Origin of the sequence: Actinoplanes sp. NPDC000266, from assembly GCF_042899005.1 — a bacterium.
GTDB lineage: Bacteria > Actinomycetota > Actinomycetes > Mycobacteriales > Micromonosporaceae > Actinoplanes.
The window spans coordinates 392,501-448,417 of sequence record NZ_JBIAZI010000004.1; the positions used below are offsets into that span (position 1 = coordinate 392,501).

General features: G+C 71.7%; 53 protein-coding genes (1 of these 53 running past the window's edge). 27 read left to right on the plus strand and 26 right to left on the minus strand.

What is annotated here, in order from left to right:
* A partial coding sequence (locus ACFY36_RS18385) for an RNA polymerase sigma factor (protein ID WP_499747163.1) occupies positions 1 to 875 on the minus strand: 875 nt, incomplete at its 3' end.
* 130 nt (positions 876 to 1,005) lie between these two features.
* Between ACFY36_RS18385 and ACFY36_RS18390 the strand changes: the two genes are divergently transcribed.
* The 4 genes from ACFY36_RS18390 (at position 1,006) to ACFY36_RS18405 (ending at position 4,125) form a co-directional block, all read left to right on the plus strand.
* Positions 1,006 to 1,401, plus strand: a complete 396-nt coding sequence (locus tag ACFY36_RS18390) for an ATP-binding protein (RefSeq protein ID WP_499747164.1) — start codon at positions 1,006 to 1,008, stop codon at positions 1,399 to 1,401.
* Between the two features lie 100 nt (positions 1,402 to 1,501).
* The gene (locus tag ACFY36_RS18395; RefSeq protein WP_499747165.1) at positions 1,502 to 2,638 is read left to right on the plus strand and encodes a PP2C family protein-serine/threonine phosphatase; all 1,137 of its coding nucleotides are present in this window, start codon (positions 1,502 to 1,504) and stop codon (positions 2,636 to 2,638) included.
* A 90-nt stretch (positions 2,639 to 2,728) separates the two neighbouring features.
* Positions 2,729 to 3,196 (plus strand): MarR family winged helix-turn-helix transcriptional regulator, encoded by a 468-nt coding sequence (locus ACFY36_RS18400; protein ID WP_499747166.1) that lies wholly within the window; start codon positions 2,729 to 2,731, stop codon positions 3,194 to 3,196.
* 14 nt (positions 3,197 to 3,210) lie between these two features.
* Positions 3,211 to 4,125 carry an LLM class flavin-dependent oxidoreductase gene (locus ACFY36_RS18405; protein WP_499747167.1) on the plus strand — a complete coding sequence of 305 codons (915 nt, stop codon included), beginning with the start codon at positions 3,211 to 3,213 and terminating at the stop codon, positions 4,123 to 4,125.
* Here the strand turns inward: ACFY36_RS18405 and ACFY36_RS18410 are convergent, their stop codons facing one another.
* Positions 4,126 to 4,476 carry a histone-like nucleoid-structuring protein Lsr2 gene (locus ACFY36_RS18410; protein WP_499747168.1) on the minus strand — a complete coding sequence of 117 codons (351 nt, stop codon included), beginning with the start codon at positions 4,474 to 4,476 and terminating at the stop codon, positions 4,126 to 4,128. It lies immediately after the preceding gene.
* Positions 4,477 to 4,680: 204 nt separating this feature from the next.
* Here ACFY36_RS18410 and ACFY36_RS18415 point away from each other — a divergent pair, with 204 nt between their 5' ends.
* On the plus strand, positions 4,681 to 5,112 hold the full coding sequence (locus ACFY36_RS18415) for a hypothetical protein (protein WP_499747169.1): 432 nt from the start codon (positions 4,681 to 4,683) through the stop codon (positions 5,110 to 5,112).
* 65 nt (positions 5,113 to 5,177) lie between these two features.
* Entirely contained in the window at positions 5,178 to 6,476 is a 1,299-nt protein-coding gene (locus ACFY36_RS18420; protein WP_499747557.1) for a D-alanyl-D-alanine carboxypeptidase family protein, read from the plus strand.
* On the opposite strand, the gene ACFY36_RS18425 is transcribed toward ACFY36_RS18420, so the two are convergent.
* The gene (locus ACFY36_RS18425) at positions 6,465 to 6,962 is read right to left on the minus strand and encodes a DUF456 domain-containing protein (protein WP_499747170.1); all 498 of its coding nucleotides are present in this window, start codon (positions 6,960 to 6,962) and stop codon (positions 6,465 to 6,467) included. The two genes, ACFY36_RS18420 and ACFY36_RS18425, sit on opposite strands and share 12 nt — an antisense overlap.
* Positions 6,963 to 7,131: 169 nt before the next feature.
* Here ACFY36_RS18425 and ACFY36_RS18430 point away from each other — a divergent pair, with 169 nt between their 5' ends.
* The gene (locus ACFY36_RS18430; RefSeq protein WP_499747171.1) at positions 7,132 to 8,055 is read left to right on the plus strand and encodes a sigma-70 family RNA polymerase sigma factor; all 924 of its coding nucleotides are present in this window, start codon (positions 7,132 to 7,134) and stop codon (positions 8,053 to 8,055) included.
* A 33-nt stretch (positions 8,056 to 8,088) separates the two neighbouring features.
* Here the strand turns inward: ACFY36_RS18430 and ACFY36_RS18435 are convergent, their stop codons facing one another.
* A complete protein-coding gene (locus ACFY36_RS18435; protein ID WP_499747172.1) occupies positions 8,089 to 10,413 on the minus strand; it encodes a HelD family protein in 2,325 nt (774 codons plus the stop codon).
* Positions 10,414 to 10,562: 149 nt separating this feature from the next.
* On the opposite strand from ACFY36_RS18435, the gene ACFY36_RS18440 reads away from it, so the two are divergent.
* The gene (locus ACFY36_RS18440) at positions 10,563 to 11,078 is read left to right on the plus strand and encodes a hypothetical protein (RefSeq protein WP_499747173.1); all 516 of its coding nucleotides are present in this window, start codon (positions 10,563 to 10,565) and stop codon (positions 11,076 to 11,078) included.
* A 7-nt stretch (positions 11,079 to 11,085) separates the two neighbouring features.
* On the opposite strand, the gene ACFY36_RS18445 is transcribed toward ACFY36_RS18440, so the two are convergent.
* Positions 11,086 to 11,925, minus strand: a complete 840-nt coding sequence (locus ACFY36_RS18445) for a sigma-70 family RNA polymerase sigma factor (protein ID WP_499747558.1) — start codon at positions 11,923 to 11,925, stop codon at positions 11,086 to 11,088.
* Between the two features lie 286 nt (positions 11,926 to 12,211).
* Here ACFY36_RS18445 and ACFY36_RS18450 point away from each other — a divergent pair, with 286 nt between their 5' ends.
* Positions 12,212 to 13,795: a DEAD/DEAH box helicase gene (locus tag ACFY36_RS18450; RefSeq protein ID WP_499747174.1), complete on the plus strand. Its 1,584-nt coding sequence runs from the start codon at positions 12,212 to 12,214 to the stop codon at positions 13,793 to 13,795.
* 21 nt (positions 13,796 to 13,816) lie between these two features.
* Here ACFY36_RS18450 and ACFY36_RS18455 read toward each other — a convergent pair whose 3' ends face one another.
* A complete protein-coding gene (locus ACFY36_RS18455) occupies positions 13,817 to 14,335 on the minus strand; it encodes a YceI family protein (RefSeq protein ID WP_499747175.1) in 519 nt (172 codons plus the stop codon).
* Between the two features lie 35 nt (positions 14,336 to 14,370).
* Positions 14,371 to 16,998 (minus strand): ATP-binding protein, encoded by a 2,628-nt coding sequence (locus ACFY36_RS18460; RefSeq protein WP_499747176.1) that lies wholly within the window; start codon positions 16,996 to 16,998, stop codon positions 14,371 to 14,373.
* Positions 16,999 to 17,067: 69 nt separating this feature from the next.
* Between ACFY36_RS18460 and ACFY36_RS18465 the strand changes: the two genes are divergently transcribed.
* Entirely contained in the window at positions 17,068 to 18,009 is a 942-nt protein-coding gene (locus ACFY36_RS18465; protein ID WP_499747177.1) for an inositol-3-phosphate synthase, read from the plus strand.
* Here ACFY36_RS18465 and ACFY36_RS18470 read toward each other — a convergent pair.
* Complete coding sequence (locus ACFY36_RS18470) at positions 18,006 to 18,668, minus strand: hypothetical protein (RefSeq protein ID WP_499747178.1); 663 nt, start codon at positions 18,666 to 18,668, stop codon at positions 18,006 to 18,008. The two genes, ACFY36_RS18465 and ACFY36_RS18470, sit on opposite strands and share 4 nt — an antisense overlap.
* Positions 18,669 to 18,685: 17 nt before the next feature.
* On the opposite strand from ACFY36_RS18470, the gene ACFY36_RS18475 reads away from it, so the two are divergent.
* On the plus strand, positions 18,686 to 18,862 hold the full coding sequence (locus tag ACFY36_RS18475) for a hypothetical protein (protein WP_499747179.1): 177 nt from the start codon (positions 18,686 to 18,688) through the stop codon (positions 18,860 to 18,862).
* On the opposite strand, the gene ACFY36_RS18480 is transcribed toward ACFY36_RS18475, so the two are convergent.
* From ACFY36_RS18480 to ACFY36_RS18490, 3 genes are all read right to left on the minus strand, one after another.
* Positions 18,836 to 19,837 carry an App1 family protein phosphatidate phosphatase gene (locus tag ACFY36_RS18480; RefSeq protein ID WP_499747559.1) on the minus strand — a complete coding sequence of 334 codons (1,002 nt, stop codon included), beginning with the start codon at positions 19,835 to 19,837 and terminating at the stop codon, positions 18,836 to 18,838. The genes ACFY36_RS18475 and ACFY36_RS18480 overlap by 27 nt on opposite strands.
* Before the next feature lie 121 nt (positions 19,838 to 19,958).
* On the minus strand, positions 19,959 to 20,666 hold the full coding sequence (locus tag ACFY36_RS18485; RefSeq protein WP_499747180.1) for a hypothetical protein: 708 nt from the start codon (positions 20,664 to 20,666) through the stop codon (positions 19,959 to 19,961).
* Between the two features lie 70 nt (positions 20,667 to 20,736).
* On the minus strand, positions 20,737 to 21,051 hold the full coding sequence (locus ACFY36_RS18490) for a hypothetical protein (RefSeq protein ID WP_499747181.1): 315 nt from the start codon (positions 21,049 to 21,051) through the stop codon (positions 20,737 to 20,739).
* A 92-nt stretch (positions 21,052 to 21,143) separates the two neighbouring features.
* On the opposite strand from ACFY36_RS18490, the gene ACFY36_RS18495 reads away from it, so the two are divergent.
* The 8 genes from ACFY36_RS18495 (at position 21,144) to ACFY36_RS18530 (ending at position 30,641) form a co-directional block, all read left to right on the plus strand.
* Positions 21,144 to 21,989, plus strand: coding sequence for an NAD-dependent protein deacetylase (locus tag ACFY36_RS18495; RefSeq protein WP_499747182.1), 846 nt, complete (start codon positions 21,144 to 21,146; stop codon positions 21,987 to 21,989).
* Between the two features lie 180 nt (positions 21,990 to 22,169).
* The gene (locus tag ACFY36_RS18500) at positions 22,170 to 23,168 is read left to right on the plus strand and encodes a LacI family DNA-binding transcriptional regulator (RefSeq protein WP_499747183.1); all 999 of its coding nucleotides are present in this window, start codon (positions 22,170 to 22,172) and stop codon (positions 23,166 to 23,168) included.
* Positions 23,169 to 23,441: 273 nt separating this feature from the next.
* Positions 23,442 to 25,130 carry an ABC transporter substrate-binding protein gene (locus tag ACFY36_RS18505; RefSeq protein ID WP_499747184.1) on the plus strand — a complete coding sequence of 563 codons (1,689 nt, stop codon included), beginning with the start codon at positions 23,442 to 23,444 and terminating at the stop codon, positions 25,128 to 25,130.
* Positions 25,131 to 25,193: 63 nt separating this feature from the next.
* Positions 25,194 to 26,237, plus strand: a complete 1,044-nt coding sequence (locus ACFY36_RS18510; protein WP_499747185.1) for an ABC transporter ATP-binding protein — start codon at positions 25,194 to 25,196, stop codon at positions 26,235 to 26,237.
* Complete coding sequence (locus ACFY36_RS18515; RefSeq protein ID WP_498690326.1) at positions 26,234 to 27,214, plus strand: ABC transporter permease; 981 nt, start codon at positions 26,234 to 26,236, stop codon at positions 27,212 to 27,214. The genes ACFY36_RS18510 and ACFY36_RS18515 overlap by 4 nt, the downstream gene beginning before the upstream one ends.
* 3 nt (positions 27,215 to 27,217) lie before the next feature.
* Positions 27,218 to 28,234 carry an ABC transporter permease gene (locus ACFY36_RS18520; protein ID WP_499747186.1) on the plus strand — a complete coding sequence of 339 codons (1,017 nt, stop codon included), beginning with the start codon at positions 27,218 to 27,220 and terminating at the stop codon, positions 28,232 to 28,234.
* Positions 28,231 to 29,262, plus strand: a complete 1,032-nt coding sequence (locus ACFY36_RS18525; protein ID WP_499747187.1) for an ABC transporter ATP-binding protein — start codon at positions 28,231 to 28,233, stop codon at positions 29,260 to 29,262. Before ACFY36_RS18520 ends, ACFY36_RS18525 begins: the two co-directional genes overlap by 4 nt.
* On the plus strand, positions 29,259 to 30,641 hold the full coding sequence (locus tag ACFY36_RS18530; protein WP_499747188.1) for a GH1 family beta-glucosidase: 1,383 nt from the start codon (positions 29,259 to 29,261) through the stop codon (positions 30,639 to 30,641). The genes ACFY36_RS18525 and ACFY36_RS18530 overlap by 4 nt, the downstream gene beginning before the upstream one ends.
* Here ACFY36_RS18530 and ACFY36_RS18535 read toward each other — a convergent pair.
* Positions 30,619 to 31,794 (minus strand): MFS transporter, encoded by a 1,176-nt coding sequence (locus tag ACFY36_RS18535; RefSeq protein ID WP_499747189.1) that lies wholly within the window; start codon positions 31,792 to 31,794, stop codon positions 30,619 to 30,621. The two genes, ACFY36_RS18530 and ACFY36_RS18535, sit on opposite strands and share 23 nt — an antisense overlap.
* A 15-nt stretch (positions 31,795 to 31,809) precedes the next feature.
* Between ACFY36_RS18535 and ACFY36_RS18540 the strand changes: the two genes are divergently transcribed.
* Positions 31,810 to 32,865 (plus strand): LacI family DNA-binding transcriptional regulator, encoded by a 1,056-nt coding sequence (locus tag ACFY36_RS18540; RefSeq protein ID WP_499747190.1) that lies wholly within the window; start codon positions 31,810 to 31,812, stop codon positions 32,863 to 32,865.
* A 15-nt stretch (positions 32,866 to 32,880) separates the two neighbouring features.
* On the opposite strand, the gene ACFY36_RS18545 is transcribed toward ACFY36_RS18540, so the two are convergent.
* Positions 32,881 to 34,101, minus strand: coding sequence for an ROK family protein (locus tag ACFY36_RS18545; protein ID WP_499747191.1), 1,221 nt, complete (start codon positions 34,099 to 34,101; stop codon positions 32,881 to 32,883).
* 73 nt (positions 34,102 to 34,174) lie between these two features.
* Between ACFY36_RS18545 and ACFY36_RS18550 the strand changes: the two genes are divergently transcribed.
* Both ACFY36_RS18550 and ACFY36_RS18555 read left to right on the plus strand, forming a co-directional pair.
* Positions 34,175 to 35,002: a class I SAM-dependent methyltransferase gene (locus tag ACFY36_RS18550; RefSeq protein WP_499747192.1), complete on the plus strand. Its 828-nt coding sequence runs from the start codon at positions 34,175 to 34,177 to the stop codon at positions 35,000 to 35,002.
* 55 nt (positions 35,003 to 35,057) lie between these two features.
* Positions 35,058 to 35,267: a hypothetical protein gene (locus tag ACFY36_RS18555; RefSeq protein ID WP_499747193.1), complete on the plus strand. Its 210-nt coding sequence runs from the start codon at positions 35,058 to 35,060 to the stop codon at positions 35,265 to 35,267.
* Here ACFY36_RS18555 and ACFY36_RS18560 read toward each other — a convergent pair.
* The 4 genes from ACFY36_RS18560 to ACFY36_RS18575 form a co-directional block, all read right to left on the minus strand.
* Positions 35,257 to 35,802 (minus strand): hypothetical protein, encoded by a 546-nt coding sequence (locus ACFY36_RS18560; RefSeq protein ID WP_499747194.1) that lies wholly within the window; start codon positions 35,800 to 35,802, stop codon positions 35,257 to 35,259. The genes ACFY36_RS18555 and ACFY36_RS18560 overlap by 11 nt on opposite strands.
* A 57-nt stretch (positions 35,803 to 35,859) precedes the next feature.
* On the minus strand, positions 35,860 to 37,386 hold the full coding sequence (locus ACFY36_RS18565) for a NucA/NucB deoxyribonuclease domain-containing protein (protein WP_499747195.1): 1,527 nt from the start codon (positions 37,384 to 37,386) through the stop codon (positions 35,860 to 35,862).
* Positions 37,387 to 37,612: 226 nt separating this feature from the next.
* Entirely contained in the window at positions 37,613 to 38,362 is a 750-nt protein-coding gene (locus ACFY36_RS18570) for a hypothetical protein (RefSeq protein ID WP_499747196.1), read from the minus strand.
* Positions 38,363 to 38,497: 135 nt separating this feature from the next.
* Positions 38,498 to 39,886: an aminotransferase-like domain-containing protein gene (locus ACFY36_RS18575; protein ID WP_499747197.1), complete on the minus strand. Its 1,389-nt coding sequence runs from the start codon at positions 39,884 to 39,886 to the stop codon at positions 38,498 to 38,500.
* On the opposite strand from ACFY36_RS18575, the gene ACFY36_RS18580 reads away from it, so the two are divergent.
* Positions 39,885 to 40,862: a DMT family transporter gene (locus tag ACFY36_RS18580; RefSeq protein WP_499747198.1), complete on the plus strand. Its 978-nt coding sequence runs from the start codon at positions 39,885 to 39,887 to the stop codon at positions 40,860 to 40,862. The two genes, ACFY36_RS18575 and ACFY36_RS18580, sit on opposite strands and share 2 nt — an antisense overlap.
* On the opposite strand, the gene ACFY36_RS18585 is transcribed toward ACFY36_RS18580, so the two are convergent.
* Positions 40,840 to 42,099, minus strand: coding sequence for an ROK family protein (locus ACFY36_RS18585; RefSeq protein ID WP_499747199.1), 1,260 nt, complete (start codon positions 42,097 to 42,099; stop codon positions 40,840 to 40,842). The genes ACFY36_RS18580 and ACFY36_RS18585 overlap by 23 nt on opposite strands.
* Before the next feature lie 13 nt (positions 42,100 to 42,112).
* Positions 42,113 to 43,120: a nucleoside hydrolase gene (locus ACFY36_RS18590; RefSeq protein ID WP_499747200.1), complete on the minus strand. Its 1,008-nt coding sequence runs from the start codon at positions 43,118 to 43,120 to the stop codon at positions 42,113 to 42,115.
* A 229-nt stretch (positions 43,121 to 43,349) separates the two neighbouring features.
* Between ACFY36_RS18590 and ACFY36_RS18595 the strand changes: the two genes are divergently transcribed.
* Positions 43,350 to 43,901: a hypothetical protein gene (locus tag ACFY36_RS18595; protein ID WP_499747201.1), complete on the plus strand. Its 552-nt coding sequence runs from the start codon at positions 43,350 to 43,352 to the stop codon at positions 43,899 to 43,901.
* Between the two features lie 55 nt (positions 43,902 to 43,956).
* On the opposite strand, the gene ACFY36_RS18600 is transcribed toward ACFY36_RS18595, so the two are convergent.
* Complete coding sequence (locus ACFY36_RS18600; RefSeq protein ID WP_499747202.1) at positions 43,957 to 44,982, minus strand: S8 family peptidase; 1,026 nt, start codon at positions 44,980 to 44,982, stop codon at positions 43,957 to 43,959.
* Entirely contained in the window at positions 44,979 to 45,137 is a 159-nt protein-coding gene (locus ACFY36_RS18605; RefSeq protein ID WP_499747203.1) for a hypothetical protein, read from the minus strand. Before ACFY36_RS18605 ends, ACFY36_RS18600 begins: the two co-directional genes overlap by 4 nt.
* An 80-nt stretch (positions 45,138 to 45,217) precedes the next feature.
* On the opposite strand from ACFY36_RS18605, the gene ACFY36_RS18610 reads away from it, so the two are divergent.
* Positions 45,218 to 45,577 carry a DUF2203 domain-containing protein gene (locus tag ACFY36_RS18610; RefSeq protein WP_499747204.1) on the plus strand — a complete coding sequence of 120 codons (360 nt, stop codon included), beginning with the start codon at positions 45,218 to 45,220 and terminating at the stop codon, positions 45,575 to 45,577.
* A gap of 2 nt (positions 45,578 to 45,579) precedes the next feature.
* On the opposite strand, the gene ACFY36_RS18615 is transcribed toward ACFY36_RS18610, so the two are convergent.
* From ACFY36_RS18615 to ACFY36_RS18625, 3 genes are all read right to left on the minus strand, one after another.
* A complete protein-coding gene (locus tag ACFY36_RS18615) occupies positions 45,580 to 48,099 on the minus strand; it encodes a DNA topoisomerase IV subunit A (protein ID WP_499747205.1) in 2,520 nt (839 codons plus the stop codon).
* A 14-nt stretch (positions 48,100 to 48,113) separates the two neighbouring features.
* Complete coding sequence (locus ACFY36_RS18620) at positions 48,114 to 50,165, minus strand: DNA gyrase/topoisomerase IV subunit B (protein ID WP_499747206.1); 2,052 nt, start codon at positions 50,163 to 50,165, stop codon at positions 48,114 to 48,116.
* 140 nt (positions 50,166 to 50,305) lie between these two features.
* Entirely contained in the window at positions 50,306 to 50,908 is a 603-nt protein-coding gene (locus tag ACFY36_RS18625; protein ID WP_498654089.1) for an adenylate/guanylate cyclase domain-containing protein, read from the minus strand.
* A gap of 176 nt (positions 50,909 to 51,084) precedes the next feature.
* Here ACFY36_RS18625 and ACFY36_RS18630 point away from each other — a divergent pair, with 176 nt between their 5' ends.
* Both ACFY36_RS18630 and ACFY36_RS18635 read left to right on the plus strand, forming a co-directional pair.
* A complete protein-coding gene (locus ACFY36_RS18630) occupies positions 51,085 to 53,865 on the plus strand; it encodes a helix-turn-helix transcriptional regulator (RefSeq protein ID WP_499747207.1) in 2,781 nt (926 codons plus the stop codon).
* Positions 53,866 to 54,021: 156 nt separating this feature from the next.
* The gene (locus tag ACFY36_RS18635) at positions 54,022 to 54,798 is read left to right on the plus strand and encodes a DUF5995 family protein (RefSeq protein ID WP_499747208.1); all 777 of its coding nucleotides are present in this window, start codon (positions 54,022 to 54,024) and stop codon (positions 54,796 to 54,798) included.
* Here the strand turns inward: ACFY36_RS18635 and ACFY36_RS18640 are convergent.
* Complete coding sequence (locus ACFY36_RS18640) at positions 54,772 to 54,975, minus strand: hypothetical protein (protein ID WP_499747209.1); 204 nt, start codon at positions 54,973 to 54,975, stop codon at positions 54,772 to 54,774. The two genes, ACFY36_RS18635 and ACFY36_RS18640, sit on opposite strands and share 27 nt — an antisense overlap.
* A protein-coding gene (locus ACFY36_RS18645) for a HEAT repeat domain-containing protein (protein WP_499747210.1) crosses the window boundary here: on the minus strand, positions 54,972 to 55,917 show its 3' portion. 521 nt of this gene lie beyond the right edge of the window; 946 of the gene's 1,467 nt are visible here — the last part of the coding sequence; the start codon falls outside the window, past its right edge; the stop codon is at positions 54,972 to 54,974. The genes ACFY36_RS18640 and ACFY36_RS18645 overlap by 4 nt, the downstream gene beginning before the upstream one ends.

The window sequence follows — 55,917 nt, forward strand, 5'->3', positions numbered from 1 at the left end:
GGGCCCCGGGCCGCGGCCCGCCGGGGGGGGGCCCCCCCGCGGCCCGGGGGGGGGGGGGGGGGGGCCCCCCCGCCGGCCTTGGCCCCGGCGGCGCCGCCGGCCGCGAGGCCCTTGCCCAGCAACGTGGCCGGCAGCGGCACCAGGGCCATGCCGGCCAGCAGCCGCTCGGCCGCCACGAGGCCGTTCCACGACGGCGAGCAGTAGCGGCAGTCGCGGGTGTGCCGGGCGATGCGCTTGCGCCACAGCGCGCTCGGCCGGCCGTCCCACTCGGCGGTGACCGCCTGGAGGTCGGGGCAGGGCGGCGCGGCGGCGAGTGCCCGTACGACCACCCGAGCCGTCTCGAGCTGGCCTTTCATCCGCTGCACGCGGACCGCCGCGTGCTGGCGGGTCACGTCGGTGGCGGCCACGATCTCGTCGCGGGTCAGCTCGCCCGAGGCCTCGAGCCACCACAGCGAGAGCAGCTCGCGGTTGTCCTCGTCGAGCCAGCGGGTCGCCTCGGCGGTCTCGCGGCGCTGGCCGGAGAGCTCGAGCCGGGTGATGGCCAGGTCGGTGAAGTCGGCTCCGGGGTCGCGCAGGTCCTCGTGGAGCAGTGCCTCGGGGGCGCCGCGGCGGGCCCGGAAGCGCTCGCGCACCTGCCGCACGGTGATCGCGACCAGCCAGGACCGGAAGGCCTCGGGCTCGCGCAGGTCGCCGAGGTTGCGCAGGACCCGCAGCATCACGTCCTGCACCACGTCGTCGACGTCGGCGTGACCCTCCAGGGCCCGCCCGACGATCGTGTAGACCAGCGGCAGGTAGCCGGCCACCAGCCGGTCGACGGCCACCGGGTCGCCGGCACGCGCGGCGATAACGGTGGCGATGTCGGGTTGGTCCGCCATGGTCCTGCCTTCCCTCGGGGCGTCGTCGGAAAGGGAGACGGCCCGGCCTACCTCGGATAACACGTTTTTCGCGGTGGCTCGGATGAAGCTGGTGCGATTAACGGGCGACCGTACCGGGAAACAAGACCACATGCGTATGACAGTCCGGCTGGCCCTACCCCGCGAGGCGGGCAGCGTTCCCGCCGTTCGCCGGCTGCTGCGCTCCGCACTCGACGTCCTGCACGTGAACCGGAACGACTCCGACGATCTGGAGATCGCGATCACCGAGGCGTGCTCGAACGTGGTGCGGCACGCCAGCGGCACGGACACCTTCGAAGTCTGCCTCGATGTGGCCGACGACCGATGCTCGATCGACGTGAGCGACGACGGCCCGGGTTTTGATCCCGGAATGCCGGGTACGCCCCCGTCCTCGTCGAGTGAGCACGGGCGCGGCCTGATGCTGATCAAGGCGCTGGGCGAGAACGTGCGGATGCACTCGGTCCCTCGCCGCGGCAGCCTCATCCATTTCGAGAAGTCGTTCGCCTGACCTCGTGTCACCCGGCCGCGGGCAAGCACCTATGATGCTTGCTCTGCGGCAACTATTGCCATGGGCCGCCTCCACGCACACTGACAGGAAGGACGATCGCGTGACCACCCGCCCGGCATCCGTCGGTTCGCTTCTGCGTGCGGCACCACCCGATCGCCTTCCCGAGGTGGCGGCCGAGCACCTGCGGGCCAGCCTTCCCCCGGTCACCGGAATGGAGATCTTCCTCAGCGACCTGACCATGAGCTCGCTCTGGCCGGTGATCGAGCCCGACGGCGCCCCGGGCGGCCGGCTCGAGCTGCGGGTCTTCGGCAGCCAGCTGCCGCTGTCCGACGCCGGCGCCCCCCGGGTGCTGCTCCCGCTGACGGTGTGGGGCGACCGGCTCGGTGTGCTCCGGGTCGAACTGGCCGAACCGGCCGGTCCCGACCTGGTCGAGCAGCTGAGCGGCCTCGCCGGCGAGCTGGCCGTCGCCCTGCGCGCGGCCGAGAAGGACACTGACCGCTATCGCCAGGTCTCCCGGCGGCAGCGCCTCACCATGGCCGCCGAGCTGCAATGGGCGCTGCTGCCCGGCCGCTCCCTGGCCGGCGAGAGGTTCAAGCTGGCCGGCCAGCTCGAACCGGCGTACGCGATGTACGGCGATCACTACGACTGGGCCCTCACCGGCGACCGGCTGACCCTGACCGTGCTCAACGGCCACGGCGACGGCATCGAGGCGGCCCTGCTCACCACCATCGCGGTCAACGCGATGCGCAACGCCCGCCGCTCCGGCGCCAACATCGTCGAGCAGGCCGAACTGGCCTCCGACGCCGTCTACTCCCGCTACGGCGGCGCCTCCCACGTGGCCACGCTGCTGCTGGAGATCGACCTGACCGACGGCGCGGTCGAGGCGGTCGACGCCGGCTCCCCGCGCGCGCTCATCGCCCACGAGGGCGACATCCGCACGGTCAGCCTCGAACAGCAGTTGCCGCTCGGCATGTTCGGCGACGGCCGCTACGAGACCCAGAAGTTCCAGCTCGAACCGGGCGACCGCCTGCTCGTCGTGAGCGACGGCGTGCACGCCGCCACGCCCGCCGGGCGCCCGGAGTACGGCGCTTCCGCCCTGTTGAGCGCATTGCGCCGGACGCGATTGCAGCCACCGGCCGAGGCAGTGGGTACCGTCATGAGAGCGTTACGCGATTATCATGCCGACGTCGAGCCGGATGACGACGCCGTCATCGTCTGCCTCGACTGGCTGCGATAGCCGCCACGCGACGGCATGATCCACCCGTCCGCTGGGTAGAGAGATCCGGGCGTACGGCCGAGCACGTCTGCAGAACGAGGAAGTTCCGACATGGACCGGCACACCGACGTCGCCGCGGCTGTCGAGTCGACGGTCGATTCGCTGGTGTCTGTCCTCGACGCGGCCCGGCTGGCACAGACCCCGGCGGTGCCGCCGGCCCAGTTGCGCGTGCTCATGATCGTCTCGGCCAACCGGCACACCAACATGAGCCGGCTCGCCGAGACGCTCGAGGTGGTGCCCTCCTCGGCCAGCCGCCTGTGCGACCGGCTCGAGGCGACCGGCCTGCTGCGCCGGGTGCCCGACCCGCGCGACCGCCGCGAGGTGCGGCTGATGATCACCCCGTCGGCCCGCCGGCTCCTCGACCAGCTGCGCGAGAGCCGCCGCACCGCGCTGGGCGAGGTGCTCGGCAAGATGGACGCCGGCGCCCAGCAGGACCTGGTGCGGGCCCTCGAGGCCTTCTCCGAGGCGGCGCGGCGCGGCACGGGCGAGGGAGCCGATCGGGACCGCCGCACGGCGTGAGATAGCGTCGTCCGATGCGCATCGGCATCGTCATCCTCCCCGACCAGCGCTGGTCCGTCGCCGGGCGGCGCTGGCAGCGCGCCGAGGAGTACGGCTTCGACCACGCCTGGACCTACGACCACCTCGGCTGGCGCGACCTCATCGACGGCCCGTGGTTCGACGCTGTGCCGACGCTGACCGCGGCGGCCATGGTGACCCGGCGAATCCGCCTCGGCACCTACGTGGCCTCGCCGAACTTCCGGCACCCGGTGCATTTCGCCCGCGAGGTCACGGCGATCGACGACATCTCGCAGGGCCGGCTGATGCTCGGGCTGGGTGCGGGCGGCGTCGGCTTCGACGCCGACGTTCTCGGTACGCCTGAGCTCACCCCCTCCCAGCGCGTCGACCGCTTCGCCGAGTTCCTCGACGTGTTCGGCCGGATGCTCGGCGACGAGCCGGTGAACCACCGGGGCGACTACTACACGGCGGTGAACGCCCGGGGCAACCCCGGCCCGGTGCAGCGGCCCCGGCCGCCGTTCGTGGTGGCGGCCGGCGGCAAGCGGGCGCTGCGGCTGGCCGCACGGCACGGCGACGGCTGGGTCACCACCGGCGTGGCCGGGGTGGCCGGCGGAGCGAACTTCAGCGTGCCCGAGAGCGCGGAGCAGTGGTGGGAGTCGGTGGCCCGGCTCTCCGGCCGTTTCGACGAGGCGCTCGACGAGGCCGGCCGGGACCGCGACGCGATCCCGCGCTATCTGAACCTCGACACCTCGCCGGTCTTTTCGATGAGCAGCGTGGAAGCCTTCACCGACGCGGTCGGCCGCGCGGCCGCCCTCGGCTTCACCGACGTCATCACGCATTGGCCCCGCGAGCGGAGTTGGTACGCCGGCGACGAAAAGGTCCTGGAATCGGTCGCTTCCCGGCTGCCGCGGCTCCGCGCGGGCGGAGCCTAATCAGCGGCCGTTGGCGGCGCGGTAGGCGTCGGTGACACCCTGCGGAATGCGGCCGCGCTCGGAAATCTGGTGTCCGTTGGCGACGGCCCACTCGCGGATCAGCCGGTTTTCGTCGCGGGAGCTCGCGGTGCGGCCGCCGGGGCCGCGACGAGCCGGGATGCGGCCGGCCGAGGCGCGGCCGAGCCGGGTGCCCGCGTTGATGTAGGGGTCGAGAGCCTTGCGGAGCTTACCCGCATTGGCCTCGGAAAGGTCGATCGTGTAGTTAATACCGTCCAGACTGAACTCGACCGTGCGATCGGCCTTCTTTCCGTCCAGATCGTCGATCAGAGTGGTGATTACCTGCCGCGCCATGACGACTCCCGAGTAGTAATCCGACCAACCGCGGTGCAAGTGTTGCTCGCCGCGGGTTCGCGCGCAACTGTTTCTCTCGAAGAATTCGCCATTCTTTTGACGCGGACACCGGACCGGTATTCAAATGGCGGGCCGTCATTACCGGTAATCGGCGCCGGATAGCTCGGTTGGCCCCGCGGCAGCGCATCACTTAGGGTCACTGGCATGAGCGAGCGCGACGACGACTGGCGGGAAAAGCGCCGGCAGGCCGTCGCCGGCCACGCCGCGGCCATGGAGGAGAGCCGCGCGGCCGAGGCCCGGGAGGCGGCGGCGCTGATCGCCGACTTCGTGCGGCGCGCCGCCGAACGTGAGATTCATCCACAAACGTTGATGGCTCGAACCTTCGACGGGAGATCCACGTATCGAACTCATGTGCGCGGTTGGTACCTGAAGTCGAATCGTTCCGTGGCCGTCGGTGAGGACGGGGAGTACTACGTGCTGACCGTTCCGTCCTCGTGGCGCGCCCGTTTCGCCGGAGCCGCCCTGTCGCCCAGCGTCCCCCGCTTGATCGTCGGCGCCGGTGGCGGCGACGGCGAGACGCTGCCCCTCGCCCAGTTGCTCACCAAGCGACTCGAAGCTGGAGTTTCCTGGCCTTGATCCGCTCCATCCCGGCGTCCGCGGCGGCCGTCGCCTTGCTCCTCCCGGCCACGGCCACCCCCGCTATGGCCGCCCCCGCCCTCTCGCCGAGCACGGCCTCGCCCGCGACGGCCGCTGCCGCGCTTTCCGCGGCCGCGGCGTCGCCTGTCGTGGCCGCCGCGCCTTCCCCGGTCGCGGCCAAGGCCGCCCGGGCCGTCGCGCCGACCATCCCCTGCCCCAAGCCCAAGGTGGCGCCGCCGGCCGGTGTGCCGGCCCGGCCCGTGCCGCCGGCCGACGACCCGGTCGGGTTCGCCATCGGCGGCGACGCGCTGGCCACGCACGGCCTGGTCATTCCGGCCGGGGCCAAGCAGCCGCCGGCGGTCACCGCGACCACCTGGATGGTGGCCGACCTCGACACCGGCGAGGTGCTCGGCGGCTGCGGCCCGCACGTCTACCAGACCCCGGCCAGCGTGCAGAAGACCCTGCTGGCGGCCACCGCGATCGGCAAGCTCGACCCGAAGAAGCAGATCACCGTCACCGCGGACGACCTGAAGATCGAGCCGGGCAGCTCGGCCGTCGGCCTCGTGGCCGGCGGGAAGTACACGATCTCCACCCTCTGGCTGGGCCTGCTGCTGAACTCGGGCAACGACGCGGCCAACGCGCTGGCCCGGCTGGCCGGAGGCGGCGGCAAGGACGGCGTGGCCAGGACGGTCGCCGCCATGAACGACACCGCCAAGCGTCTCGGCGCCTTTCAGACCCACGCCGTGACCCCGTCCGGCCTTGACGGCAAGGGGCAGTTCACCAGCGCGTACGACCTGGCCCTGATCGCCCGCGTCTGCTTCGGCAACGCCGACTTCCGCAGGTACGCCCTCACGAAGGTCGCCCAGATGCCGGCGCAGCCGGCGCTGAAGAAGGGCGGCTTCCAGTTCCAGAACGAGAACAAGCTGATCTACAAATATCCGGGCGCGCTGGGCGGCAAGACCGGCTTCACCCAGCTCGCGCGGCACAGTTACGTGGGCGCGGCCCAGCGCGACGGCCGCCGGCTGGTGGTCACCCTGCTCGGCGCCGAGGCGCGGCCGCAGCGCGGGTACGACCAGGGCGCGGCCCTGCTCGACTGGGGTTTCTCGCTGCCCGATGATGCGTCGGTCGGCAAGCTGGTGACCCCGGAGGAGACGGCCGCGAAGAACGCCACCCCGGAGCCGGCCCCCGAGCCCAGCGCCACGGGCGGCCAGGCCGCCGCGGCCGCCGACACCCGCCCGACGTCACCACAGCTGCTCTCGGTCGCCGCGGCCGCCTCGGTGGCGCTCCTGCTGGCCGCCACTCCTTTGCTGCTCCTGCTCACCCAGCGCAGGCGCACGTCGCGTACCCGGAAATCACGTCAGTAACAGGCCGAAGACCCAGATCACGCCGACGGCCAGGGCGGTCGTGAACTCGATCAGCATGGCCATTCCGGCCGCGGCCAGGGCGTGCCTGGTCGACGGCCAGGCGCGCTCGTGGCCGAGACGCTGGAGCTCGACCAGATAGACGCCGAGCACGAAGCCGATCACGATGCCGATCACCGGGATCACGAAGAAGCCGATCACGCCGAGGACGCCGCCGGCGAACAGCGCCGTATTGGGCACGCCGACGCTCTTGAGCCGCTTTCCCGGTACCAGATATTTGACCGCGGCCCCGCCCAGCGCCACCAGTGTGGCCACCGCCAGCACCACCCAGCGCCCGGCGCTGTCCGAGCCCAGCAGCGCCCAGAGCAGCACCCCGGCCCAGCTCAGCAGCAGCCCGGGCAGCACCGGGATCACCACGCCGACGATCCCCACCGCGATCGCCAGCCCCGAGACAAGCGTGATGACCCCGTGCGAGTCGCTCAGATCCATGCCCCCAAGGTCTCAGAAACCCTCAAGTACGCGCTCTTGAGGGTTTCTGGCAGGGCAACCGGCCTGCACCTCTTTACGACTGCACCGGGAACCGAGGGCGGTCGAACTTCCCCATGTACGCCGGAGAGCCCGATGGACCGGGCCGCCGACAAACATGGGGGAAACGCACATGACCAGCATCGCGAACGCTGCCGACATCAACGCCGACAACGCGCCCGCCACGGTGCTGTCCGCCGTCGAGCAGGAGGAGTACATCCGCGCCCACATGCCGCTCGTCGGCCACCTGGTGCGCGACATGCTCAGCCGCATCCCCAACCACATCCACCGCGACGACCTGACCAGCGCCGGCCTGCACGCCCTGGTCACCGCGGCCCGCGGCTGGGACCCGCAGCGCGGCATCCCGTTCCACCGCTTCGCCAGCACCCGCATCCGCGGCGCCATCCTCGACGAGCTGCGCTCGCTCGACTGGGCGACCCGCTCGGTGCGCACCAAGGCCCGCGCCACCGACACCACCCGCCAGGCGCTGACCACCGCCCTCGGCCGCACGCCGACCTCGGACGAGCTGGCCCAGGCCCTCGGCACCACCACCACCGAGCTCAAGCAGACCGACACCGACGTGCAGCGCGCCACCGTGCTGTCGCTCCAGGGCTTCACCACCAGCTCGGCCGACGACCTGGTCACCGAGAAGAACCCGGGCCCGGAGGACATGCTGATCCGCCGCGAGCAGATCGGCTACCTGCACCACGCGATCGGCTCGCTGCCGGAGCGCCTGCAGGTCGTCATCACCGAGTACTTCCTGCACGAGCGCCCGATGGCCGACATCGCGGCCGACCTGGGCGTCACCGAGTCGCGGGTGTCGCAGCTGCGCGCCGAGGCGCTGTCGCTGCTCAAGGACGGCCTCAACACCCACCTCGACCCGGAGATGGCGCCCGTGCCGGACAACCCGGAGAGCATCACCGCGCGCCGCCGCGCCAACTACTACGCCAACATCGCCAGCAGCACGTCGGTGCGCTCCCGCCTGGAGCTGACCAACGCCCACGGCCACACCAAGTACGGCAACGGCCTTCTGCGTACGCCTGCCAACGCCGCCTGATACGAAAAGGGGCCCCCGATGGGGGCCCCTTTCTCATGCCAGCGAACTGAGCACCTTCGGCAGGTCCGCCGTGTGCAGCACGCCCAGGCGGCGGGTGGCCCGGGTGACCGCCACGTAGAGATCCGAGAGGCCACGCGGGCTCTCCGCGATGATCTCGTCGGGCTCGACCACGACCACCGCGTCGAACTCCAGGCCCTTGGCCTGGCGGACCGTCATCAGCGCGATCTGGTTGAGCAGGTCGGGCTGCTCGCCCACGGCCGCGCCGGGCACGGCCTCGACCAGGGCCCGGCCCAGATCGGCCTCGCGGCCCTCCGGCACGAGGACACCGACACGGCCCTCCCCGGCTTCGGCGGCCTCCAGGCGTACGGCCGCAATCACCTCCGCCGCCAGCGCGACCGGCGGCACCCGGAGTGACCACGGCGCGACGCCGGCCGACCGCACCGAGCGGGGCGGCTCCAGCGCCGGGTCGACCGCGGCCAGGACGTCGGCCGCCACCGCCATCACCTCCGACGGCGTCCGGTAGTTGACCGTCAGCTCGACCAGGTTCCAGCGCTGGCCCACGTACGGCTCGAAGACCTGCTCCCAGGTCGTCGTGCCGGCCAGCTCGGAGGTCTGCGCGACGTCGCCGACCACGGTCATCGACCGGCTCGGGCAGCGGCGCATCAGCAGCCGCCACGCCATCGGCGACAGCTCCTGGGCCTCGTCGACGATCACGTGACCGAAGACCCACGTGCGGTCGGCCGCCGCCCGCTCGGCCGCCGTGCGGGTGTCGAGCACCTCGTGCCGCTCGACGAACGCGCCCGCCTCGACCACGTCGAGCGCGGAGAGGATCTCCTCCTCCTGGTCCTCGAAGTCGAGCGAGCGGGAACCGGCCAGGATCTCGAGCACGCCCTCGGCGTAGTCGACGGCTTCGCGCCGCTGCCGGGCCACCTCGCGGGCCCGCAGCGTGTCGTCGACGCCGAGCAGCTCGGCCAGCTCGTCGAGCAGCGGCACGTCGGCCGGCGTCCACTTGGCGTCGCGGTCGCGCAGCAGCAGCGCCCGCTCGGCGGCGGTGAGCCCTTCGCCGGCCGATTCGAGCCGGTCGGCGTCCGAGAACAGGTCGCGCAGCACCTGGCGCGGGGTCAGCACCGGCCAGAAGTCGAACAGTGCCCTCTGCACGTCGACGTCCTCGCGCAGCTCGCGCCGGGTCTCGGCCAGGTCGGCCTCGGAGAGCAGGTTGTCGCCGCCCAGCGGGTCGGTGCCGATGCGCTCGGCGATCTGCAACGACAGCGCGTGGATCGCCTCGGTCACGAACATGGCGCGGGCCACGTTGTGCGGGCGGCCGGACCGGCGGGCCGCGGCCCGCGCGTCCTCGAGGACGGACCGCTCGATGCGCAGCGGATATCCGTCGTGGTCGACCTCGGCGAAGGTGTCAGGCACGGTCTGCCGGTCGGCGACCGCCCGGGCCAGCACGTCGAGCATGGCCAGGCGGCCCTTGACCGCGGCCGCGGCCGACGGCTCGACCGCGCGGGCGCGCACCCCCGGGAACATGTCGCCCAGCGTGGCCAGCAGCACCCCGGTCTCGGCGAGCGACGGCAGCACCTGCGAGATGTAGCGCAGGAAGGTCGGGTTGGGGCCGAGGATCAGCACGCCCTGCTTGGTGAGCTGCTGCCGATAGGTGTAGAGCAGGTAGGCCGCGCGGTGCAGCGCGACCGCGGTCTTGCCGGTGCCCGGCCCGCCCTGCACGACCATGACGCCGGCCAGGCCGGCCCGGATCACCTCGTCCTGCTCGGCCTGGATGGTCTCGACGATGTCGCGCATCCGGCCGGTGCGGTTCGCGGTCAGCGCCGCCAGCAGGGCGGCCTCGCCGGTCACGTCCTCGCGGCCGCCGGCGGCGGCGCCGTCCTGGAGGTCGAGCACCTCGTCGTCGATGCCGGTCAGCACCCGGCCCTTGGTGCGCAGGTGCCGCCGCCGGGTCACGCCGTCCGGCGAGACGGCGGTGGCCAGGTAGAACGGCCGGGAGGCGGGAGCGCGCCAGTCGACCAGCAGCGGGTCACGGTCGTGCTCCTCGGCCGAGAGGCCGAGGCGGCCGATGTAGAGCGGCGACGCGGCGGCCGCGAAGTCGAGACGGCCGAAGCACAGGCCGTTCTCCACCGCGTTCATCTGAGCGAGCTGCTCGGCGTAGTGGGCGCGCTGGGCCTCACGCTGCGTGCGGCCCTGCGGCGTGCCGCCGGACTCCAGCAGGATGCCGCGCAGCCGATCGTCGGCCTGGGCGCGCAGGCTGTCCAGCCGGCCGTAGAGGGTGGTGAGGTACGCCTGCTCGGAACGGAGGTCGTCCGATGCGGAGCTTGACAATGCCACTCCCCTTAGTGGTATCATTCCCGGGTCAGCGACCCTATGGGTCGCTTTTTTGTTGCCAGCAAACGGTGAGAATAGCGCAGGTTACGGCCGCTCCGGAAAGTGTCAGCTATCGGTCACAGTTACCGGCGAGCCGTTACTGAGAACGGCCGATCTGGATTAACACGGTCATGAACCGCATCCACCCGTTCCGACGTCTTGGCGCGCTGACCCTCGTCGCCGCCGCCTCCCTCACCCTCACCACCGCCTGCACCGGCGACGACGAGGCCCCCGCCGGCAACGCCGCCCAGGCCGCGCAGGGCGGCCCCGAGGCCAAGACCATCGACGGCGCGCGCGCCGCCGCGCAGACCGTCTTCGACCGCTTCTCCGGCGGCGACTTCGCCGGCGCCTGGGACATGTACACCGCCGCCGGCAAGCAGGCGATCAGCAAGGACGACTACGTCAAGCTGAACGTGGCCTGCTCCCGCAAGGGCCTGGCGATCCAGCTGACCAGCGCCCGCATGGAGGGCACGGACCGCGCGATCGTCATCGCCAAGCAGCTCGTGGCCGCGCAGTCGTACACGATGGTGTACGAGGGCGACGCCTGGAAGCTGGAGCCCGCCAAGGAGGGCCTGGCCCTCTACAAGCAGGGCGCGGCCAAGGCGATCGCCGCCCAGAAGAAGGCCGGCACCTGCGCCAACCAGTAGGAGTTGTCTAGGCCGCCACCGGTACCGGCAGTCCGTCCGGTCCGGTGACGGCCAGGCGCGTCTTCAGCGTCCCGCGATTGGCGATCTGGTCGTAGTAGGCCGTCCGCCGGCGGGCCACGCAGCCGTCCTTGGCCGGGGCGGCCAGGGCCGGGTCGAGGTGCGTGTTGAGGCCGTCACGCAGCAGCAGCAACGCCTCGGCCCGCAGCTGTGACACGCGCGACTCGGTGACGCCCAGGTCCTCGGCGATGCGGGCCATCGGCCGCTCCTCGAAGAAGTAGCCCTGCACCACCGCCCGCAGCCGCTCCGGCAGCGCTTCGATCGCGTGGCGCAGATAGCCGAGCCGCTCGCGGCGGATGAGCATCTCCTCCGGGCCGGCGCTCGGCTCGGTCACCATGTCGTCCGCGCCCGCCGTGGCGAAGCCCTGAAGGCTGAACACCACGGCCCGCTGCACGTCGTCGTCGGCCGACTCGATGTCCTCCACCGAGCAGCCCAGCCGGTCGGCGACCTCCTGCGCGGTGGGGTTGCGGCCCAGCTCGGCGGTGAGCTCCTGGCGGGCCGAGTCGGTGCGCCGGGCCCGCTGCCGCACCGAGCGGCTGGCCCAGTCGAGGCCGCGCAGCTCGTCCAGCAGGGCGCCGCGCACCCGGGCCGCGGCGAACCGGGCGAACGGCACACCGCGCGAGTCGTCGAAGCCGCGGGCCGCGTGCACCAGCGCGGCGTATCCGGCGGACATCAGGTCGTCCCGGTTGACGTGGGCCGGAACCCTCGCGAGCATCTCGCGGACCAGGTGGCCGACGAGCGGCATGTGCTCCTGGACGATGTCGGCGCGACGGCGATCGGCTCCGCTCATCATGGGGGGTCTCCTCGCGTACCGGCCGGTGGGGGGAGTTCCGGCGCTGAGGAGAAAGGTGATCCTCGCTGAGTGCTGTTCGGGTCCCGTTCGGGTGCAGCCCGGTTGCATCCACCAACGGGGTACACTTGATCTCGCGGTCCGCACTGTCTTGCCTCGGGCCGTCATCGGACAGGTGCCTCATCACAGCTGCACCGTCCGCCGGATCGGCCACCACGCGCCGCGACTGAGAACAAAGTCTGCGCCGGGCAGGACGACCCCTCGACCCATCTGGAGCAACCGCTACATGACCACCTTTTCCGAGTTCGGCGTGCCCGCCGTGCTGACCACGGCCCTCGCCGACCTCGGCATCACCACCCCCTTCCCGATCCAGGCGGCCACGCTGCCCGACTCGCTCGCCGGCCGTGACGTGCTGGGCCGGGGCCGCACCGGCTCCGGCAAGACGTACGCGTTCGTCCTGCCCGTCCTGGCCCGTCTGGCCGCCTCGAAGTCGCCGCGCCGTCCCGGCCGGCCCCGGGCGCTGATCCTGGCCCCGACGCGCGAGCTGGCCACCCAGATCGAGGCCACGATGGCCCCGCTGGCGGCCAAGCTGGGCCTGCGCACCCTCACGGTCTTCGGCGGTGTCGGCGCGAACCCGCAGATCAAGGGCCTCAAGGCGGGCGTCGACGTCCTCGTGGCCTGCCCCGGCCGGCTCGACGACCACCTGCGCAACGGGCACGCGTCGCTCGACTCGATCGAGATCACCGTGCTCGACGAGGCCGACCACATGGCCGACCTGGGCTTCCTGCCGGTGGTCCGCCGCCTGATGGACCAGACGCCGCGCGAGGGCCAGCGCATGCTGTTCTCGGCGACCCTCGACAACGGCGTGGACGTGCTGGTCAAGCGCTTCCTGCACAAGCCGGTGACGCACTCGGTCGACTCGGCCACCGAGGCTCCGGTCCAGATGGACCACCACGTCCTTCACGTACGGGGTGACGACCGCTTCCCGGTCCTCGTGGACCTGCTGGCCGCGCCCGGCCGTACGGTCGTGTTCACCCGCACCAAGCGCCGGGCCAAGGTGCTGACCCGCCAGCTCAACCAGGCCGGGGTACCGGCGGTGGAGCTGCACGGCAACCTGGCTCAGAACGCCCGCAACCGCAACCTGGCGGCGTTCTCCGACGGCACGGCCGAGACGCTGGTGGCGACCGACATCGCGGCCCGGGGCATCCACGTCGACGACGTGGCCCTGGTCATCCACGCCGACCCGCCGGTCGAGCACAAGGCCTACCTGCACCGATCGGGCCGTACGGCCCGGGCCGGCGCCCGCGGCACGGTGGTCACCCTGATGACCGACGACCAGCAGTCGGAGGTGCGCGACCTGACCCGCAAGGCCGGTGTCCGCCCGACGACCAGCCGCACCCGCCCCGGCGACCCGCTGCTGGCCGAGCTGGCCCCCGGCGAGCGCGTCTTCGTGGCGCCCCGCCAGGCGGCGGTGGAGGCTCCGGCGGCCGAGTCCGGCGCCGACGCCGGCGGCGCGGCCGGCGCGGGCCGCAGCCGCCGCGGTCGTGGCCGCGGCCGGGGCGCGGGCCGTCCGGCCGAGTCCCGCCCGGAGCAGGCGGCCAGCACGACCCGCCACGGCGAGGGCCGCGCCCAGCGTCCCCGCACCGAGCAGGGCGCCGGCGGCCGCCAGGCGCAGGGCACGGGCGGCGGCCGCGGTCGTCGCGGTGGCGGCACGGGCTCCACGCCGGTGCACACCAGCCAGTCCCGCGGCGCCGGTTCGCCGTCCGCTCAGGGCCGCCCCGCCGCCGCTTCGGGCCGCTCGGCGTCCTCGGGTGGCGCCGCCGCGTTCAGCTCCGGCACCCGCGTGGGCGGCCGCCGCTCGGGCCGGTAGTCCCGCGCACAAGGCCGCCGCTCAGGACGCCGACGCGTACAAGTCGAGAGTTATCCGAACCGGCCGGGCGATGATCGCCCGGCCGGTCCGCACTCCGGCCTCGACCCGGTCGACGACGCCGGTGGCGACGAAACGGCAGCCGCCCGCGACCGGCTCGGCCGTCTCCAGGGTGAGCGTCACCTCGCTGTCGTGACCCCGGACGCGCAGGACGCCCGTCAGCTTCCAGCCCGTCCCGTCGCGATGGACCCGGGTGCTGCGGAAGCCGATCACCGGATGGCGCTCCGCGTCGAGGAACTTCTTGCCGGTGATGTCCCTGTTCCGGCGTACATCATCGGACTTGAAGGTCTTGGCCTCCAGCACCGCCGAGGCGGTCGACGCCGCCGGATCGGCCGCGACCGTGACGGTGCCGCCGCGCAGGGCCATGGTCGCCGCGACCGGCTTGAGGCCGAAGACGTGGGTCGCGGTCAGCCGGCAGGCCGAGCGCGCGGGGTCGATGGTGTAGGTGCCAGGGACGAGTTCGGTGTGTACGTCGGTAGTCATGCTCCCGAGCCTCGGCCTCCGGCCGCCCGGGCACCTCAGTGCCGGTACTGAGATGTGCCACGTAGGTCGGTGCGCCGGGTCAGGCCGAGCTTGGCCAGGACGTTGCGGACGTGCGTCTCGACCGTCCGCTCGGACAGGAAGAGCCGCTCGGCGACGGCCCGGTTGGACAGCCCCTCGGCGACCAGCCCCGCGATCTCCCGCTCCCGCGGCGTCAGCGGATCGGCCTGCTTCATCTGCCGGGCGTACGCCTGACGGGCGAGCGCCGCGAACGACGGCGAGCCGACCGTCTCCTCCATCGCGACCGCCGCCGCCAGATGCTTCTCCGCCTCGCCGGCCGCGCCCAGCGCCCCCGCCATGATCCCCAGTGACCGGTCGACGGCGCCCTGACAGCTCGACATCGAGTTCAGATAGAGGCCGGCGTACGGAAGCGCCCGCTCGTAGCAGTTCCGGACGAGTTCCTCGTCGCCCGTCCACGCCGCCAGCTCCCCGGTCATCACCACCACGAAGGCGCGGCGCGGATCGGCCGGGATCCGGTCGAGCGCGATCCGCAGCCGCCGCGTGCAGTCGGCGGCGGCCTCCCGGTCCCCCATGCCCCGGGCCATGAGGCCCACCTGGGCCACCGCGATCGGCATGTCGTCGTGGAGGAAGTCGGCCAGATTCGCCCACGTCCAGTCCCCGGTGTGCTCCGACAGTCCACAGAGGAACGCCAGATAGAGGTAGTACGCCGTGCCGTCCCGCTCGCCCGTCTCGCGCGCCCGCTCGGCGAGATCGCGGGCCTCGCCCAGGCGGCCGGCGATCAGGGCCCGGGCCGCCCGCGCCCGCAGCAGATGCCAGCGCGCCACCGGCCATCCGAGACGGTCGGCCAGCCTCGCCATCCGGGCCGTCTCGGCGTCGAACTCGGTCAGGTCCCCGCGCATCAGCCGCGCGTCGAGAAGCCACACCCGTCCCCACAGTTCGGCGTCGGGGCGCCCGCTCGGACCGGCCAGCTCGCAGCTGCGCCCGGCCAACTCGACGACCTCGTCACCGTCCACCGCCGGATCGAGCAGTTGATGCCGCGCGTGGATGGCCGCCACCATCGCGCCGGGCCGTCCCGAGGCCGTCGCCAGCCGCATCGCCTCGGCGCTGATCCGCCGTGCCTGCGCCGGGTCTTCCTCCTCGGCCAGCAGGAACGCGTACTGGGCCAGCACTTCGGGCCTCTCCGGATCACGCTCGAGCGCGCGCTCGCACAGCCTCATCAGGGCCGGGGCCAGCGGCCCGGCCACGCCACGGATCACCAGCGCGGCCGGCGCACCGACCTCGTCGACCACCGCCTCGCAGTCCGCCAAGGCAAGATCGAGACTGCCTTCCCGGTACGCCGCCTCGGCCCGCTCCAACCGCAGAGCGGCATCGCCCGGATCGTTCTCCAGCGCCCGCCCGAACCAGTGCACCGCCTCCCGGTAGTCGAGCCCACGGGCCGCCGCACGCGCCGCCGCCACACAGGCCGCGACCGCCCGCGCCCGCGACCCGGCGTCGACCGCCGCCCGCACGCGGTGCCGCGCGATGTCCGCCTTGGAACCGCCGCCGAACGCGTTGGTGCCGCCCCGGAGCGCCTTGGGGCCGCCGTCGAGCGCCTCGGCGATCGCCTCGTGCGCCCGGATCCGCTCGTCGCGGCCGAGCCCGTCGTAGAGCGCCTGCCGCACCAGCTCGTGCACGAACCGCACCCGCGACGGCACCCACGGATCGTCGACCAGCACCCCGGCCGCCACCGCCTCGGCCAGCACCCCGGGATCCGCCCCCACGCTCCCCAGCTTCGCCCCCGCGCCCTTCGCCCCCGCGCCCTTCGCGGTCACCGCCTCCGCCGCCCGGTCGAGCACGAGCAGATCGATCTCGGGACCGCACACCGCGGCCAGCCCGAGCATCTCGCGGCAGGCCTCGCTCAGATGCGCGGTCCGCCGGGCCACGAGCCGCCGCAACCCGGCCGGCAGCTCGACGTCGCCCACGGGCCGTCCCAGCCGTCCCTCACGGACCAGCAGCCGGGCCAGTTCCCTTGTGTACAGCGGATTCCCGCCACCCAGCCGATGCACCTCGGCCGCCCACGTCCCGTGCACCCGCCCGGGGGCCTGCGCCTCGACATAGGCGCGGACCGTGTCGACGTCCCACGGCTCCAGGGCGAGGACCTCGGCCCCGTCCAGATCGAGGTCGCTCCGGCTGGTGCCGATCAGCAGAAGGCGCGACCGCCCGATCTCCCGGCCCAGCGCGCCGATCAGGGCCAGCGACCCCTCGTCGGCCCAGTGCAGATCCTCCAGGACCAGCAGCATGGGCCGCGGCCCGGCCGCCCGCCGCAGCGCCGCCACCGTCCGCTGAACGGCCCGGAACCGGGCCGCCGCGACGGTTTCGCCCTCTTCCACCATCGCCAGCAGCCCCGGCGAAAGCTCCCCGCTCGACGAGAGCAGCCGCGTCCACGGCCAGAACGCCGGCGCACCCTCGTCCGGGTCGGCCCGGCCGGTCAGCACCGTCATGCCCGCCGCCGTCGCCCGCGCCGCGGCCTCCTCTACCAGCGCCGTCTTACCCGCGCCGGCCTCGCCGATCACCAGGGCGACCGCGCCCTCGCCACGCTCGGCACCGGCCCGCAGCCGGTCGAGCGCGACCACCTCGGCCACCCGGCCGACCAGCGCGGCGCCCATGCCGTCCACCCTGCCCCGCCCCGCAGCCGATGTCGACCCCGCCCAGGAGGGAGCCGCTACCCTCCAGCCATGATCGAGAGGGTGAGGGTCGCGGTCGTCGGGGTCGGCAACAACACCTCGGCGCTTGTGCAGGGCATCGGCTTCTACCGGCGTACGGGAAGCCTCGTCGGCATCCACCGGCCCGAGATCGGCGGCCTCGGTGTGGGTGACATCGACATCGTCGGCGCGTTCGCGCTGTCCGGGGCCAAGGTCGGCCGGGACCTGCACGAGGCGATCTTCGAAGCGCCCAACAACTTCCCCCGCCTCGACGGCGAGCTGCCGCTCAGCGGCGTGACGGTCAGCCGCGGGCTGGTCGACTCCGGCGGGATCGAGCGGGTGGCGGCCGAGCTGGCCGGGGCCGAGGTCGTGCTCTACTCCGCGCCGAGCGGACGGCCGGACATCGCGTCGGCGTACGCGGAGGCCGCCCTGCGGGCCGGTGTCGCGTTCGTCAACACCACCGCCGACCCGGTCGCCCGCGACCCGCACCTGTTGCGGCGCTTCGAGGACGCCGGGCTGCCGCTGATCGGGGACGACCTGGCCAGCCAGTTCGGCACCTCGGTGCTGCATCACGCCCTGCTGAGCCTGCTCGAGGAGCGCGGGCTGACGCTGACCAGCTCGTACCAGGTCAATCTCGGCGGCACCGAGGACTTCCGCAATCTGGTCGAGCGCCCGGACACCAAGAAGCGGTCCAAACTCAACGCTCTCGGCACCGACAAGGTGAGTCTGGCCCCGCTCGCCTACATGCCGCACCTGGGATCGCAGAAGATCGCCCACTTGAACGTCGAGGCGCGGGGCTGGGCCGGAACCGAGGTCAGTCTGGACGTACGCCTGCGCGTGCACGACCCCAGCGGCGCCGCCGGCGTCAACATCGACCTGATCCGCTACGCCGCCCTGGCCCGGCGCGACCAGCGGGGCGGTTGTCCGGCCGAGGCCGGCGAGCATCTCAAGTCGCCGCCCGGCACCGCCGTCTAGTTCGCCGGCACCGACACCTGGATCTCGTCGGAGAGGGAGAAGCCGGCGCACATCTCCAGCTCGTCGCCGCTCCAGAAGCGGCCCGGGTCGTACCAGTTGGGCTGACGGCCCTTGGGAAGCAGACCCATGTCCTCGTACGTCACGGCGACCACCTCGGCGCAGTAGGCCGTCTCGAGGGCCGAGTCGTCGGCCGGGCCGTTGCCGCCGCGCAGGCGCCAGCGGGGGCGGATCTGGGGCACCCGGCCCCGCACCCAGCGCCAGGCCAGCTGGGCCGAGGACGGGAACGGCGTGCCGTCGAGGCGGGCCACCGTCTTCAGGGCCTTGTCCTCCATCGCGGGCGTGACGCCGGGCTCGAGCTGGCGCAGCCAGCCGCGCTGGCCGTAGCGCTGGGCCCACACCGTGACCGCGTCGCGCAGGTCGTGCAGCTGGACACCGCGCTGGAACGTGCCGGACCACAGGTCGGGCAGGGAGCGGCCCAGCTCGGCGTGCCACATCAGGGGTGGCATGTCCTCGATGACGATCGACATGCCGACGTGGTTCACGGGGCTGTTGGTCAGCGTCTGGATCGCCCGGTCAGGGCCGGATCGTCCCCGGAAGATCCAGATGTCCCCGGTGCGCGTCAGTTCGATGGCCTCGTCGAGGCTGATGGCGGCGTCCACGTGTCTATCCTCGGGTGATGCGTTGGTGGAAAGTAGTGGGATTGGCCGGTCTGGCGGGAGTCGCCGCGACCGGCGCCGTTGTCGCGCGGGCGGAGCGCCGCCGCCGGCAGTACACACCCGAGGAGATCCGGGATCGGCTGCACCAGCGGGTGGCCGAGGCCGCCACCTCAGACAACATCGGTGTCACGGAGTAGGGACCACAGGCCGGCGCCGTCGGGCGCCGAGAACCAGGTTTTGCCGCCGGAGCCGACCGCCTCGGGATCGCCCGACGGTCCGGGCACCGCGCCGGCCAGTACCGACTGCGTGGGTGACAGACGGCGGATGGCGACGGCGGCCACGTTGTCCGGATGGGCGTGCGCGAACTCGGAGTAGATCTCCTGGTCGTGCTGGCCGTCGTCGCCCACGAGCAGCCAGCGGATCTTGGGGAACTCCTGCGAGAGCCGTTGCAGGGTGGCGCGCTTGTGCTCCTGGCCGCTGCGGAACCAGCGGTCGGGGGTCGGCCCCCAGTCGGTCAGCAGCAGCGGGCCCGCCGGGTAGAGGTGGCGGGAGAGGAAGCGCGACAGGGTGGGCGCCACGTTCCACGCGCCGGTCGAGAGGTAGAAGACCGGCGCGCCCGCGTTCGCGGTGATGAGGCGCTCGTAGAGCACGGCCATGCCGGGCACGGCCATGCGGGCGTGCTCGTCGAGCACGAACGTGTTCCACGCCGCCAGCAGCGGACGGGGCAGGGCGGTGACCATGACCGTGTCGTCGATGTCGGAGATGAGCCCGAAGCGGCACTCGGGGTCGACCACGCGGATCGGCGCCTCGGCCGGCGCCGCGCCCTCGGTGAACAGCCGCACCTTGCCCCAGCCGGGCTCGAGGTCGCCCTTGACCCGGCAGTCGACGTAGCCACTGCGGTCGGTGCGGGTCTCGGTGATGCTGTCACCGACCTGGATCTTGACGATGGCGCCGTTGACCGGTGAGGTCGTGAAGCTGCGCCAGCCGCGCACCTTCTCCAGCCTCTTGCTCCGCTGCGGTCCCCGGGTGAGCACCACACGGGCCATCACGCGGGCCCAGCCGGGCGCACCGTACCCCGTGTACGCGGTGATCACCGGCTGCCAGCCGCGGTTACGCAGCCGGCGTTCGACGATCTCGTGAAGCGCGTCCTCCACCCGGGCGGCCCGGTGCATCCGGATCACCGGCGGCTGCCCTGCCGGGGTTGTCGCCACGCCGGCCCTCCTGCCCTCTCAATCGGCCTGCCCGGCTACCGTACCCGCCCACTGCGGCCCCCAAGCAGGGCACAGCGGATTACTAAGCGGTGGCTGGAATCTCGCCGGTGGACCACTGGTCGGCGAACCACTGCTCGTCGGCCGGGCGCGGGCGCACACCGGCGCGGGCGATCGCGGTGGCGGCCTCGGACCGCAGGACGCGCAGGGCGTCGGCGTCCTTCTCGGCGGTCTCCCACAGCTCGCGCTCACGCTCCTGAAGGGCCTGGTATTCGGCCAGGCGGTGGGCGCGGATCGCGTTGCGCAGCGCGGCTTCCTGGACGACCGGGTGCAGACGCGGGTTCCAGCCGCGGTGGGCCAGCACGTCGTTGAGCTGGGCGATGGAGATCTCGCGGTTGCGGCAGGCGGCCGTGGCCGCGTGGTGCAGGTAGCGCTGGCGCACCTGGTTCTCGCCGGGCTTGCGGCGGCGGCTCATCAGCGGATAGGCGCCGGCCCGGGTGGTGCGCGCGGCCGCCTGGTCGGCGGCGTCGAAGGCCTGCCAGGCCTCGTCGAGCTCGCGCTGAGTGGCCTCCCACTCGGCACGGCTGCGGGCGGCGGTCGCGGCGGCGCGCCCGGCCGCGACGGTGACCTCGTCGGCGTAGCGCTGGGCCTCGGCCTCGGCCGGCGAAGGAGCGGGCGCATGCCGGGGAATCGCCATGGCGGCGACGGCGATCGCGATGCCGAGCAGCAGGAACAGCCAGAGCGCGACGGCCAGGGGCAGGGAGACGAAGAAGCTTTCCAGGGCGGTTTCCATCGCAACCTCACGATCGGTTCGTGGGCGGATATAGGAAAGGTGACTTACGACAGGCGCGGCAGAAGAGGCTTCAGAGAGCCGGCGGACCGCGGACCGGGCGGACCCGGAGGGCGACGCCGGCGAGCAGCACGATCACGGTCGCCGCGATCAGCGCCGGCACGGTCACGGGAGGCGCCGGCGCGGGATCGGCGACGAGAGTCGCCGTCGGCGCCCGGGTCGCGGCCTCAGCCCGTACGGAGGAAACAAACGCGACAGGCGCAGCCGGCGCAACCGGCGGGGTCGCGGGGACCGTGAAGGCGAGCGCGAGCATGGCCAGCCCCGTGAGGAAGCGCAGGAGGCGGCGCCCGTCCCAATGACGGGGGAGCACACGCGTCACTGCTGCCACGCGTTCAACGTACCGAATCGGGCGGAAACGCGCACGGGCTCGCAAGAGTTACGCCGCTGACACTCTGTTCACCGAAAGAGGGACTATTAAGTGTGGACCTACAGGTAGTACGGCAGGTGGCCGAGCTCGAGGACTGGATCTCCGAGGGCGGCGTGGTGGTGCTCAGCGGCGCCGGGCTCTCCACCGACTCCGGCATCCCGGACTACCGGGGCCCGTCCGGCTCCGCCCGGCGCTCGACGCCGATGACCTATCAGACGTTCACCCGCGACCCGATCGCCCGGCGCCGCTACTGGGCGCGCAGCCACCTGGGCTGGCGCACGATCGGTGAGGCCCGCCCGAACGACGGGCACCGCGCGGTCGCGCGGCTGCAGGAGGCGGGCGCGGTCCAGGGCGTCATCACGCAGAACGTGGACGGTCTGCATCAGGCCGGCGGCGCCCGCGACGTGGTCGAGCTGCACGGCAACCTGGCTCGCATCGTCTGCCTGGACTGCGGCGACCTGACGCCGCGTTCCCACATGGCGGCGCGCCTGGACGAAGCCAACCCGCGTTTCGAGGGCGTGGCCACGGCGATCAACGCGGACGGTGACGTCGAGCTGGACGACGCCGAGCTCGACGGTTTCGCGGTGGTCGACTGCACGGCCTGCGGCGGCATGCTGAAGCCGGACGTCGTCTACTTCGGTGAGACGGTGCCGCCCGAGCGGGTGTCGCGCAGTTTCGGCCTCGTCGCCGCCGCGCGCACCCTGCTGGTGCTGGGCTCCTCGCTGACCGTCATGTCGGGCCGCCGGTTCGTGCTGCGGGCGGTCAAGGACGGCATCCGGGTGGCGATCGTCAACCGCGGCGTGACGCGCGGCGAGCCGTACGCGGGGGTCGTCGTCGATGCCCCATTGGGCATCGTGCTGCCCCATCTCGCATCGAAGGTTGCGACCGTTTCGTCCTGATGCTCGTCAATGGAGCGCTCCCATCGACGGCCGTAATCGCACTGAAACCTAAATATTGATTTGACACCGTTGACGTGACCGGCCTCACTGGCGTTAACTGCCGGAACCGCTCCCGAAACCGGTTCCGAAACCTCCAGGCAAAGAACCGGTGACTCAGCGGCTTCACCAGACGGAGGACAAGTGCCGATCACCATCGCCGATGTCGCGGCTCGGGCCAAGGTCAGCAAGACGACCGTGTCCCGGGTTCTCAACGGCAAGGGCGAGCTGGACGAGTCGACCGCGGCGCGGGTCCGCGCGGTGATCGAGGAGCTCGGCTACGTGCCCAGCGCCCGCGCCGTCGGCCTGGCCCGCGGCCGCACCCGGGTGGTCGGCATGCTCGTGCCGTCGCTCACCTGGCCGTGGATCGGCGAGGTCATCCAGGGCGCGGTCGACGTGCTCGAGACCGAGCGGTACGGCCTGCTGCTGTTCACCTGCAACCGCGGCGAGGAGTCGATGCGCCAGTTCGGCGCGCAGGTGTCCGCCAAGTCGTTCGACGGCTTGCTGGTCATCGAGCCCGAGGGCACCCTCGACTACATCGCCACGCTGCACGCACGGGGACTTCCGGTGGTGCTCATCGACGACCGCCACCAGGCGTCCGGCCAGATCCCCAGCATCGGGACGACCAACCACGACGGCGCCGGGTCGGCCGCGCGCCACCTGCTCGAGATCGGCCGCACCCGGCCGCTGATGGTGACCGGGCCGGACCGCTTCGGCTGCACCCAGCAGCGGTTCACCGGCTTCGCCAACGTCTTCGCCGAGGCCGGGCACCCCATCACCACCGACCGGGTGCATCCCGGCGATTTCACGACCGCCGCCGGCGCCGCCGGCGTCCGGGCCGCGCTGGAGTCCGGTGTGGACTTCGACGCCGTGTTCGCGCACAACGACCTGGCCGCCATCGGCGCCATGCGTGAGCTGCTCGACCACGGCAAGCGGGTGCCGCAGGACGTCGCCGTGGTCGGCTTCGACGACATACCGACCGCGGCGCACACCCAGCCGCCGCTGAGCACGGTGCACCAGCCGCTGCGCGAGATGGGCGAGGCGGCGGCACGCGCGCTGCTCGGCCACTTCGAGGGCACACCCCTGCCCAACCGCCCCACCGTCATTCCCACCACCTTCACCCCTCGCTCCTCCACCCTCTAAAAGCCTTACCCCATAACAGAAACGCCGGCCCACGGCCGGCGACAGTCCCCTGCGCCCATCGCTCCCACGACGCCCGCCCCTGGCCGGCGCCGCGATGCCGCACGCCCTCCCCCACCCGACCCCCGCCGTCATCCCGCCCGACCCTCCGCCCCATGCGGACAAGTCGGCCACCGCTCCGCCCGCCCCAAGCGGAACGAACCACCACCGCTCCACCTGCGCCAAGCCCAGCACCGCTCCAACCGGATAAAACGCGATTTATCGAGGAGATTCGTGATGCAGAGAAGGAAACTGTTCGCGGTCGCCCTGGCGAGCGCGCTCGCCACCGGCGGGCTCGCGGCATGCGGCGACTCGCCGAACGCCGACAACGCGAACAACGCGAACAAGTCGTCGGTCGACTTCCTCAAGATCGGCATGCCGAACGGCACGCAGACCGAGAACCACAACCCGTTCGCCGGCACCTCCTCGGCCAACGCCCTCGGCTACAAGTGGATGATCTACGAGCCGCTGACCCAGTGGAACCCGGTCAAGCCAGCCGACCCCGCCACCCCGTGGCTGGCCAGCTCGGTCAAGTGGGCCGACGACTACAAGTCGGTCGAGGTCACCGTCCGCGACGGCGCCACCTGGTCCGACGGGCAGAAGCTGACCGCCGACGACGTCGTCTACACGTACACGCTGATCAAGGGCAACGACGCGCTCAACCAGTACGCCGTGCCGTACGACCAGATCACCGCGAACGGCAACGTCGTCAAGCTGACCTTCAAGTCGTCGCAGTTCGTCAACCAGAACAAGATCCTGGCCAACACGCCGATCGTCCCCAAGCACGTCTGGGAGAAGATCTCCGACCCGGCCACCGACGTCAACAAGAACCCGATCGGCTCCGGCCCGTACACGCTGAAGTCCTTCACCCAGGCCGGCGTCACCCTCAGCGTCCGCGACTCCGGTTACTGGCAGGACCTGCCCAAGGTCAAGGAGCTGCGGTACGTCTCGTACGCCGACAACAGCGCCCAGGCCACCGCCCTCGCCAACGGCGAGTCGGAGTGGAGCTTCGTCTTCATCCCCAACGCCCAGCAGACCTTTGTGGCCAAGGACCCGGCGCACCACAAGCTGTGGGCCCCCGGCGTGCTCGGCATCCACGGCCTGTACATCAACACCACGGTCAAGCCGTTCGACGACCCGAAGCTGCGCCAGGCCATGAACATGGTCATCAACCGGACCGACATCTTCAACCAGGCCGAGGCCGGCTACTTCCACCCCGAGATCAAGAGCGTGACCGGTCTGCCGCCGGGCGCCGGTGACGCGTACATCGCCCCGGAGTACAAGGGCAAGGAGTTCTCGGTCGACGTCGACGGGGCCAAGGCTCTCCTGCAGAGCGCCGGTTACAAGCTCAACGGCAAGACCCTGAGCGACCCGAGCGGCAAGCCCGTGAAGATCAAGCTCAGCGACCCGGCGCCGTGGTCGGACTACCAGACCACGCTCGAGATCATCAAGAGCAACTTCGCCGAGATCGGCATCGAGGCCACGGTCGAGAAGCCGAACCAGGACGTGTGGGACGCCAACGTGCAGAAGGGCGCCTTCGAGGCCTCGATGCGCTGGACCAACGGTGGCGCCACGCCGTACGACATCTACCAGACCGTCATGGACGGCGCCCTCACCAAGCCGATCGGCACCGCCGCCCAGCAGGGCAACTTCGGCCGCTTCAACAGCCCGGAGGCGACGGCCGCGCTCAAGGCGTACGCCAACGCGACCAGCGACGCCGAGCGCACCAAGCAGATGAACACGATCCAGAAGATCTTCGTCGAGCAGGCCCCGATGCTGCCGGTCGGCGCCGACAACGTGGGCGCGGCCTACAGCGACAAGAACTGGACCGGCTGGCCGACCGACGCCGACCCGTACTCGGGCGCGCAGCCGACCCAGCCGTACGCCCTGCAGATCGTCCTGAAGCTCAAGCCCGCCGGCGCCTGACGCTCGACCTGCCGCTCCCCGCACCGTCCGCGGGGAGCGGCACCTCAACGAAGGAACAAGCGCATGACGTCGACAAAGGAAGCCGAGGCTCCTTCCGGCGAGGTGGTGCTCGAGGCGGTAGGCCTGACCAAGCACTTCCCCGTACGACGGCAACTACGACAGATCTTCCGCAAGGAGCACGAAGCGGTTCACGCCGTCGACGATGTGAACCTCACCCTCCGCCGCGGCCAGGTGGTCGCCCTCGTCGGCGAGTCCGGCTCGGGCAAGTCCACGGTGGCCCGCCTGCTCGCCCAGCTCCATCCCCGTACCGCCGGCGACATCAGGCTGCACGGCGAGACCACGAAGGTGAAGGGCGGCCGGCCGTTCCGCGAGTACGCGGCCCGGGTCCAGATGATCTTCCAGGATCCGTTCGCCTCGCTGAACCCGGTGCACACGATCCGCTATCACCTGACCCGGGCGCTGAAGATCCACGGCAACGCCGAGGACCTCGACGCCGCCCTGCGGGAATTGTTGACCAGTGTCAGCCTCACCCCACCCGAGCGCTATCTGGACAAGTTCCCGCACGAGCTCTCGGGCGGCCAGCGCCAGCGGGTCGCCATCGCCCGCGCGCTCGGCGCCCGCCCCGAGGCCCTGCTGGCCGACGAACCCGTGTCCATGCTGGACGTGTCGATCCGGCTCGGTGTACTGAACCTGTTGCGGGATCTCAAGGAACGCCTCAATCTGGCCATCCTCTACATCACCCACGACATCGCCTCGGCCCGCTACTTCGCCGATCAAACCTTGGTGATGTACGCCGGGCGGATGGTCGAGGGCGGCGACAGCGAGACCGTGACCCAGGCGCCGGCACATCCGTACACCAAGTTGTTGATCGACTCGGCCCCCGACCCGGACCGGCTCACCGGCGACCTCGATCCGCTGGACGAGGACCGGGGCAACGGCGAGCCGCCGAGCCTGATCCATCCACCCACCGGATGCCGCTTCCATCCGCGCTGCCCGGCCGCCATGCCGCGCTGCTCGACCGACCTGCCGGTGCCGCTGCGGATCGGCGACGCGCCCGATCACTGGGCCGCCTGCTGGCTGTACGACACCGCGGAGGTGGCCAAGTGAGGTATTTCCTCCAGCGCATCGCGTTCTATCTGTTCACGGCCTGGGCCGCCATCACCCTGAACTTCTTCATCCCGCGCCTCGTGCCGGGTGACCCCGTACAGTCGCTCATCGCGAAATATCGCGGCCAGCTCAGCACCGAGGCCATCCAGTCGCTGTACGTCCTGTTCGGCCTGGACAAGCAGGAAAGCCTGTGGCAGCAGTACATCGACTACTGGAAGCAGATCTTCCAGGGTGACCTGGGCCTGTCCTTCACGTTCTTCCCGGCCCCGGTCTCGCAGGTCATCTCGCAGGCCCTGCCGTGGACGGTGATGCTGGTCGGCATCACCACGATCATCAGCTTCCTGCTCGGCACCGGGCTGGGCGTGCTGGCCGGCTGGCGGCGCGGCTCGTGGGCCGACGGCCTGCTGCCGGTCACCACCTTCTTCTCGTCGGTGCCGTACTTCTGGCTCGGCATCATCGCGATCTACCTGCTGGCCGGACCGGACAGCTTCTTCCCGTCGTCCGGCGGCTTCGACTCGGGCCTCGTGCCGGCCTGGGACCAGTACTTCATCCCGAGCGCCATCCAGCACAGCCTGCTGCCCGCCCTGACCATCCTGATCTCGTCGGTCAGCGGCTGGATCCTGAGCATGCGCAACATGATGGTGACGGTGGCGTCGGAGGACTACATCACCGTCGCGCACGCCAAGGGCCTGTCCGAGCGGCGGGTCGCGGTCAGCTACGCCGCCCGCAACGCGTTGCTGCCCAACGTCTCCGGGTTCGCGCTGTCGCTCGGCTTCATCGTCGGCGGAACGCTGCTGGTGGAGATCGTGTTCTCGTACCCCGGCCTGGGTTTCACGCTCCTTCAGGCGCTGGGCGCCAAGGACTACCCGCTCATGCAGGGCATCTTCCTCGTCATCACCATCTCGGTGCTGGTCGCCAACCTGCTGGCCGACGTGGCGTATCTGCTCCTCGACCCGCGCACCCGCAAGGAGGGCTGAGCGATGACGATCCCCACCTCCAGCATCGAGCAGGTGATACCCGGGCAGGGCTCGATGGCCCAGCCCGAGGAGGCGCACCCGAGCAAGCGCAAGCGGCAGCGGTTCACCTTCATCCGCAACAAGAAGGCGGCCACCGGCCTGGTCATCTTCGGCCTGTACGTGCTCTTCGCGATCATCGGGCCGTGGATCGCGCCGTACGATCCGAGCGCCCGCGGCAACGACCTGGTGCAGCCGCCCTCGGCCGACCACTGGCTCGGCACCACCCACCTGGGTCAGGACGTGTTCAGCCAGATCCTGGTCGGCACCCGGAGCGTCATGTACGTCGGGCTGCTGGCCGGCGTCATCGCGACCGTGCTGTCGGTGCTGATCGGCGTGAGCGCCGGCTATCTGGGCGGCAAGACCGACGACGTGCTCTCGGCGTTCGCCAACGTCATCCTGGTGATCCCGGCCGTCCCGCTGATGATCATCATCACGTCGATCCTGAACAACGCCAGCGACACCCTGATCGCGCTGGTCATCGGCCTCACCTCGTGGTCGTGGAACGCCCGGGTGCTGCGCGCGCAGACCCTGTCGCTGCGGCGGCGCGACTACGTCGAGGCGTCGCGGGCCACCGGTGAGAAGACCTGGCGGATCATCGGCTTCGAGCTGCTGCCGAACCTGACCGCGGTGATCGCCTCCGGCTTCGTGGGCACTGTCATCTTCGCCGTGCTCTCCGAGATCACCCTGGCCTTCATCGGCATCGTCTCGAACAACGGCTGGAACTGGGGAACCATCCTGTTCTGGGCCCAGGGTCAGCAGGCGCTCGCGCAGAACGCCTGGTGGTGGTTCGTGCCGGCCGGCCTCGCGATCGCCTTCCTCGGCACCGCCCTGTCGCTGATCAACTTCGGCATCGACGAGTTCGTCAGCCCGCGCCTGCGCAACGCCGGCAAGACCAAGGTCAAGACCGCCTCGGGCCGGACCGTACGGATGCGGATCGGTTTCACCCCTGTTCTTTCGTCGAAAGGCGGCGAGCGCTCGTGAGTCAGCCGGTACTCGAGATCCGCAATCTGAACGTCGATTACGGCCTCGGCGACAAAGCGGTTCATGCCGTACGCGACGTCAGCCTCACGCTGCACCGAGGCGAGGTGCTCGGCCTGGCCGGCGAGAGCGGCTCCGGCAAGTCGACGCTCGCCTACGGCCTGACCCGGCTGCTGCCCCCGCCGGGCGTCATCACCGGCGGCGAGGTCATCTATCACCCCGCTTCCGCTGAGGCGTACGACGTCCTCGCGCTCTCCGACCGGAAGCTGCGGCAGTTCCGCTGGGCCGAGACGGCCATCGTCTTCCAGGGCGCGATGAACTCGCTCAACCCCGTGCACAAGATCTCGACCCAGCTCACCGACGTGCTCCGGGCCCACGAGCCCAAGATGAGCGAGCACACCCGCAACGCCCGGGCCCGCGAGATGCTCAAGCTGGTCGGCATCTCGCCGGACCGGATGGACGCCTATCCGCATCAGCTCTCCGGCGGCATGCGCCAGCGGGTGATGATCGGCATGGCGCTGATCCTCCAGCCGCAGGTGGTCATCATGGACGAGCCGACCACCGCGCTCGACGTGGTGATGCAGCGGCAGATCCTGGGCCAGCTGATCGAGCTGCGCGAGCGGCTCGGCTTCTCGGTCATCTTCATCACCCACGACCTGTCGCTGCTGGTGGAGTTCTCCAACCGGATCGCCATCATGTACGGGGGCCGGATCGTCGAGGAGGCGCCGGCGGCGACGATCTACCGGGACGCCCTGCATCCGTACTCGGCCGGTCTTCTCGCCTCTTTCCCGGCCCTGCGCGGCCCGAAGCGCGAGCTGGCCGGCATCCCGGGCTCGCCACCCGATCTGGCCGGCATGCCCAGCGGATGCTCGTTCCATCCGCGCTGCCCCAAGGCGTTCGACCCGTGCTCGTCCAAGATCCCCGTGCTGGGTCCGCCCGCCGACACGAACGGCCGATCGGTCGCCTGCTGGCTTCACCCCCCGGCCGAGCATCCCGCCGGCGCCCTCGACCTTTCCCTGGAGAACCGTTGACATCCGCAACCGAACTCGCGCCTCTGATCACCGGCCTGCCGCCGTCCTTCACCTGGGGCGTGGCCACGGCCTCGTACCAGATCGAGGGCGCGGTGGCCGAGGACGGGCGCACGCCGTCCATCTGGGACACCTTCAGCCGTACGCCCGGAGCCGTCGCCAACGGCGACACCGGCGACGTGGCCTGCGACCACTATCACCGGATGCCGCAGGACGTGGCGCTGATCAAGAGCCTGGGCGTGGACAGCTACCGGTTCTCGGTGGCGTGGCCGCGGGTGCAGCCGGGCGGCCGCGGGCCGGCCAACCCGGCCGGCCTGGCCTTCTACGACCGGCTGGTCGACGAGCTGCTGGCCAACGGCATCGACCCGTGGGTGACGCTCTACCACTGGGACCTGCCGCAGGAGCTGGAGGACGCCGGCGGCTGGCCGAACCGGGACACGGCCTACCGGTTCGCCGACTACGCGGCCATCGTCTTCGCGAAGCTGAAGGACCGGGTCGGCACGTTCACCACGCTGAACGAGCCGTGGTGCTCGGCCTGGCTCGGCTACAACGTGGGCGTGCACGCGCCCGGGCGGCGCGACTTCGACGCGTCCCTGGCGGCCACGCACCACCTGCTGCTGGGCCACGGGCTGGCGCTGCGGGCGATGCCGTCGTCCACGCACTCCTTCGGCATCACGCTCAACATGGGCACGGCCGATCCGCTGTCCTCCTCGGATGTCGACGCCGAGGCGGCCCGGCGAGCCGACGGGATGGGACTGCGTCTGTACCTCGACCCGCTGCGGCACGGCACGTACCCGGCCGACGTGGTGGCCGATCTCGCCGCCCGCGGTTCGGCGATGCCCGTACAGGACGGCGACCTGGAGATCATCTCGCAGCCGTTCGACGTGCTCGGGGTCAACTTCTACTTCGGCCAGGACTTCGCCGGCACCGACCTCGACGGGAACACGGTCGATGCCGCCGGCGAGCCCGTGGTCCGGGCCGTCCTGCCGGACACGCCCCGGACGGCCATGGGCTGGCCGATCACGCCGGCCCGGTTCACGGCGCTGCTGACGCGACTCGCTCGCGACTACCCTGGGTTGCCGATGGTGATCACCGAGAACGGCGCCGCCTTCGACGACGTAGCCGACAAGTCCGGATTTGTCGCCGACGACGACCGTACGGCCTATCTGTCGTCACACATCGCGGCGGTAGCCGCGGCCCGGGACCAGGGCGCCGACATCCGCGGCTACTTCGCCTGGTCACTGCTCGACAACTTCGAGTGGGCCGAGGGCTACGCGAAGCGCTTCGGCATCGTGCGGGTGGATTACGAGACGCAGGAACGGATCCCGAAGCAGAGCGCCCTCTGGCTGCGCGACTCGATCACCGCGCTGCGCTCGGCCTGACCGCCCGCAGACCGGCCCACAGCAACATCAGGCAGACACCGATCAGCACGGGCTCCAGCGCGAACGCGGTGGTGAGCCCGTGCCGGTCGGCCAGGCGGCCGAGCACGAACGGCGAGGCCGCGGCGACCAGGCCCAGGATCAGCTGGGAGCGGGCGTTGGCCTGGTCCTCGCGCCCGCCGGCGGCGTCGAGGGTGAGCGCGAGCGCGAGCGGATAGAGATTCGCGATGCCCAGCCCGGACAGGAACAGGCCGGCGACGGCGGGGGCGGGCCGATCGGCCAGCCAGAAGAGCGCGAACCCGGCGCCGCTGAGCAGGAGTGATCCGTACAGCAGGAAAACGCCGCGCCCAGGACGGCGGGTGAGGCCGGCGCCGAGCAGACGCCCCACCAGGATCCCGAGGTAGTTGGCGCTCAGCGCGGTGCCGGCGGCCGCGGCGGACAGGCCGATGGCGACCAGCACCTGCGGGCCGAAGTAGACCAGGCAGAACTCCACGGCCGAGCTGACCGCGGTCAGGATCGCGAACAGCCAGCAGGCCAGGGGCAGACTTCCGCCGGTCTCCGCCCGGGAGCGCGCGGACACGGACGGCAGCGGCTGCCGGCGATAGCGCAGGTAGAGCGCCACGAGCACGATCGCGGGCAGCGCGAAGGCGGCGCGCCAGCCCAGCGCGCTCGCGGCCAGGCCGCCCAGCACCAGAGGGGCGACGACCGCGGACGCGCCGGCGCCGATGTTGGCCTCGGTCAGTGCCCGCTCCCGCCGCGGGCCGTGCCGGTCGGACAGGACCGCCTGGAGCGCGGCGAGCAGCATCGTCCCGGCCAAGCCGAAGACGACGGCCGCGGCGAGAGTGACCGGAACGCCCCGGCCGAGCGTGAACAGGGCCGCGCCGAGGACGGCGCCCAGGGCCGAGCACCACACCAGCGGGCCCCGGGATGTCCGGCGGGAGAGCCACCCGAAGCCGGCTCCGGCCAGCGCCGCGCCCAGCGACCACAGCACGGAGTAGAAGCCGAGCAGTGTGTACGAGAAGTCCAGCTCGTCGCGCAGCAACGTGACGGCCGGCCCGAAGGCGTACAGCCAGAAGGTGTAGGCGCCCAGGGCCGCGTAGGAGAGAACGGTCGGAGCGTCCCGAACGAACTCCCGCTGATCTGTGTATCGATACACAAGTAGAGTCTGCGCGTGACCAGCCCCGCCCGCAACCCGAAACGACGGCCGACGATGAGCGACGTCGCCCGTGCCGCCGGTGTCTCGCCGATGACGGTCTCGTACGCGTACTCACGACCGGAGCGGGTCTCGTCCGAGGCCGCGGCGAAAGTCCACGCGGCGGCCCGGCAGCTCGGCTATCCCGGACCGCATCCGGCCGCGCGCTCGCTGCGCCGCGGACGGGTGGGCTCGCTCGGCGTCGTGCTGGGTGAGCGTCTGAGCTACGCCTTCGACGACCCACAGGCGGCCCGCTTCCTGGCCGGGGTCTCCGACGTGTGCGCGGCCGAGGGGGTCGGGCTGACGCTCGTGCCGATCACCGGCGGGCCGTCCGACGCCCAGCGGGTCACCCAGGCGGCCGTCGACGGCTTCGTCGTCTGGACCACCAGCGACGACGACCCCGTCCTGGACGCGGTCGCCGGCACCGGCCTGCCCGCGGTGGTGCACGCCGGCCCGCACCGGCGTGGCATGCCGGTGATCGGCATCGACGACCGCGCCGCGGCCACCGCGATCGGCCGGGTGGCCTTCGAGGGCGCGCGGCGCCCGGTCGTGCTGGGCTTTCCCCTCGACCGCGACCGCACCCGGCGGCTGCTGACCCGCGACGAGGTGCCGGAGATCAGATTCCCGGTCACCCGCCACCGATGGGAGGGCCTGCGGGACGCCTGCGCCGGGCCGCTCCGGTTCGCGGTGTGCCCGGTCAACACCATCACCGAGGGCGAGGCCTTCACCGCCGACCTGCTGCGCGGCGCCGACCGGCCGGACGCCATCGCCGCGATGAGCGACGAACTGGCCCTGGGCGCGCTCCGGGCGATAGCAACCGCGAACCTGAGCGTCCCGTCCGACGTGGCCGTGACCGGCTGGGACGACAGCGACGCGGCCGCACCGGCCGGGCTGACCACCCTGTCCCAGTCACTGCGCGACCAGGGTGCCCATTGCGCCCGGTCCGCCCTCGGCCTGCCGGGCCGCGACGCCCCGCCCCAGCACGAGTGGCACATCGTGGTGCGCGAAACCACCCGCGCCCCCGAGCCCGCTTGACACGACGCCGTGGGGCTAGCGGCGGGCGCGTTGTCTTGGCGGGAAGGCCATGATCGGCTCGGCCGGTGGCTCGGGGAGGCCGCCCTCGGCGAGCAGCCGGGCGATCGGCAATGTCGCCGCGCCCATCGCCACGGCGTCGCGGCCCAGCTGGCACACGTCGATGCTGGTTGCCGCGTACGGGCGGCGCAGCGCATGCCGGGCCGCGGCCCGCCGGATCTCGGGCAGGAAGCGGGCCGCGAACGCCGTGCCCGTCTCGCCGCCGACGACGATGCGTTCCGGGCTGAAGAGGTTGATCAGGTCGGCGATGCCGGCCCCCAGATATCCCGCCGCCTGCACGAACACCTCGATCGCCCTCGGCTCCTCGCCCGCCAGCATGCGGGGCAGCAGTTCCGGCGTGTGCTCCACGCCGAGGGCCGTGGCCAGCCGGGCGCCGATCCGGTCGGCCCCGATGTACGCCTCGAGGCAGCCCCGCGCGCCGCAGCGGCACTCGTCGCCGTCGTAGATCAGCGTGGTGTGGCCCCACTCGCCGGCGTTGCTGTTCGCGCCCCGATAGGAGCGCCCGTCCATGACGACGGCCGCGCCCACCCCCGTACCGATCATGATGATGACCGCGTGCCGTGCCCCCCGGCCGGCGCCGAACCACATCTCGGCCTGCCCGTGGGTCTTGGCGCCGTTCTCCACGAAGACCGGCACGCCCGTGCCGGCCCGCAGCATCGCGCCCAGCGGCACCGCGTCCCAGCCGGTCGACTGCGAGTCGACCACCCCGTCGTCCACCTCGACCACGCCGGGCACGCCCACCCCGAAGCCGAGCACGTCCTTCTCCTCGATCCCGGCCTCCGCGACGACCCGGGCCAGTCCTTCGAGCAGCTTCGCGGCCACCTGCGCCGGATCGTCGTCGTGCTCCAGGGTGGCCGCGGCCAGCCGCGACATCGACAGGTCGTAGAGCTCCACCAGCACCCGGGTCTCGGCCACGTCGGCGCCCACCACGTAACGGAAGCCGGGCCGCACCCGCAGCAGCACCCGGGGGCGGCCGCCGTCGGAGCCGACCAGGCCGGCCTCCTCGACCAGGCCTTCCTCGATCATCTCGCCGATCAGGTTGCTGACGCTGGCCTGGCTCAGCGCCGTGGTGGCGGCGAGCTGCTGGCGGCTCTGCATGCCGCCGCGGAACAGGTCGGTCAGCAGACTCGCCCGGTTCGCCCGGCGCACGTCCCGGACCGTCGTCCGCCTGGTCTCCATGAGATGACATTCAACGCCATCACCGCGCGAAAACGTAAGGCGCGGGTCGCCCGCGACGGCATATCGTGCCCGAGTGACCGACTACCGCGACGTGAACCGGGCCAACTGGGACGACCGGGCCTCCGCCCACGCGGCTTCTTCCGGCTACCCCGTCTCCCAGCTCGCCGACGACCCCGCCTTCCTGAGCCACACCATCCGCTTCGACCGGCCGCTGCTGGGCGACGTGTCCGGGCTGCGCGGCATCCACCTGCAGTGCCACATCGGCACCGACACGGTCTCGCTCTCCCGGCTGGGCGCCACGATGACCGGCCTCGACTTCTCGCCCAAGTCGCTGGAGGAGGCCCGGCGCGTCGCCGATCTCGCCGGCGCCGATGTCCGGTTCGTCCAGTCGGACGTGTACGACGCGGTGGCCGCGGCCGGCGACGGCTACGACTTCGTCTACACCGGAGTCGGCGCGCTGTGCTGGCTGCCCGACATCCGCCGCTGGGCCCGCACGGTCGCCGCCCTGCTGCGTCCCGGCGGCCGCCTGTTCATCCGGGAGGGCCATCCCGTGCTCTGGGCCCTCGACTACGAGCGCGACGACGACCTGCTCGTCCTGTCCGAGCCCTATTTCGAGACGGCCGCTCCGCAGATCTACGAGGAGGCCGGGACGTACGTCGAGACGGACACCGCCTTCACCCACAACGTCACCCACGAGTGGAACCACGGCCTGGGCGAGATCGTGACCGCCCTGCTCGAGGCCGGGATGACCATCACCGGCCTGGTCGAGCACACCAGCGTTCCGTGGCACGCGCTGGAGCGCACGATGGACGACATCGGCGACGGTGAGTTCCAGTTGCGTGACAAGCCGAACCGGCTGCCACACACGTACACCCTCCAAGCGGTCCGCACTCCCGTTTAAAGATCAAAGCCTTCGGGGTACGTCGGCGGTCATCCCCACAACTCAGGAGGCCCCGATGCGCTTCGGAACGATAGGCGGGCTGATCGTCATCATCTGGCTCGTCCTCGGCGGCGTGGCCGCCTACGAGCGCGGCTATTTCAAGGACACCGGCGACACCAGCTGCGCCGAGTTCGGCACGATCGTCGTCACCACTGTGGCCGGACCGCTCAACTGGATGGGCGTCAACCCGAAGATCAAGTGCGACGTCCCCGAACCTAGTAAGTAGGCCCTTTCGTCAGTCCCCCGAGCCACGGATCGTCGAGCACACCGGCGTCGAGCCCGACGCCGGTGATCGCTTCCAGGGCCAGGGCCGCGCATTGGCTCGGGGTCCCCGACGTCTCGTCCAGCCCTTCGGTCCAGCGCTCGTCGAAGCTTCCCCACGAGTGCAGGCTCACCGCGCTCATCCCCCCGATCACGTCGCCGTCCTCGGCCACCAGCAGCTCGATCTTGTTGGGGTCGCGGTAGATCGTGCAGGCGCGCCCGGCCTCGGACAGCTCGCCGAGCATCTCCGCATCGGCCCCGATCCAGCCGATGGTGCCCTCGACCTCCAGGACCAGAGACCCCTCGCCCTTTCCCTTGGCCAGGAGCATCACCTCGGGAAGCCGTTGCGGGATACGGCGGCTGGCCACGGTCAGGCCGTCCGGCACCTCGGACACCCGCGCCACGCCCATCATGTCGAGCGTCAGCGCCGGGCGAAGCACCGTCACCGTGACGCACCAGCCCTCACCGAGACGCTGGGTCAGGTCGAGGGGCACGGCCATGGAGGTCCTTCCGCCGGTGTGCCGGCCGGGCTTCCCGCCCGGCCGGCACACATCGGATCATTCGATGTTGACGTAGAACTCGTCGTTCGTGATGTCGGGCGCCGGCAGCTCCGCGTCCCACGCGAGGATGCGGTCGTCGGTGTACCAGGCCCGCAGGATGCCACCGGCGACGCTGTTGTCCCGCTGGGGCACCGCCATGACGGAGAAGTCCCAGTCCGGGTGGGCCGCGCCCTCCAGGGTAGAGCCGAACGGGTATTCGTCGCACTGCTCGATCGAGGTGTCCGGCGGTGTCGGCAGGCCGGTATCGAGGTAGAGGTCCTTCTGCGTGCCGCGCTTGTAGCAGGCGCCTTCCTTGTGGTCCTCGTTGTCCTTGGTCTGTCCCGGGTGGAGCTCGGCGGTGATCCGGTGCAGACCCGGCGCATCGGCCACGCCCGGCTGGTACTTGCCCGGGATCCGCTTGTCACGCGGCGGCGGCACGCCCTCCGGCACCAGCTTGGGCCAGGTGTCGTTGGGCCGGTCCTGTGCCAGCGCGATGTGCAGCGCCACCGAGCCGTGATCGGTGCCGACCTGGTAATTCAGGTGCGGGATCACCTCGGCGAAGACGCACGCTTCGGGATAGTTGGTGTTGCCGTGTGACATGTACGTCGCCGAGTCGCACCGCACGCGCCGGGAGGCGCTGTGGCCGGGATCGGACACGCCGTACCCCAGAGCCTGGAACTCGAGATAGAACTGGTTGTACGAGATGACGTCGCGGCCCACTCCGGAACGGGCGAAGTTGTACACGTCCCAGTAGAACCAGTCGGTGTTGTTGTCCCAGGTGACGAACGGCAGGACGACCGGGCCGCGGGTGGCGTTGCAGACCTCGAAGTCCTCCACGCAGTTCATGATGAACGAGAGCGGCAGATACGGCGCGATGAAGACCTGCTCCCAGCCGATCCGCCAGTCGTAGTCGACCGAGTCCTCCTGGATCCGGGCGAACGTCCGGATCCGGCGGGCGTGGTCGTCGCCCTGCCCGACCAGCTCGTACGTGAACTCGGTCTCGCCCATCTTGATCCGGAAGCCCTGGACGACGCGGTAGAAGTTGACCTGCGTCTCGAACCGCTTGCAGTAGACGAAGCGGTTGAGGACATGCCCGAACTCGTTCTCGGCGTCCGAGGTCATGCACTGGTCGAGCGCGCCCTGATCGGGCTGGTCCCCGATGGCCGGGGCAACGTTGGTGACCGGCCCGGCAGCTCCGGCTCTGGCCGGCGGCGCGGCTTTGGCGGTGCTCGGATGCTGGGCGCCCATCTGCCGCGCCTGCCGGCTGGCCGTCTCCAGGCTGACCGGCTCGCGGTGTTCCGTCCTGGCCGCGACACTCGCCGGCCGCACTGCCGCCTGTGTGGGTGCGCCGGGCGTTTTCAGCAGACCGGCCTCGCGCTTCTTGCCCTCGGCGATGAGCGCCTGGTACTCCTCGTCGCTGATCGTGACGTCGATCGAGCCCGACTCCCCGCCGGCCGGCTGCCCGGCGACCGGTGCGGGCGTGGGGGCGGCGGCCGCCGGGCCACTCACGCCGACCGCCCCGGTGACGGCCAGCGTCCCGATCATCAGCCCCGCGGTCCAGCCGCGGGCTCTCCATCGTCTTACCACTGTGCTCTCCCCCGTTCCTGCGACACTGGCGAAGCGATCGCCGTGCGGGACAGGGGAGAGCCGGCCCTGCACGCGTCGGAGCAGGGCCGATGAACGAGATGCGCAGTCCCCCGTGACCGCACCATATCGATCGGCGCCAATAGGCAACCATCACGGGGAATCGAAGTCAACGAATGGGATGTGTCTATTCGTGAGGCAGCAGGTGACGCCAGGTCACGCTGACCACGCGGTCGTCCGGCAGCCGGTACGAGCGCCAGTCCCACACGTCCTTGCGGGGCAGCGCCCGGACAACGGCCCGCGCCTGACGGCCACGCACGTTCCGGCTGTTCCACCACGTATCCTTGGGGAACGCGGGCGGCGTGACATCGGCCGGCCACGGCTGCGTCTCGGCGACCGGCCCGCCACCGGCCAGAATGGCGACCATCCGGACGGCGTCCGGCCGGTAGGCCGCGCCGCGCTTGCGGACACGGGCGCGGCAGGCCATGAGATCGTCGTAGAGCTCGTACGTCGCCGCCGCGTACCCGCGATGCTGCCGGTAGGCGGTGAACGCGTAGGCGTCCAGCCGCAGCGTGCGGCCACGCCACCGGGTTTCGAAGTGGCTGGTGGGCGCGTCCGCGATCTGCGGGTCGCCGGGCCCGAGCAGCAGCTTGCCGTTGGCCGGGTCACGCAGCACGCGCGCCGAGTGCCGCAGAAGCTCGCCGGTCTCACTCGGGCGCAGCCGGAGCCGCCGTTCCGCGTCGACGATCGCCGTGCCGTCCTGGTAGACCACGAACTGAGGCGGCCGGATCTGGTCATACCCGGCCGGCACGAAACCGCCGCCTTCGGAGTAGAGAACAACCGGCTCATTGCCGTACGCCGCCTCGGCCACCCCACCCGGAACCAGCACCCCGGCACCGACCACGGCCACCCCGGCCAGGAATCGTCTGCGCTCCATTGCCCACACCCCCGTCAGCTCGCTACCTCCCCCGATAAACGCACATATCGGACAGCGGCAACGGCCGGACCCCGGCTTTCGAACCGAACGGCCCTCAGCCCCGCCCGTCCGGCCGAGCGGGGGCGGGGGCGCGCCTCAAACCATGGTCATGGACAGGCGACGTACGGCCTCATCGATCTGATCGGCGGGAGCGGCGGCGTAGGTCAGGCGCAGGTACGGGCCCGGGGGCTCGGCCGCATACCAGGGACGGCCGGGGAAGACGGTCACTCCGGAGGCGGCGGCCGCGGTGGTCGTGGCGATGTCGTCGGCGCCGTCCGGGAGCGCCACCCACAGATGCAGGCCACCGCGCGGGACGATCGACGGCACCATGCTCGGCAGATGGCGGCCGAGCGCGGTCAGCAACGCGCCGCGCCGGGCCGCGAGCGCCGTCCGCAACGTGCGCAGATGCCGGGCCCACGACGGCGCGGTGACCAGCTCCACAGTGGCCTGCTGCAGGGGGCCGGCCACGAAGAAGTCGTCGAGCAGGCGGGCCGCCCGCAGCCGGGCGCCGGCCGGGCCGCGGGCGCCGATCGCGGCGACGCGCAGGCCGGGGGCGGCCGACTTGGTCAGCGAGCGCACGTAGACCACGTGGCCGTCGGGGTCGTCGGCCACCAGCGGGCGTGGCGGCTCGCCGTCGATGGTCAGGTCGCGGGCGTAGTCGTCCTCGATCAGGAAAGCCCCGGCGTCGCGGACGGCGGCGGCCACCTCGGCCCGGCGGCCGGCCGACAGGGTGGCGCCGGTCGGATTCGCGTACAGCGGCTGGCAATAGAAGAGCCGTGCCCCGGTGCGGCTGAACGCGGCGGCGAGGTGCTCCGGTCGTACACCCGAGGGGTCGGCCGGAACCGGAACCACCCGCAGACCGCGCGCCCGGGCAGCGGCCAGCGCGCCGAGGTAGGTCGGCGACTCGACCAGCACGGTGTCGCCGGGCGCGGCCAGCGCGCGGAAGGCGGTGGACAGCGCGGCCTGACCGCCCGGGCAGATCACCATGTCGGCCGCGCGCAGACCGCCGCCGGCCTGACGGGCGAACCAGTCCCGCAGGTCCGCACGCCCCTCGACCGGGCCACGCTGCCAGCTCGCGGGCTGCCGCGCCGCCCGGGCCAGCGCCGCGCCCAGCGCCGCCGCCGGCTGAAGGTCGGCGTCGAGATAGCCACCGGTGAGCGGGATCGCACCCGCCGGCGGTAACGCCAGTAACGCCTGCATCTCACTCTCGCCGGACGGCCGGGGCCCGAGCGCGACCGTCTGCCAGGACAGATCGGGCGGCGTTTCCGTCGTGAGCCGGGGCGCCACGAAGGTGCCGCGCCCCGACCGGGTCTCGACCAGGCCTTCCGCCACCAGGCGCCGGATCGCCTCGGCCACGGTGACCGGCGACGCCTGATGCCGGGCGGTCAGCTCCCGCACCGACGGCAACCGCGCGCCGACCTCCATGCCCCGCGCCCGCCGACGCAGATCTTGGATAACACGATCGGCTGCGTTACCGTCATTCATGAAAGACAACAGTAGCGCTACTGCCTCGGGATCGATAACGGCGGGCTTCGCGCTGGGCGCCGTCGGCGTGCTGGCCTTCAGCCTGTCGCTGCCCATGACCCGGGTCGCCGTGCAGCAGATCGACCCGTGGTTCGTCGCCTTCGGCCGGGCCGTCGGCGCGGCCGCCCTGGCCGGGGCCTACCTGTTCCTGACACGGGCCCCGCGCCCCACCCGCGACCAGTGGCGCCGCCTGTCGATCGTGGCGCTGGGCGTGGTCGTGGGTTTCCCGCTGTTCACGTCGCTGGCCCTGACCACGCAGACGTCGGCCCACGGCGCCGTGGTGATCACCGTGCTGCCCGCGATGACGGCCGTCTTCGCGGTGCTGCGCGCCGGCGAGCGCCCACCGGCGGCGTTCTGGGCCGCGAGCTCGGCCGGCCTCCTGGCCGTGGTCGCCTTCCTGGTCACGACGGGAGCCGTCAGCGGCGCCCTCAGCCTGGCCGACCTGTTCCTGCTGGCCGCCGTCGTCCTGTGCGGCCTGGGCTACGCCGAGGGCGGTGTCCTGGCCCGGAGCCTGGGCGGCGCCCGGACGATCTGCTGGGCCCTGCTCCTCGCCCTGCCGGTGACGGTCCCGGTGACGATCGCCGCCGCCGTGGCCGCTCCCCCGTATGCCGGCCCGGGCGCCTGGTCGTCGTTCGCGTACCTGACCGCGGTCTCCATGTTCCTGGGCTTCTTCGCCTGGTACGCCGGCCTGGCCCAGGGCGGCATAGCCCGGGTGGGCCAGATCCAGCTGGCCCAGCCGGTGCTGACACTGGCCTGGTCGGCCCTCCTCCTGGGCGAGTCGGTGAGCCCGGCCTCGATCGCCGCCGCCGCCATCGTCCTGGCCTGCGTCTTCCTGACCCAGCGAACCCGAACCCGCCCCACAACGCCGTCTCCCCACGAACCGGTAGCGGCCGACCCCGGCCGAGCGGACCGGGTCAGGGGCGGCTTGCGGCTGTGAGCCGGCCGGTGGGCCGGGCCGGGTTCAGCGGATCGTTCAGCAGGGCCGCGAAGCCGAGGTCGGCCGCGCCGATCAAGGTGGCGTCGTCGGCCAGTTCGGAGAGTCGCAGCTTCGCGCGTTCGCGGGAGACCGGCATGGCGTGCTGGGCCATCCGGGCCGACACGTGGGGCGCCGCCGCTCCGTAGACGTCACGCAGCATGCCGCCGAAGATGACGACCGCCGGGTTGAACAGGTTGATCAGATTGGCGACCCCGATGCCCAGCCAGTCGCCGATCTCCGCCACGGCGGCCGCCGCGTCCCGATCGCCGCCGGCCGCGTCCCGGACCACGGCCCGCACCGCCTCCCGCCCGATGTCGGAGCGGCCGGTGCCGGAGCGGCCGGTGCCGGAGCGGCCGGTGCCGGAGCGGCCGGTGCCGGAGCGGCCGGCCGCGTCCAGTAACGCGTACTCGCCCGTTTCGGCCTCCAAGCAACCCCGGGAACCGCACAGGCACGGGCGGCCCCCGGCCGGGTTCACCAGCATGTGGCCGACCTCGCAGCCGTAGCCTCCGTCGCCGCCCAGCAGTTTGCCGCCGACCAGGATGCCTCCTCCCACGCCGACGTCGCCGTGCAGGTAGACCAGGTCGGGTGAGCCCCGGCCGGCGCCGCGCTCGAACTCGGCCAGCGCACCCAGGTGCGCCTCGTTGCCCACCGCCACCGGCAGTCCCAGGCCCAGGGCCCGGGCCAGCTCGGCCCCGAACGCCTGGTCCACCCAGCCCATCTCCGGGCCGTAGCGGACCATGCCGTCGCCGGGGCGGATCATCCCGCAGTACGCCGCGCCCACTCCGGCGCACACCGATCGGGGCGGCGCGGCGCCGATCAGCTCCCGGCCCAGCCCGGCCAGCCGCCCGACCACCGTCTCCAGGTCGGCCCCCGCCCGCGACCGGGCCGCCGAGCGCCTGTCCAGGATCTGGCCGCCCAGACCGACCCGGGCCGCCGTCAGGCGGTCGACCGCGACGTCGAAGGCGATCACGAAGACCCGCTCGGACTCGGGCCGCACCACCAGCGACGGGCGGCCCGCCCGGGTCACGCCGGTCGGTTGTTCCTCGCGGACCAGGCCGGCCGCGGCCAGTTCGGCGGTCAGCGCCAGCACCGTGCTGCGGTTGACGCCCATCCGCTCGGCCAGCTCGGCACGCGACAGCGGCCCGCTCACATGCACGTGGTGCAGCAGGGTCCCGAGACTCGACCGGTGGCTACGCATCTCACCGGAGAACCTACCGTCCGTTCAGCGAGTCGAGGAACCGCCGCTCGAACGCCCCCGTGTCCGCCCCCGAGGCCGCCTCCACCCGGTAACCGCCCGGCACGATGACCGTACGACCGGACTGCACCCCTTCCCGCACCACGTCGACCCGCTCGGGCGCGAAGCCGGCGATGCCCTCGTGCACCATCGAGACCGCCGCCAGCGCGTCCCACCAGTACATGATCCCGAGATCGATCAGCGCCTTCATCTCGGGTTGCGTGGCGATCGCGTGGACCAGCCGCGCACCCGGCGCGCGCTGATCGGCGCCGAGCCGCGCCACGAACTCCTGGGTGATCGGAACCGCCGCCGTCGCGTCGAGCGGCACCATCCGTACACCTCCGGGCCGGGCCAGAACCTTCCGGGCCGACACCGGGTCCATCCACATGTTGAACTCCTGCGAGTTGTCGAACCCGGGCAGCGCCGACCCGTAGAGGTTCCCCGGCACCCGCAGCGCCCCACCCATGATCACGATCCGCGCGGCGCCCCCGGCCGCCGCCACGTTGGTCAGCGGCCCCGTCGCCAGAATCGTGACCCTGCGCGCGGAGCTCCGCAGGGTCCGGCTGATCAGTTCGGTCGCGGTCAGTTCGCTTGTGTACGGAGGGAGCGCCGCATCACCGAGCGCGCCACTGAGCACCGTCTCGATGGTCGCCACGAGCTCCGCCGGCGCCGGATGAACCCCCTGCCCGTCCGCGCCCGCCGCCACCGGCACCCGTGGCAGCCCGCACTGCTCCAGCACACTGCGGGCATGCCGCAACGTCCGCGCCGGCACCCCGAATCCGTTGTTGGCCACGGTCACCGCCCGCAGGTCCACCCGCCCCCGTTTGTGCTCCTCGCACAGGTAGGCCAGCGTCGACACATCATCGAAGTCCATGTCGCTGTCGTAGATGACCGGCACCGGCCGCCGCCCACCGTCGCCCGGCGGGACCGCCCCCACCGGCACAGCGAGGACGAGCGCGGCCGCCACCAACCCGAGGACAGTCATCGGTTCCTCCTTCGCCGAAGCCCTGACCGTAGGCACCCGTTCGTGCCGCGCGCTTCCCCCGAGCCCGAAGACGACCGGAAACGTGGGAAGAACGACAGCCCGGCGGCGGACCGTGGAGAGTCACCACCCACCCGGCCGCCTATCGCAGTGGGGGCCACCGCGGTTGCGCTCGGGATCCGGCCCCTGCGTACAGCCGAAAAACGTCGGACCTCCTCGCTAGCGTCTGCTCATGTCGCGTCGCTTATTGATCACGCTGAACGCGCGGCTGCGGCCGCTTGATCGTGGGGATCGTTATGAAGATCCGTTGCAGGAGGTTCTCAAGGCCAAGATGCCCGGATGCGTGATCGACGGCGGTGGCACGCTGCTGACCGCGGAGCGCGAGCCGGCCTCGAGCGACATCGATCTCACGGTCGCGGGTGACGCGGCCGCCGCCCTGACGCTGGTGATCGGCACGCTGGAGGCGGCCGGCGCCCCCCAGGGGTCGAAAGCGCAGCTCGACGACGCCGAGCCGGTGTTCTTCGGGGTGACCGAGGGTCTCGGCGTCTATCTGAACGGCACCGATCTGCCCGCCGAGGTCTACCAGGCCAACGACATCAACGACCTGGTCGGCGCCGTCATCGAGGCGATCGGCGACGAGGGCGATCTGCAGTCCTATTGGGAGGGCCCGGCCGAGACGGCCCTTTATCTGTACGGCGGTTCGGCCGCCCGCATGATCGACCTGCTCGCCGGTCTGCCCGGCCGTTTTCCGCTCGCGGAGCGGTGGCGGCTCGTACCGCTGTGACGCCGGGCGGCCCGGCCCGGGATCACCGGAGCCGGGCCGCCCATCGAGTCGGAGATCAAAGGCCGGTGGTGTAAAGGAGGCGGTTCGGGGAGCCGGAGCCGGGGCTCTTGACCACGCCCGTGGTGGCGTTGGCGACGATGGCGGCGTTGACCGTGGCGACCGAGGCGCCGGGGTGGCCCGCCAGGTAGAGCGCGGCCGCGCCGGCCACGTGCGGGGACGAGAACGAGGTGCCACTGCCCGTGTACGTCGCGGTGTTGCTCGTGCGCCAGGCCGAGGTGATCGAGACGCCGGGGGCGAACAGATCCAGCACCGAGCCGTAGTTCGACCACGACGCCCGCGTGTCGGTGCGATCGGTGGCGCCCACGGTCAGCGCCTCGGTGACCCGGGCCGGTGACGTCGAGCCGGCGTTGACGCCCGAGTTGCCGGCCGCGATCGCGTACGGGATGCCCGCGGTGATCGAGCGGCGTACGGCCGCGTCCAGGGTGCTGCTCGCGCCGCCGCCCAGGCTCAGGTTGGCCACCGAGCGGCCGCGGACGGCGTTCGCGGTGACCCAGTCGATGCCGGCGATGACACCGGCCGTCGTGCCCGAGCCGTTGTTGTCGAGGACGCGGACGCCGACGACGTTCGCGCTCTTGGCGATGCCGTACGTCGTGCCCACCGCCACACCCGCGACGAACGTGCCGTGGCCGTTGCCGTCCTGCGCCACGTTGTCGCCGTCGACCGCGTCGTAACCGTAGGCCGCCCGCCCGCCGAAGTCCTGGTGGCCGACCGTGATGCCGGTGTCGACCACGTAGACCGTGACGCCGCTGCTCGGCCCGTACGTGTACGTCGTGCTCAGCGGCAGGTTGCGCTGGTCGCTGCGGTCGAGACCCCACGGCGCCGAGCTCTGCGTGTCGGCGATCCGCACGGTCTGGTCGGCTTCGACGGCGGCCACCGCCGGATCGGCGGCGAGCCGGGCCGCCTGCCGAGCGGTGAGACGCGCGGTGTAGCCCTCGATCGCGTGCCCGAACACCCGGGTGACGGTGCCGCCGTAGCGGCGGGTGATCGTGGAGGCGCGGGCCGCGTCGACGTCGGATTTCACCGTGACCAGATAGGTGCCGGCGACCGCGGTGGCCTGCCGGCATTCAGGACCGCGCCGGTGGCCTCGCGGAAGGCGGCGAACGCGGGCGCGGTGACGGAGAGAGCGAGCGCGGTTCCGGTGAGAACCGCGACGGGGAGGTGCCGTCTGATCTGCATGGACATCACGCTAGAAAGGAACTGTTGATTGACGATCAACGATCCTTTAGGGACTTGATAGCGACCTGTGTCGATAAGACATGCTTGTCACCATGGGCCTGTTCACCTTGACCGAGGCGCGCGCCGAGCTCGACCGGCTGCGCCCCGTCCTCGACGAGATCGTGATGGTGCGCGCCGATGCCGCCGAGGCGGGCGCGGTCGTGAACGCCGGCGGGCGCGGCCTGCCGGAGTGGAAGGCGGCCACCGCCCGCCTCGACGAGCTGATGACCGAGATCCAGCAGACCGGGGCCGTGCTCAAGAGCCTGGCCCCGCTGCTGGTCGACTTCCCGTCCGACCTCGACGGGGTGCCGGTCGATCTGTGCTGGCTGGAGGGCGAAACCGGGATCACGTGGTACCACCGCGGTGATCTCGGCTTCGCCGCCCGGCGCCGGCTGCCCTGAAACTAGCCCCGCTCGATCAGGTGGCCGATGATCTGCGGCCCCATCAGGACGGCCTCGCCCGAGCCGTCGCGGCGCGCGTCCGGGTCGGGCAGCTCGATCGGGTCGCCGGTCTTGCTGGCGCCGACCGGGCGCGGGCCGACCCAGGCCACCTCGAGCCGGGTCTCGCCCTTGAGGAATCGCTGCACCCGCACGCCGCCGGTCGCCCGGCCCTTGCCCGGGTACGAGGCGAACGGCGAGACCTTGACCTGGGTGCCGGTCGAGGTGACGACCATCGGCTCGCCGTGGACGTCGTCGGTGGTCGACACGGCGTTGAAGCCGATGACCTCGGACCCCGACGACACCGTGATGCCGGCCATGCCGCCGCCCTTGAGGCCCTGCGGCCGTACGTTCTTGGCCTGGAACTTCAGCAGCGACGCGTCGGAGGTGACGAACGTCAGCCACACGGCCGGATCGGTGATCCACGTGGCCTGGAGGATCTCGTCGCCCTCCTTGAGGGTCATCACCTCGAACTCGTCGGAGCGCACCGGCCACTCGGGGGCGGCCACCTTGACCACGCCCTGCCGGGTGCCCATGGCGACGCCGATGCCCTCGCCCACCAGGGGCGCCAGGCCGACCACCCGTTCGCCCTTCTCCAGCGGGACCAGCTCGGACGCCGACACGCCGCCCCGCAGGGAGACCGTGCCGACCTGCTCGGGCAGCACCGGCAGCGGCAGCACATCGGTCTTGAAGGCCCGGCCCTTGCTGGTGATCAGCAGGATGCGCCCGCGTGCGGTCGAGTGCACCACCGCCCGTACGGCATCGTGTTTGACCCGGCCCGAACGACGGCGCCCCTCGGTCGCCTCCTCGCTCTCGGCCGCGGTCCGCGCGATCAGCCCGGTGGCCGACAGGATCACCTGGCACGGGTCGTCGGCCACCTCGAGCGGACCGGCCGGCACCGATGCCGCCAGCACCTCCTTGAGGTCGCCGCCGATCAGCGTGGTGCGCCGGGGCGCGCCGAACGCGCTGGTCACCTCGGCCAGCTCGTCGGAGACGACCTGCTTCAGCACGTCCTCGTTGTCGAGGATGCGGGACAGCTCGGCGATCTCGGCCCGCAACTTCTCCTGCTCGGTCTCGAGCTCGATGCGGTCGAAACGGGTGAGCCGCCGCAGCGGGGTGTCCAGGATGTACGTCGCCTGGATGTCGGAGAGCGAGAACTCGCTCATCAGCGACGCCTTGGCCGCGGCCGCGTCGTCGCTGCCCCGGATGATGGCCACCACCCGGTCGATGTCGATCAGGGCGATGAGCAGGCCGTCGACCAGGTGGAGCCGGTCCTGGCGCTTGGTGCGCCGATAGGTCGTGCGGCGGGTGACCACGTCGTAGCGGTGCTGCACGAATACCTCGAGCAGCGCCTTGAGGCCCAGTGTCTGCGGCTGGCCGTCGACCAGCACCAGGTTGTTGATGCCGAACGACGTCTCGAGCGGGGTCAGACGGTAGAGGTCGGCCAGCAGCGCCTGCGGGTTGACGCCGACCTTGCACTCGATGACGAGCCGGGTGCCGTGCTCGCGGTCGGTGAGGTCCTTGACGTCGGCGATGCCCTGGAGCCGGGCCGCCTGGCGCTGGCCGCGCTTGGGACCCGAGGTGATCATCTTGCCCTTCACCTCGTCGGTGATGGCCTCGATGATCTTCTCGGTGCCGACGCCGTACGGCAGCTCGGTCACCGTGATGGCCTGCCGCCCCCGGCCGCCCTCGAGCAGCCCGGTCTGCGCCTTGGCCCGCATGCGGACCACGCCGCGGCCCGTCTCGTAGGCCCGGCGCACCTCGTCGAGGCCGAGCAGCTGACCGCCGGTGGGCAGGTCGGGACCGGGCACGAAGCGCATCAGCTCGTCGAGGCCGGCGTCCGGGTGGGTGATCAGGTGGCGGGCCGCCCCGACGACCTCGCCCAGGTTGTGCGGGATCATGTTCGTGGCCATGCCGACCGCGATGCCGGACGTGCCGTTGACCAGTAGGTTGGGGAACGCGGCGGGCAGCACCTTGGGCTCGACGTCGCTGCCGTCGTACGTCGGCTTGAAGTCGACGGTGCCCTCGCCGATCTCACCGACCAGCAGCATCGCCTCGCGGGACATGCGCGCCTCGGTGTACCGCGACGCGGCCGGGCCGTCGTCGGGCGAGCCGAAGTTGCCGTGCCCGTCGATCAGCGGCGCGTTGAGAGAGAAGTCCTGTGCCAGCCGGACCAGGGCGTCGTAGATCGCCACGTCGCCGTGCGGGTGGTACTTACCCATGACGTCGCCGACCACGCGGGCCGACTTGACGTACCCCCGGTCGGGCCGATGGCCCTGCTCGGACATCGACCACAGGATGCGGCGGTGGACCGGCTTGAGGCCGTCCCGCGCGTCCGGCAGCGCCCGCGAGTGGATGACCGAGTAGGCGTACTCCAGGTAGGAGTCCTCGACCTCGGTCGTGAGCGGATTGTCGATGACGCGGGCGCCGGCCTGGTCGAACGCGGACAGGTCGACGCGGTTGTCGGTGTTCTTGCGGCGTGCCATTTTGACAGGGCCTCTCAGGCGTCGATCGTCTCTTGGTCGATGCGGCCCGCCGCCTCGATCAGCCAGTTCTTCCGGGGTTCGACCCGCTCACCCATCAGCAGCTCGAGGGTGGCCTCGGCCCGCTCGGCGTCGTCCAGCGTGATGCGGCGGACGGTGCGGGTGGCCGGGTTCATCGTGGTGTCCCACAGCTCGTCGGCGTCCATCTCGCCGAGGCCCTTGAACCGGCTCACCGGCTTGTGTACCGAGCCGCCGCCGCGCTCGATGCGGGCGACCGTGGTGTCCATCTCCTGCTGGGTGTACGTGAAGATCGTCTCGGAGTTGCGGCCCTTGGTGACCACCTTGTGCAGCGGGGGCATGGCGGCGAAGAGCCGGCCCTGCTCGATCACCGGGCGCATGTATTTCGCGAACAGGGTGATCAGCAGCGTCCGGATGTGCGAGCCGTCGACGTCGGCGTCCGCCATGATCATGACGCGGCCGTAGCGCATCGCGCTCATCTCGAAGGTGCGCCCCGAGCCCGCGCCCAGCACCTGCACGATCGCCGAGCACTCGGTGTTGTCGAGCACCTGCTGGAGCGAGGCCTTCTGGACGTTCAGGATCTTGCCGCGGATGGGCAGCAGCGCCTGGTATTCCGAGCTGCGGGCCATCCGGGCCGTGCCGAGCGCGCTGTCACCCTCGACGATGTAGAGCTCGCTGCGGGCGATGCCGGTGGCCCGGCAGTCGACCAGCTTGGGCGGCATGGACGCGCCCTCGAGCGCGGTCTTGCGGCGGGCCGCGTCCTTCTGCTGCTTCTGCGTGAGACGCACCCGGGCCGCGTCGACGATCTTCTGCAGGACCGTACGGGCCTCGGCCTTGGTCTTGCGGTCGTCGATCCAGCCTTTGAGGTGGGCCTCGACCAGGCCCTGGAGCACACGGGTGACGCCGGCCGTGGACAGCTCGTCCTTGGTCTGCGAGGTGAACTGCGGCTCGGGCACCCGCACGTGGATGACCGCCGTCATGCCCTCGAGGATGTCGTCGAGGACCGGCACCTCCTCCTTGGGCTTGAGCAGCCCGCGGGTGTTGCGGATGGCCTCGCCCAGCGCGCGGACCAGGGCCCGCTCGAAGCCCTTGCGGTGGGTACCGCCGTGCACGTTGCGGATCGTGTTGGTGAAGCTCTCGACCGTGCGGTCGTATCCGGTGCCCCAGCGGAAGGCGATCTCGACCTCGGCCCGGCGCACCACGTTCGACTGCATGACGCCGTTCGCGTCGGCCGCGTTCTCCTTGTACGTCCCCTCGCCGTTGACCAGGAGCATGCCCGAGACCGGCTTGTCGCCCGCGTGGGTGAGGAACTCGACCATGTCGGTGAGCCCGCGCGGGAAGTGGAACGTCTCGGTGGTCGGCTCCTCGCCCGTCTCGTCGCGCAACGTGTACATCACGCCGGGGACGAGGAACGCCGTGTTGCGCAGCTTGGCGCGGACCACGTCGGCGTCGAGCCTGGCCCCGGCCTCGAAGTAGCGGGCGTCGTACCAGTAACGGGTGGTCGTGCCGCTGGGCTCGCCGCGTTTCATCCGCCGGACGATGCGCAGGCCCGACTCGGGGTGGAACTTGGCCTGCGGGCCGGGACCGTCGAACGAGCCGGGCACCCCGCGCTGGAACGAGATCTCGTGGACCTTGCCGTCCCGCTTGACCTGCACGTCGTAGCGGAGCGAGAGCGCGTTGACCGCGGACGCGCCGACGCCGTGCAGTCCGCCGGAGGTCTTGTAGCCGGCGCCGCCGAACTTGCCGCCGGCGTGCAGCCGGGTCAGCACCAGCTCGACGCCGTTGAGCCCGGACTTGGCGTTGACGTCGGTCGGGATGCCCCGGCCGTCGTCCTCGACCTGCACCGAGCCGTCGGCGTGGAGCGTGACGGCCACTTTGGTGGCATGGCCGGCCACGCCCTCGTCCGTGCAGTTGTCGATGATCTCGTTGGCGAGGTGGTTGACGCCCCGGCTGTCGGTGGAGCCGATGTACATGCCCGGACGCTTCCGGACGGCGTCCAGCCCCTCCAGGTGCGTGAGGTCATCGGCCCCGTACAGGATCTCCGCGGTCACGAGGTGGCACTCCCGATCGGCCTTGGTGGGTGGTCAGGTCGCGGCGAGCCTACCGGGAGCCTCCGACACTTCCCGCCAACCGAGCCGGTACCGGCCCACCGAAGAACCGGACGATACCGACAAAGGTAACGCGGGGTGACCTACGCCACGCAGAGCACCCCTTGCGGCTCCAAGGCGCGGAACAGGTCCAGCGGGTACGGCTTGCCGGCCACCCGGACGGGTGGCAGCTCCTGGTACGCGATGAGCTCGTCGGACGCCTCCCGGGTCGACGAGCACACCACCACAGTGTCGTGCGGCGCGTACGCCTGCAACCGGGCGGCCGTGCTCACCACACTGCCGCTGATCATGCCGTGCCCGAAGTCCCGGGTCGCCGCGACGTCCACGATCACGTCACCGGTGGCGATGCCCACCCGCGTCCGCACAGCGAACCTGCCGGCCAGGAGCTGCCCCCTCAACGCCTCCTGGACCGACAGGCCCACCCGTACCGCCGCGGCGGCCGCCTCCGGGCCGAACCCGGTCTCGTCGGTGCCGAACACCGCCATGACCGCGTCCCCCACGTATTTCTCCACCACTCCTCCGCCGGAGCGGACCACCTCGCTGACGATCCCGAAGTAGTCGCGCTGCAACGCACGGACCACCGCGCAGTCCAGGTCGTCGATCAACGAGGTGAAGCCCACGATGTCGATGAAGAGGACGGACACGGTCTGACGCCGCTCCTGCTCCGCCATAGCGATTGCGGTCATGTCTCACGCTCCCCCAGTTCCTTGCTGTGCCCCGGGAGAACGGTGCCAGCCGCCGTCCACTCGCGGATCTGCAGAACGACGTATCTCTGACACTTCAAGACCCCGTCACTTATGTGACGCAGAACAGACCGAACCGCCGACAACGTGCTAGGTCGATTCGCACTAGGCTGCCCTGCATGGCCAGCGAGGAGGACGGGCCGCTTGTCGGGCGTACCGGCACGCTGACCCAGATCCAGTCCGATCTGCGCAACGCGGGCCCGGGTGGCACCTCAGCGGTGTTCCTCACCGGGGAGAGCGGCGTCGGCAAGAGCCGGCTGCTGCGCGAGACCGCCGCGGCGATGCGCGACGCGGACTTCGCCGTGCTGTCCGGAACCTGCCTCGACATCGGTGACGCGTCCCCGTTGCACCCGGTTCTTCAGGCCTTGCGGCAGTTCGACCACAATGTCCAGCCGGCCGACGCCGGTGACCTGCTCGACCGGGTGTCCCAGGCGCTGCGCGAGGTGGCCGGCGGCCGCCGCCTGCTGCTGGTCCTCGACGATCTCCAGTGGGCCGACCGCAGCACCCGTCAGCTGCTGCTCTACCTGCTGGCCGGCCTCGGCGACGTGCCGCTGGCCGTGCTGGCCGCCGTGCGGGCCGAGGCGCTGCACGGCGCCCACCCGCTGCGCAAGGTCCTGGCCGAGCTGCGCCGCCTGCGGTCGGTGCGGGTGGTCGACCTGGCCCCGCTCGACCGCGAGCAGACCGTCGAGCTGGTGTCCGCGATCACCGGCGGCACGGTCGACCCCGAGGACGCCGAGCGGGTCTACAAGCGGTCCGGCGGTAACCCGTTCGTGGCCGAGGAGCTGGCCCGTGACCTGCGCGACGGCCGGGTCGAGCTCTCCGACACGCTGCGCGAGATCTTCCTGTCCCGCGTCGACGAGCTGCCCCCGGCGGCCTATGCGGTGGTCCGCGCCATCGCGGCCGGCGTCGAGCCGGTCGGCCACGAGGTGCTGGCCCGGATCGTGCCGCTGCCCGAGGACCAGCTGATCGAGGCGGTCCGGGCCGCCGTGTCCCACCGCTTCGTGATCAGCCAGCAGGACGGCTACCGGCTGCGCCACCGCCTCGTCTCCGAGATCCTGGCCGACGAGGTGCTGCCGGCCGAGGCCACCGCCCTGCACCGCCGCTACGCCGAGGCCCTGGAGTCCGGCGACGCCGAGCCCGACCACGCCCGCCTGGCCCACCACTGGCAGCGCGCCGGCGAGCCGGCCCGGGCCCTGCCGTCGGTGGTGGCCGCGGCCCGCGACGCCGAGGCGCTCTACGGCTTCACCGAGGCCCACCGCTACTGGTCGACCGCGCTCGACCTGACCACCGGCGACGCACCGGAGCGCACCGAGCTGCTGGCCCACGCGGCCGAGTCGGCCCACCGCTGCGGCGAGCACCAGCGCGCCCTGGCCCGCCTCGACGACCTGGCCGCCCGCGGCGACGCCCCGAGCGCCTGCGACCTGCATCTTCGCCGGGCCCGATACCTGACCGCGGCCGGCCGCTCGGCGCTGGCCGAGGCCGAATACGTGCACGCCCTCGAGGCCCCCGACTGCAACCCGGCCCAGCGCGCGTCCGCCGCCGCGCAGCTGGCCGAGCTCCTGGTCCACCTGGGCCGCTACGCCGACGCCAACGAGCGCGCCCGCGAGGCCCTCGAGATGGCCGGCGCCACCAGCGCCGACCTGGTCCGGGCCAGCGCCGCCCTCGGATACAGCGCCGCCTTCCGGGAAGACCCGGCGGCCGGCCTGGCCGTGCTGCGGCAGGCCGTCGAGATCGCCGAGCGCAGCGGCCACCCCGACGAGATCGGCGTGGCCTACCTTCACCTGGCCGAGCTGCTGGCCGGCCCGCTCAACAGCATCGAGGAGGGCGTGCTGGTCGCCCGCCGCGGCGCCGAGAAAGCCAGCCGGACATACGCGTCGCGCCTGCTCGCGATCGCCGCGAACGGCCTGTTCCGGGTCGGGCAGTGGGCCGAGGCCGACGCCGTTCTCGACACCGCGATGCGCCACCGCCCGTCCGGGGCCGAGGCGGTCGAGCTGCTGCTGTCGCGCTGCCGGCTCTGGGTGGGTTTCGGCGACGCCGAGCAGGCCCACCGCGACCTCGACGCGGTCGCCACCCTGCTCGCCGGCGGCGGCGCCCGTCACGTTCTGCCCATGCTGACGCTGCGCGCCGGAAACGCGATGTGGCTGGCCCGCTGGCCCGAGGCGCGCGCCGCCGTGCAGCGCGGCCTGCTCGAGACCCGCTCCGACGACCTGGTGCTGATCGGCATCCTGGCCTGGCACGGCCTGCGGGCCGAGGCCGAGGCGCACGCGGCCGGCGACCAGGTCGACCCGCTGGCGCTGCGCCGGCTCAAGTCGTCGGTCGACCGCATGGCGGCCGGCGCCAGCAACGCGGCGGTGCAGGTCAGAGCCGTGGTCGACGCCTACATCGACCTCTGCAACGCCGAGATCAGCCGGGTCGAGGGCCGCCCCGATCCCACCCCGTGGGCGCGCGCGGCCGGTGCCTGGGACAAGCGCCAGCAGCCCTATCCGGCCGCCTATGCCCGGCTGCGCCAGGCCGAGGCCATCCTTCAGCGCAAGGTGAAGCGGGCCTCGGCGGTCACACCGCTGCGCGAGGCGTACGCCACGGCGATCGCGATGGGCGCCCGCCCGTTCGCGGCCGAGATCGTCTCGGTCGCCCACCGCTACCGGGTGGCCCTGGCCGACGACGCCGACACCGTGCCGATGCCCCCGCCCGAGCCCGATCCGGGCGACGAGCTGGGCGCTCTCACCCAGCGCGAGCGTGAGGTGCTGGCCGCGCTGGCCGAGGGCCTGACCAACCGCGAGATCGGCGAGCGGCTGTACATCAGCGAGCGCACGGTCGGCGTGCACGTCGGGCACATCTTCGACAAGCTCCAGGTGCGTACGCGCGTACAGGCAAGCCGGGTTTATCTGACCGCGGCGTGACCTTTTCGTTATAAAGCTCGCGCGAATAGGTAGTTCTACAGATCCCTGCGTAGGTAGCCGGTGAAAGGCTGTCCGCACGGGGGAGCACCATCCCGGTGGCCACCGCCACCGGGATGGTGCTGGGGGCCCTCCGCCGATATCGCCGTGGAGGAACCGATGACACAGTCGGTCTGGGGACCCGTGCAGCGGGAGATGAACGATCTCCTGCAGGGATACCCCGACGACGTGCCCGCCGTTGTCGACCAGCTGACCAAGCTGCAGGACATCTTGACGCGGGTGCCCCCGTTGCTGATGGAGAACCCTCTCTGTGACTTCAACAAGCTCTATCTGACGATCACCGAGGGCGTTCTCGAGAAGCTCTACGACGGCGAGTTCAAAGATCCCGCGTTCCTGTCCCGGCTGGACGTCGAGTTCGCCGCGCGCTACTTCGACGCGCTGCGCGCCTGGGCCGGCTCCGACATGAGCCCGCGCTGCCCGCAGGTGTGGTCGAGCCTGTTCGCGCGCATCCCCGGCCCCGACTGCCGCCCGCTGCCGTCGGCCTGCGCCGGCGTGAACGCGCACATCAACTACGACCTGCCGTTCGCGCTGGTGACCACGTTCGACCACATCGGCACCGAGCCGGTCGACGACAGCGACCAGCACCACGACTACCTGGTCATCAACGAGATCTTCGCCGACTCGATCCCCGGCCTGCGCCGCGGCTACCTGGAGAAATGGCAGCTGCTCATCGACATGATGAACGGCTGCCTGGACGACTGGTGGCAGGGCGAGGCGGTCGAGTACACCCGCAACGTCGCCTGGCGCAACGCGCAGAAGCTGTGGGGCCTGCGCAACGACATGGGCGCCCTCGACAAGGAACGGGCCGGCCTCGACCGTGTGGCCACCGACCTCAACCGGCTGCTGCTCTCACCCTTGGGCGCCTTTCTCCAATAGACCCATTTCGCCGTACGGCCGGAGCTCGCGCACAACCGCACGGATCCGCTCCCGCCGAAGCTCGTCCCCCCAGATCGTCTCGGACACGGTCCGCCCGAAGACGGGAAGCCGTTCTTGCTGCTCGGCGAGCCGCTCGAGCAGGGGAATCGCGCCGACACGCCGCAGCTCGACGATCACCGCGAGATCGAGCGCCCCATCGAGTGCCTCGTCGAGCGCCCCATCGCGAGCGCTTTGCCGGCGGGCTCGCCGAGCCGGGCCAGGGCCTCGGCCGCCGCGTCCTCGTTGAGAAAGTCGGCGAGCAGGACCCGGAGCTCCGGTTTCAGATCCAACCGGAAGTCACCGGCCACCTGCGCGGCGTGCCCGGCGGGCGCGCCACCGGCTTCCAGAACGGCTCGAAGGGCGGCGGCCGCGGAGTCGCGATCACCCAGAACGGCAAGAATGCGCGCGGCCAGCACTTGAGCATTCCCGGCCGGGCCGCTCTCAGGTGGGGTGCTCCCAGGCGGGGCGCTCCCAAGCGGGGCGCCCCCAAGCGGGGCGCTCCCAAGCGGGGCGCTCCCAAGCGGGGCGCTCCCAAGCGGGGCGCTCCGGCTGATCAGCGCACGCGCGGTTTCTTCGAGTGGGGCCAGCGCGGGGCCGAGCTGGTCGATCACACGGGCGCCGGTTCTCGGGAACTCCCGGGCGCGGCGGAGGAAGGCCCGCAGCAGCTCGTGGGTGGGGTGCGCGTCGCCGGTCATCCGCCAGATCGCCACTGCCGCGCGCAGGTCGTAGTGCCGTTCGACCCGTACGAGCAGATAGGGCAGCCCGGCGGGATCGTCGTGGCCGATCGCCAGGAGCGCGGCGGCCACCGCTTCCGGATCGTGCCGCCGGGCGGCGATCAACTCGGGCACCGCCGAGGTGAGGTCCGCGCCCCATCGCCGTTCGAGCGCCCACTCCGGACCGGCCCAGCGCTCCAGCCATCCCGCCAGCAGGCCCACCGTCCCGGGTTCGGCGCCGAGCCTCCTCCGTACCGCCGCAAGCACCTCCGGCGTCAGCCGCGCCTCGACCCCGATCCCCGGCAGCGGCCGTCCCGCGATCCGCGCATCGCACAACACATCAACCCAGGCCGGATCGCCCAGGTGC

Coding starts and splice junctions, on each gene's coding strand:
- ACFY36_RS18390 (WP_499747164.1), top strand. CDS start 1,006: ATGCGTATGACAGTCCGGCTGGCCCTACCCCGCGAGGCGGGCAGCGTT.
- ACFY36_RS18400 (WP_499747166.1), top strand. CDS start 2,729: ATGGACCGGCACACCGACGTCGCCGCGGCTGTCGAGTCGACGGTCGAT.
- ACFY36_RS18405 (WP_499747167.1), top strand. CDS start 3,211: ATGCGCATCGGCATCGTCATCCTCCCCGACCAGCGCTGGTCCGTCGCC.
- ACFY36_RS18410 (WP_499747168.1), bottom strand. CDS start 4,476: ATGGCGCGGCAGGTAATCACCACTCTGATCGACGATCTGGACGGAAAG.
- ACFY36_RS18415 (WP_499747169.1), top strand. CDS start 4,681: ATGAGCGAGCGCGACGACGACTGGCGGGAAAAGCGCCGGCAGGCCGTC.
- ACFY36_RS18420 (WP_499747557.1), top strand. CDS start 5,178: ATGGCCGCCCCCGCCCTCTCGCCGAGCACGGCCTCGCCCGCGACGGCC.
- ACFY36_RS18425 (WP_499747170.1), bottom strand. CDS start 6,962: ATGGATCTGAGCGACTCGCACGGGGTCATCACGCTTGTCTCGGGGCTG.
- ACFY36_RS18430 (WP_499747171.1), top strand. CDS start 7,132: ATGACCAGCATCGCGAACGCTGCCGACATCAACGCCGACAACGCGCCC.
- ACFY36_RS18435 (WP_499747172.1), bottom strand. CDS start 10,413: ATGATACCACTAAGGGGAGTGGCATTGTCAAGCTCCGCATCGGACGAC.
- ACFY36_RS18440 (WP_499747173.1), top strand. CDS start 10,563: ATGAACCGCATCCACCCGTTCCGACGTCTTGGCGCGCTGACCCTCGTC.
- ACFY36_RS18445 (WP_499747558.1), bottom strand. CDS start 11,925: ATGAGCGGAGCCGATCGCCGTCGCGCCGACATCGTCCAGGAGCACATG.
- ACFY36_RS18450 (WP_499747174.1), top strand. CDS start 12,212: ATGACCACCTTTTCCGAGTTCGGCGTGCCCGCCGTGCTGACCACGGCC.
- ACFY36_RS18455 (WP_499747175.1), bottom strand. CDS start 14,335: ATGACTACCGACGTACACACCGAACTCGTCCCTGGCACCTACACCATC.
- ACFY36_RS18460 (WP_499747176.1), bottom strand. CDS start 16,998: ATGGGCGCCGCGCTGGTCGGCCGGGTGGCCGAGGTGGTCGCGCTCGAC.
- ACFY36_RS18465 (WP_499747177.1), top strand. CDS start 17,068: ATGATCGAGAGGGTGAGGGTCGCGGTCGTCGGGGTCGGCAACAACACC.
- ACFY36_RS18475 (WP_499747179.1), top strand. CDS start 18,686: ATGCGTTGGTGGAAAGTAGTGGGATTGGCCGGTCTGGCGGGAGTCGCC.
- ACFY36_RS18480 (WP_499747559.1), bottom strand. CDS start 19,837: ATGCACCGGGCCGCCCGGGTGGAGGACGCGCTTCACGAGATCGTCGAA.
- ACFY36_RS18485 (WP_499747180.1), bottom strand. CDS start 20,666: ATGGAAACCGCCCTGGAAAGCTTCTTCGTCTCCCTGCCCCTGGCCGTC.
- ACFY36_RS18505 (WP_499747184.1), top strand. CDS start 23,442: ATGCAGAGAAGGAAACTGTTCGCGGTCGCCCTGGCGAGCGCGCTCGCC.
- ACFY36_RS18510 (WP_499747185.1), top strand. CDS start 25,194: ATGACGTCGACAAAGGAAGCCGAGGCTCCTTCCGGCGAGGTGGTGCTC.
- ACFY36_RS18520 (WP_499747186.1), top strand. CDS start 27,218: ATGACGATCCCCACCTCCAGCATCGAGCAGGTGATACCCGGGCAGGGC.
- ACFY36_RS18545 (WP_499747191.1), bottom strand. CDS start 34,101: ATGGAGACCAGGCGGACGACGGTCCGGGACGTGCGCCGGGCGAACCGG.
- ACFY36_RS18555 (WP_499747193.1), top strand. CDS start 35,058: ATGCGCTTCGGAACGATAGGCGGGCTGATCGTCATCATCTGGCTCGTC.
- ACFY36_RS18560 (WP_499747194.1), bottom strand. CDS start 35,802: ATGGCCGTGCCCCTCGACCTGACCCAGCGTCTCGGTGAGGGCTGGTGC.
- ACFY36_RS18565 (WP_499747195.1), bottom strand. CDS start 37,386: ATGATCGGGACGCTGGCCGTCACCGGGGCGGTCGGCGTGAGTGGCCCG.
- ACFY36_RS18570 (WP_499747196.1), bottom strand. CDS start 38,362: ATGGAGCGCAGACGATTCCTGGCCGGGGTGGCCGTGGTCGGTGCCGGG.
- ACFY36_RS18580 (WP_499747198.1), top strand. CDS start 39,885: ATGAAAGACAACAGTAGCGCTACTGCCTCGGGATCGATAACGGCGGGC.
- ACFY36_RS18575 (WP_499747197.1), bottom strand. CDS start 39,886: ATGAATGACGGTAACGCAGCCGATCGTGTTATCCAAGATCTGCGTCGG.
- ACFY36_RS18585 (WP_499747199.1), bottom strand. CDS start 42,099: ATGCGTAGCCACCGGTCGAGTCTCGGGACCCTGCTGCACCACGTGCAT.
- ACFY36_RS18590 (WP_499747200.1), bottom strand. CDS start 43,120: ATGACTGTCCTCGGGTTGGTGGCGGCCGCGCTCGTCCTCGCTGTGCCG.
- ACFY36_RS18595 (WP_499747201.1), top strand. CDS start 43,350: ATGTCGCGTCGCTTATTGATCACGCTGAACGCGCGGCTGCGGCCGCTT.
- ACFY36_RS18605 (WP_499747203.1), bottom strand. CDS start 45,137: ATGCAGATCAGACGGCACCTCCCCGTCGCGGTTCTCACCGGAACCGCG.
- ACFY36_RS18610 (WP_499747204.1), top strand. CDS start 45,218: ATGCTTGTCACCATGGGCCTGTTCACCTTGACCGAGGCGCGCGCCGAG.
- ACFY36_RS18615 (WP_499747205.1), bottom strand. CDS start 48,099: ATGGCACGCCGCAAGAACACCGACAACCGCGTCGACCTGTCCGCGTTC.
- ACFY36_RS18625 (WP_498654089.1), bottom strand. CDS start 50,908: ATGACCGCAATCGCTATGGCGGAGCAGGAGCGGCGTCAGACCGTGTCC.
- ACFY36_RS18630 (WP_499747207.1), top strand. CDS start 51,085: ATGGCCAGCGAGGAGGACGGGCCGCTTGTCGGGCGTACCGGCACGCTG.
- ACFY36_RS18635 (WP_499747208.1), top strand. CDS start 54,022: ATGACACAGTCGGTCTGGGGACCCGTGCAGCGGGAGATGAACGATCTC.